Below are 57,671 nucleotides of genomic sequence, written 5' to 3'. Positions count from 1 at the left end.
ATATATATTATCTGCAATAACATCAGTAGATGTGCAAAGATTTCCAACTAGCGTTACGGTTTCGATCTCCGAGTCATCTACTGATTTAGTTTCTACTTTATTATTTAATACAATAAACTCAAAGGCATTTTTTTGTGTAAACAATGGTTCATTTGCACATGGGCTTTCATCTTTTGAGTAACTCGTTATCATATTTGCTATAGAAGGTCTTATGAAACCATTTAGTGTATTATCAAGAATCACAAATTTCTTTCCAAAAGAAGTCTTTATATCTAGTACCTTAGTTGCATAAACACCACTTTTGCATACTGCATAACGACCTGTTTCAATGTAAATTTTTGTTCCTGATAGCTTCCCTTTAAACTTATACAACATCTCAGAAGTTTCTATTCCCAGCTTTTTAGTATCCAGCTCTTCATCCTGTTTAGTATAAGGGATCCCTAGTCCTGAGCCTAAATTAATAAACTTAAGTTGAATACCTAACTTTTCTTGAACTCTAAATGATAAATCGAACACCTTTCTATAGTATTCTTTCATTACTTCAACATCTAGCTCCTGGCTACGTGAGTGAACGTGTAATCCAACTATCTTTACTCCATTAAGACCTTTTAACCACTCAAGCTTATGATAAATATCTTCTTCATCTATTCCAAATTTTGAAGGCACACCGCTACTAGAATAAAATGTAAAATTAGGATTAATTCTCACGCCTATTTCTACAACCGTATTTTTTTCTTCAGCGATCTTATCTATTCTCTCTATTTCAGACAAACTATCAGCTATAATAACTGATTTTTCCATAGAATTTACTATATCGTGATCAGTTTTTCCAGGGGCAGAATAGTATATCTCTTCCTTTGATAGACCATATTCACTACTTATTTGAACCTCACCAAGACTAGCCGCATCTGCACCAAACCCCTGAGAAAATACTGTTTTAATAACGTGATTGTGTGAATTACTTTTTATTGAATACAAAAACTGTACCTGTGGAAAATTATTTTTAAGACGCTGTGTATACTCCAATATAATATTTTCATCGTAAAGATAGAAGCTATTGTATTCTTTCGCTTTATTTAAAATAACCTGCTTGTTAAACATTACTTCACCCCTTTATTCAAAGTTACAGTAATTTTACCATAGCTAAACCTATAAAGTAATATTTTAATTAATAATCTCGTCTGCTATCCTTATTCAAATCTATCTGTTCTTTATATATTAAAGAATGAGTTGTCCATCTATTATGTTTACCACTTTATCAGCATTACCTGAAATGCTTTCGTTATGAGTAATCATAATTAAAGTCTGATTGTATTTTTTTATCGATATTTTAAGCAACTCGACAACTTCTTGCGTTGTCTTTGAATCTAAATTTCCAGTAGGCTCATCTGCCAGTATTAAGCTTGGTTTTGCAGACAATGCCCTTGCAATGGCTACCCTTTGTTGTTGACCACCTGACAGCTGATTTGGCAAGTGATCTTGTCTATCTTCCAATCCTAGTGTAGTTATAATTTCATCCAGATAATCATTGTCTATAGGCTTGTTGTCCAACTTAAGTGGAAGTTCTATATTTTCTCTTACATTTAAAACTGGTATCAAGTTGTACTGTTGAAATATGAAACCTACCTTTTGCCTTCTATACTTAGCCAGTTCTTTATCTGAAAGGCAACATATATCTCTCCCGTCCACTTTTATTGTTCCCGAGCTCGGTCTTTCAAGCCCTCCTACCAAATGAAGAAATGTACTTTTTCCGCTTCCGCTCGGTCCTACTATTGCGACGAACTCGCCTTTTTCTACGTTTAGGTTCGCATCCTTTAATGCTCTAACTGCTGTTTCTTTTTTCCCGTATATTTTACTTAGATTTATGGTTTCTAATATGTTCATAGTTTTTCCCCCTATTCTACAATATTTATAGATTCTACTATATCGACTTTTTTGATTTTTCTGGCTGGTATGTATGTTGCAAGTAGTCCTATTATTACATTTAATGCTATAACGCTTAAATATATTTTGTAATTAACTGTGAAGTCTAATCCGAATCCCTCAAATCCATAGGTTTTATACATACGGCTTTGAATTATTAATCCACCAATTATCACAAACATACTTGAAACAATTCCATAAATTATTCCTTCAAACGCTATCATTTTTATAAAATTTTCTTCAGTTGTTCCAACAGCTCTTAACATTCCAAATTCATTTGTTCTAGATAGTATATTGTAACTAACACTATTGAAAATATTAAATATACTTATTATAAAAATAACAGCTACTATTCCATAATTATATAGCATTAATTTTTGTTCCATTTTTTCGCTCTTTATTTTATCCTCTACCATATCCATAGTACTTGTTCCTATATTTTTACTTCCGATCTTCCCTATTTGCTTATTAATGGCTTTGTGATCTGCTCCCTCCTTCATATCTGCAAACACAACATCATAATTATCTATACCAGTAATGCTCTTAAAGTAAGTGTTACTTACAATGACATCTACACCATTGTCACCTGTATAAAATCCATCATCTGCATAAGGGTAATCAACTATTGCTCCAACTTTAAACTCATATTCATTGTATTTATAGTTTTCCTCACCTTTCCAATACTTCTGCATATCTATTTTTCCTATTGGCACTTTTACCTTTACAATATCGCCTATTTTTATGTCTACTATAGGTTTTCCATATTTCTTACTGCCAACGCTGTAATAATCTTCATGAATCTCAGTTGCATGTGGTATATATACAACTGCAGTATTGCTGTCTTTCATTTTATTTGTATCAATATTTCCTTCGACTAAATAATCGTTTAATGAGTTTAACATATTTTTATCAAAGCCTTTTAATTTTTGCTTAATAGTTATTTGTTTTTTATTGCCATCTTTAAGTATCAATCCGTTTAATACATCCTTTACATATCCGTATGATGATTCAATATTGTAGAAATCCATATTTAAGATTTTATCTCTATCAATTGTCATTCTAGAATACAGTACTTTTGCCGTTTTTACCTCTTTTATGCCTTCGATTTTACTTATTTCATCAATAGACTTATTGTCAATACCTTGGCTTTTATCTATAGATCCATTAGCACTTAAAACAAAGTCTCCGTTGAATAAAGTTATTTTCTTTTGTTCCTTCCTTACTTCATCTCCTCCAGAAAACGCATAATCCTGCTTTATAATCATAAGACCTGCTACACTAATTGACAAAATTATCATTACAAAACTTACCTTATTTCTAAGTATATTTTTAAGAGATATCGAGTTTAATATAGGCAATTTTTTACCTAAGAATGCTATTAGCTTTCCAACTTTAATTTTTTTATTTGAATTAAAATCCTTTCTTATCGCCTCAACGGGAGAAATCTTTCTTATTCGTAAATATGTGATTACGCTTGTAAATATATTTATAAATAAAATACATCCTATAGATAAAAGTATTACATTAACAGGTACAATAAAAGGCGTTGTTTTTAAATCACCTTCAAGTGCTATATTTCCAGACATTATATTGAATATTTGGCTACATCCCATTCCAACTAATAATCCTATTGGAATTGCGATGGCGCTAAGAGTTAACAATTCCAATAAAATTAATCTAAATACTTTTATATTCGTGTAACCAAGAGCTCTTAACATTCCATAATCTCTTAGTCTTTGGAAAACAGAAATACCGAAAATACTATAAACTACTAACCCTGCAAATATACTCACCATAATTGCTGTATTTTTACTTTCACGGTCTATACTTCCATTATTTTCAACAGATGAAATCAGCATTTTATTTAACCCTATATTTTTATCAGGATTTTTTATCATAATTTCCTTCGAAATATCATTTATATTTTTCCTAATATCTGTCTTTTCATAAAACTCAACATTAACAGTCATCTTGTTTAGATTTTCTTTGTCTAAAGGCAAAAATATTTCACATCGTCCAACACTTTTATCTTTATATCTATCCTGTAAAATGCCTACAACTTTAAAAGTTTCTGGTTTATCCTTTTTATATAACTTAAAAGTAATTTCTTGATTTAGTTTAGGCTCTAGACCCATGCTATTTAATATCCAAGATTCCACAGCAATTTCATTGTTTTTTTGTGGAAATTTTCCCTTAACTATTTTTGAATCACTATTTAAATAGTTTTTATCAGCTTGGACAAAATTAATCGGCAGTTTTTCTCCTATATCGGTAGAAGCATAATAGGAATTTATACCTACACTCTTTATATCCTTACTGTTTTTTATAATTTTAACTTGCTCTTTATTTATGTCCCTAAAGCTTACATGATATATTCCAGACTCCCTCTTCATCCAGTCTAAATCAGCCTGCTGAGCACTTCTCGCCAAAGTACCTACCCCTACTATAAGCGCTGTTCCCATAACGATACTCAATATAATGGCTATAGACCTTGCTTTGTAGCTCTTTATATACTTAAACACGAGATTTAAATCGTTCTTCATTCGCCTCAAATCCTTTCCTAATATTTAACTTAATTATATAAACCAAAAAAAATTTTATCAAACTTGCTATTTGCTAGATTATATAACTTCTTTGTATCAAATCCCCCAACTATACTCAATAAACTACACTGTCTTTGTAGATTTCCACTTTTTACTTATTATTTTATAAATGATATAATTCAACTATCAAATAAAAGAGGAGGTGACGGTTATCAACACGCTTGGATATCCTTTATTGACATTAGCTTTATTTATTATTGTCGGACTTATATCAAACAAATTTATATTTTTTAAGAATTTTAGTTTTATGAAAAAAGCTTGTTTTAGCGCCACCATCTCGATAGTGGCTACCATTTTGTTTTCCAAAATTTACAATTATATTTTTGATGTGTTTAGAGGGAATTTATTTTTTATCGGTCAATTTTTAACTATACTTACAATAATCTCAATTTTTATGTGCATATATATAGGATTTAAATTTCTATCTCTTCTTGAAAATTTAAACAAACAAGATTTTAACCTAGAAAAGCAAGAAAATAAGCTAAAGCATAAGGACAATATTATAGCAAAACTTAGAAGTCAAAAACACGACTATTTAAAACACCTTCAAGTTGTCTTTTCTCTAATTAACACCGACCTGATTGACGATGCTAAAGATTACATAAAAAATATATCAAATAGCTTTAAGACTCAAAAGTCACGTTACGGAAATGTGTCATATATTGATGCTATAGCTGCTTTGAAATATGAAGAATGTTTACTGAAAAACATAAAATTCGATATGTACATACAAGATTTTATAGATAATTTAAGTATACCACCAAATGAAATGAGCTCAGTACTTATTAACATAATCGACAATGCTATTGATGCCCTGTCGACTGTTACAAAAGAGAATAAATACATTAAAATTTTTATATACGAGGATGAATTTCAGTACGTTATTTCTATAAAAAATAACGGACCTAAGATTTACAATACAAAGGGTATTTTTGAAGAGGGATTTTCTACAAAGGACGGTAAAGATAGGGGTTATGGGCTTTTTGCTACAAAAAATATTCTAGAAAGATACGGATACTATATTTTTGTAAATAGCGATGAATTCTTAACTGAATTCACTATCTTGATTCCGAAATACATCTAATATTATGGAGGCATTATGATTAAAGTTTTAGTTTGCGATGATGATAAAGCAGTAAGAGACGATATAGAAAATATAATAAAAGAATCTGGACTAATAGACTATGTAAAAAAAGTCGATGACGGACTAAAAGCTATAGAATTTATTAAGTACGAAAAGATAGATTTGCTGATAATAGATATTGATATGCCACATAAAAATGGAATCGATGCCGCTAAGGAAATCAAATCTTTAGACAAAGATGTACATATAATATTTGTAACTGGATTTTCTGATTACAGCTTAGAGAGCTTTAAAGTACATCCTATAGATTTTATCGTAAAGCCATTTACTAAAGAAAAAATACTCGACTCTTTAAATATTGCTATCGACCATATAAATTCACATAAAATAGCTGAAAGCAGTATTATTGAAGACAGTTTATTTGTGTACAAAATTAGAAAACAGATTCACATGATAAACTTCGATGAAATAGTTATGTTTGAGAAAAAAGCTAGAGCAGTGAATTTATACAATAGAGATGAGGATATTGTTAAGTTTTATGAGAACTTCGATGAGCTTTCAAAAAGACTTCCTCCTAACTTTTTTGCAACTCATAAAAACTATATAGTCAATTTAAAACTCATACATAAAGTAATTCCCATAAACAAAAACTCCCTAGAAATACGATTTATAAACGTTCAAGAGAGCGCTACTTTAAGTAAAGCTTTAGAAAAAGAATTTTTGTACAGATTTTACAGAACCAAGAAGTTTTAGATATTGATTTTTCAGCAATCATAAAAAATAATTGACATCTTTTAATTGTGAGAAAATTTACAATATACATATTTTTTTATATTTTTTTATTGACTTATAATTTTTTCTAGATTATAATAAATCTTAACCAAAAAAGGCAACACAATTTTGCCAAAATAATATTTAAAAATACGAATGGAGGGTAATTATGAATACTTTAATAAACAAACAAGCACGATTTAGTTTTAATAGCCAATTTCTATTGGGTTTGTAACTAAGTTATTATTTTGAAAAAAATATGACATAGATACAAGCCCCTTATGACTTATCAAATTTTCGGGATTGTATCTGTGTTGGCTATTTGTTTATAGGGTTCATTATTACTATATATAAAGTCACACGGACTACTGTGTGGCTTTTTTTGTATCTAAAATCAAGCCACGTGAAAGTTATGCTATGTGGCTGTATAAATTTTTAAGCCGCATGGTGCACCGTGTGGCTTTTTTTGTATCCAAATTTCAAGGGAGTGTTTAAATTTATGACAGGAATTGTATCAGTACTCATTCAAAGTTTAATTTTATCGATAATGGCAATTGGAGTCTATATATCTTACAAGATTTTAGATTTTCCAGATATGACAGCAGATGGTAGCTTCTCTCTCGGTGGAGCTGTTATTGCAGTATCTCTTTCAAGCGGTATGTCACCAATAATAGGAACTATTTTAGCATTTACCTGTGGACTTGTCGCTGGACTTGTTACAAGTGTGTTACACATAAGGTTTAAGATTAGCAACCTACTATCAGGAATTTTGGTTATGGGTATGCTCTACTCTATAAATCTTGGAATAATGGGAAAATCAAATATTCCGTTGTTCACATACCATAACCTATTTAACAGTAAATTATCACCTTTAATGCTTGCAATAACATTTGCAATCGCTTGTAAAATAATACTCGATTTATTCTTAAAAACTGGTCTTGGCTACACTTTAAAAGGAGTTGGTGACAATCCACAGATGATAAAGTCACTGGGAGTAAATATAGATAGAATCAAATCCCTAGGTCTTATGATATCTAATGGATTAATCGCTCTTTCAGGTGGATTATTTGCACAGTTCCAAGGGTTCTCAGATGTGAATATGGGCATAGGAACATTGGTACTCGGAATAGCTTCAATAATTATCGGAATGTCTCTATTTAAAGAAATCGTGGCAATAAAAGCTACTACATCGATAATAATCGGAGCATTTATCTACCAGTTTACAATATATCTGGCTATAAACTTCGGTCTAGTTTCAGCTGATAATCTAAAACTTATAACATCAGTTGTAATAGTACTGTTCTTAACAATAGGTAATTCAGGAACATTTTCAAGTAAACAAAGAAAATCAAAAAAAATTGAGAAAAGAGGTGTTGTAGATGTTGCAAATTAGAAATATCTCAAAAACTTTCCCAAATCCATACGGAGATCCAAATACAATATTTGAAGACATTTCCCTGGATGTAGATAAGGGTGATTTTGTAAGTATAATAGGAAGTAACGGAACTGGTAAATCTACTCTTTTAAATATAATTTCTGGATTTTTAAAAGAAACTTGTGGAGATATAATTTTGGATGGAGATAACCTAACGAGTTTTCCAGAGTACAAAAAGACCCAGATAATTAGCCGAGTTTTTCAAGATCCTGGCATGGGAACTTGCCCATCTATGACAGTAAGAGAAAATATTTCTCTAGCTCTCAACAAGGGAAAGCTTCTTAACTTAAAAAAATGTCTTAGACATAAAACAGATACTATTGAAAAATTGCTAGAAGGTGTCTCTCTCGATTTAAAGAGATTTTTAGATGTAGAGGTTAGGTATTTGTCAGGTGGTCAGAGGCAAGCTCTATCTCTGATAATGTCTAGTATCACAAATCCAAAACTGCTACTTTTAGATGAGCACACAGCAGCACTCGATCCAAAGACATCAAACGAAATCATAGAGCTTACAGATAAAATTGTTAAGGAAAAACACATAACGACACTTATGGTAACCCACAATCTAAAACATGCTATCGAATACGGAAATAGACTCATTATGCTCCACAAAGGCGAGGTTGTTTTAGATATAAGTGGTGAAGAAAAGAGAAAAATAACTATCGAAGAAATACTAAGCAAATTCGAATACGCTGTTTAAAATATATTAAATTTAAATAATTATTCTAAATGAGATCGTGAATGATATCGAAAACGAAATCTTTAAATACATTTTTATATTCACATTTTAAAAATTTAATTCTAAATCTAAATAAAATCTAGGAGGATAATATTATGAAAAAATCAAAAAAAATAGCAAGTCTAATTCTAGCTGGGTCACTTGGTATTTCAATGCTGTCGGGATGTTCAAATAATTCTTCAAATAAAAAAGGAGAAGCTAATAAAGTCCAGACAATAGGTATTACACAACTTGTAGAGCATCCCTCTCTAGACAAAACTAGGGAAGGTTTTGTTAAAGCTCTCGAGGACAATGGCTACAAAGATGGAGAAAATATTAAAATAGATTACCAAAATGCACAAAATAGCATACCTACAACACAGACTATAGCGTCTAAATTTGCATCTGATAAAAAAGATTTGATCTATGCTATTTCTACTCCATCAGCACAGGCAGCTTATAATGCGACTAAGGATATACCGATAATGATAACAGCTGTAACAGACCCAATTGAAGCCGGTTTGGTAAAATCTTTAGAAAAACCAGGAGGAAATGTTTCTGGAACATCAGACTATATATCTATTGATAAAAACTTAGAGCTTATAAAAATATTTGTACCAGAAGCTAAAACAATAGGTGTTCTTTACAATACCAGCGAAGTAAATTCTAAGATTCAGGTTGATAACCTAAAAGAATACGCAGAAAATAACAACTACACAGTTGTTGAAAAAGGTGTGTCGTCTTCAAATGAAGTTAATCAAGCTATGTCTAGCTTAGCTGGCAAGATTGATGTAATTTATGTTCCAACAGATAACTTAATAGTTTCTTCTATGCCAATAGTTTCCAAAATAGCTAATAGCAATAAAATCCCAGTGATAGCCTCTGAAGATGGTTCTGTCTCTAGCGGTGCTCTTGCTTGCCAAGGTATCGACTACGAAAAATTGGGGTACAAATCTGGAGAACTTGCGATTAAAGTATTAAAGGGCGAGAAAATATCCAACATACCTGTTACTACACTCGATGAAACTCAAATTATAGTTAATGAAGACACTCTAAAAGCTCTTTCACTAGATAAACCTAAAGACGATAATATCGTGTACATTAAAACTCAAAATAATAATTAACTTTACAATCAATTTATAATTTATGACAGCTTATTAATCTATAAATATAGAGTTATTTTTATAATAAGGGCCATTATTCATAACTCAAAGTAACTAATTCTATAAATATGTTTAATCTGCTTATAAAATATAAAACTATTGGAAATACTTATATGTAAATAAATTGTTTCAAAAAGGAAGGTTATTTATATGGAGAATTCAATGTTTTGTTACCAGTGTGAACAAACTGCTGGTGGTAAAGGATGTACAAAAGTAGGGGTTTGTGGTAAAACTCCAGACATAGCTTGCATGCAGGATTTATTAATATATCAACTAAAAGGTATTTCGTCGTATGCGATGTTGCTGATAGAAAAGGGCGAGAAAATAGACAAAGATATCGTATCATTTGTAGAAAATAGCTTATTCACTACTCTTACAAATGTAAACTTCGATGGCGATGCACACGAAAAAATGCTTAGAAAATCTCATGAGATCAAACAAAGTCTAAGAGAAAAAAGCGGTGAATCATTAAGTGACAATGAATATGCAAGTTACGATTTAAGCGAAAACAGAAATCAGATGCTAGAAGATTCTATAAGAGCCGGTATAATGTTTGACCAAAATTTGGATGCAGACATACGTTCACTGAGACAGACAATTCTATATGGTCTTAAGGGAATGAGTGCTTACAGCCACCAAGCTAGAGCATTAGGATTTTATAGCGATCAAGTTGATGAATTTTACTTTAGAGCCTTAAAAGCAATTATAGACGATGATATGGCACTAGAGGATCTTATAACATTTACAATGAAAACTGGTGAAATAGCAGTAGCCTGTATACAAAAACTTGATGAAGCTAACACTACTACTTACAAAAATCCAAAACCTCAAAAAGTAAATGTAAAGCTAAAAAAAGGTCCATTTATAGTAGTATCTGGTCACGATCTTAAAGACTTAGAAATGATACTTAAACAGACTGAAGGTAAAGGTATAAACATATACACTCACGGTGAAATGATTCCATGTCATGGATATCCTGAACTAAATAAATACAAACATTTAGCAGGTAACTTTGGTGGAGCTTGGCAAGATCAACAAAAAGAATTCGATAATATACCTGGATGTGTTCTTATGACGACTAACTGCCTTATGAAGCCAAGAGATTCATACAAAGATAGAATCTTTACAACTAGTGTCGTAGGTTGGGACGGACTAAAATATATTGGTAAATCAGAAAATGGAGAAAAAGATTTCTCTGAAATAATTGAAAAAGCACTAGAACTTGGTGGATACAATGAGGATCAAGAGCCACACGAAATACTAGTTGGATTTGGTCACGAGGCAACACTTAGCAATGCACCAGCTATAATAGATGCGGTTAAATCAGGCAAATTAAAGCACTTCTTCTTAATCGGAGGATGTGACGGTGCCAGAGCCGGAAGAAACTATTATACTGACTTTGCAAAACAGGTTCCAAAAGACTGTATAATACTTACACTTGCCTGTGGTAAATACAGATTCAACAAACTAGACTTTGGAGAAGTTGCAGGACTACCAAGACTACTTGATATAGGGCAATGTAACGATGCGTATTCTGCAGTTAAGATTGCACTTGCATTAGCAGACGCATTTGATACAGATGTAAATGGACTTCCGCTTTCAATTATATTGTCATGGTATGAACAAAAAGCTGTAGCTGATTTACTTGCACTTCTATCACTAGGTATAAAAGACATTTACCTTGGACCTACACTTCCAGCATTTATAAGTCCAAATGTTCTTCAGTATCTAGTTGATACATTCAATTTAAATACTATAAGTACTCCAGAAAAAGATCTAGCGACTTGTCTAGGAGTGCCAGCACAATAATAATATAAATGTAAAATGGATACCCCATAAATAATAATAATTATGAGGTATCCATTTTTTCTACTAAAGCACTTCTTTTTTACCCAAATATAACAATGCCTGTTTATATCTATTAGACACATTTTCATTATGTCCGTAATTATCCCATTCAAGTGTTACATTAGAAATACCAATCTGCGAATTAAAAACCTTATAGGACTTTTCAACATACTTTGCTATGTCTTTTTGAGCTGTGTACTTTTTATTTCCCTCTTTAAGTCCGGCTATTATAAAAATCTCTACATTCTCATTTAGTATTATATTTTCCTCAATAAAGTCTATCCACCCCTTAAACCACTGTGATCCACATATACTTACAATTTTTCCGAAACAAGAGTATTTATATATAGAAAATAATGATATTAAACCACCTAATGAATAACCTATCATAGATGTATCCTCAACCTCAGTACTTGTATTGAAGTTGCTATCAATAAATGGTTTTAATTCATCCACAATAAAGTCTAAATAATTCTCCCCTTTACCTCCAAATGGCTCAAACTTCTCGACTAAGGATGGTGCTTGCCACGGAGTATACTCTCTCAATCTATCTTTAGGGGATATCCCCACTATAATGTGCTCTTTATATAATTTTTTTTCTTTATCTTGTTCCTTTTCTATTTCTTTCATAATTCCAAACAATAATTTTCTAAACGTGTCTCCATCATGCACGTACACAACAGGATAATTCCTGTTGTGTTCTTCGTTTTTATTGTATGATTCTGGAAGATACACAAAAATCTCTCTTCCAAATTCTTTTAAATCTATCAATTCACCGCTCATCATCCGCACCTCTTAAACCTAATTTTTATTTCTATTTTTCACCCTACTTGGAGATATCCCAAAGTTTTTCTTAAATAACCTGCTAAAGTAAAACTCATCTATATAACCAACAGCTTCAGCTACTCTTTTAACTGAGTACCCCTCTTGTTCTAATAGACGGCTCGCAACACTCATTCTGTACTTGATTAAGTAGTCTATTGGTCTAGTTTTAGTGCACTTGTAAAACAGATACGATATTCTACTTGATTTTACTCCAAATACTGTTTCAAGCTTAGATAGGGATATTTCCTTCATGTAGTTTTCAGTAATATACTTTGTTACTGCAGAAACCAATGCTCTCTCATTGTCGTAATGCTTATGGGAGAACCCTTCAAACAGTTCCTTTAAAAATAGGTTGACCCTGATTTGTAGCTTAAATCTCGACATTAGCTCCGATTCATAAGATATATCTAGGATTTCATTTAGCTCATCTACTACATCGCCGTAATTATCGACTTTCATTTCAAACACAGTGTTCATATAGTTTGAAGTTTTAGACCTAGGATCAGAAGTGTAATAAATATTAATATGGTCAAAATTCTCATTTCCTAAGACCTCAAACGATATTTTTTTATTTGGGCATACATGTAAAAATTTACCTGGCTCGGCTGTGTACATTTCATCATCCAATATAATATTTGCTCGTCCACTTATTGGAAATATAAATGCTGATAAATTTGTAGTATAGCTGTTTTTATCTAAAGTTCTTTTTTTAACAAAATAACCTACTCTATCTACTTGATATGGATCATTATTAAATTCAACTAACACATCGTGTGCTTTAATTGAATGATCGCTAGTATGCTTTTTTATATATTTTATTTCCGTATTCATCAGATAAACTCCTTCCATTAATCATATCTATAATTTAAATCCCACTTACTTTTTAATTATTACTTATCATTAAAATGTATTTAAATATATGTCTATGTTTTTTTAATATTTGTCCATCTTTACAGATTTGTTTATTCAAACTTATTTAACGATATATTATAATATTCCTTGTAAATGATAAACATTATCAAATATTTACCATTACACATGATAACACTTATCATTTATATTATTATAATACACACTTTAAGTATACACAAGAAAGGAGAAATATATGGAAAGTATTCAATATGCGTCATTTAAGAAGAATCAGCAAAGAAAAATTATTTTTTACACAATATTATTTTTTCTTGTTATCCTTTTATTGATTTCAGTTGTATTATCAGTTTCCAAAGGTTCTTTAAACATAGATCCATCTGTTTCATACGGTATATTAATTAATAAGATCTTTGGTATTGGCAATTCAACTACTCTTATAAATGATGCAAATTATAATATAGTCTGGATGATTAGATTTCCTAGAGTTATTCTAGCTCTAATTGTTGGTGCAGGTCTGGCACTTTGCGGAACTATAATGCAAGCTACTGTTCAAAACCCTTTAGCTGAACCCTATATACTCGGAATTTCATCTGGAGCTTCTTTAGGGGCAACTTTTTCGATTATGCTGGGAGTAGGATCTTTTAATCTACTCACAATAAACGGAACTTCATTTTGGGCATTTATAGGAGCTCTTATTTCTGCAACAATGGTTTTACTATTATCATCACTTGGAGGTAAGATATCATCAGCTAAATTAGTTCTTTCAGGGACTGTTGTAAACGCTCTTTGCAATGCCCTATCCAACTTTATTATCTCAATGGCGAGCAACGCCGACGGAATGCAATCAGTAAAATTCTGGACTATGGGATCTCTTGCAGGTGCGAAGTGGGGAAATATTTTATTTCCAACAGTGGTTGTGGCATTGTGTTGCATATTTTTCTTACTCCAATCTAGAAACCTCAACTTGTTGCTTATGGGTGATGAGTCAGCTATTACACTTGGAATAAATCTAGTATTTTATAGAAGGTTGTACATGATAATAACTTCTCTACTTACAGGAGTTTTGGTTTCTGTATGCGGAATCATAGGGTTTGTTGGTTTAATTATACCGCATATTACTAGGTCGTTGGTTGGATCTGATCACAAGAGACTGACTCCTATATCGATACTTCTCGGATCTATATTTATGATCTGGCTGATGTAATAGCTAGAACTATAATTCCTAATTCTGAACTTTCGATAGGTATAATTACAGCAATGGTTGGATCGCCATTCTTTGTATACATACTGCTTAGACGAAGTTATGGATTCGGTGAAAAATAGGAGGCCTGATATGGATTTACAAGTTAAAAACTTAGAAGTAGATATATCTACTAAGAAAATCATTAAAAATGTAACCTTTTCAGTTGAGGACAGTGAATTCGTTGGATTAATTGGACCTAATGGAAGTGGAAAATCAACATTATTAAAAGCTATTTATCGAGTTTTAAAATATACATCTGGTTCAGTATTTTTAAATGGGCAGGATATGAAGAAAATCAACCCAAAGGATATCGCAAAAAACTTAGGAGTTGTCAGTCAGTTTAATAATATTAACTTTGATTTCAAGGTCTTAGATGTAGTCTTGATGGGGAGAAGCCTCATAAATCTCTACTTCAAAGCGAAAATGAGGGAGACTACAATATAGCTATCGACTCCCTAAAAAAAGTCGGCATGGAAAATTACGCAGATAGGGGCTTTTCCTCTCTTTCAGGTGGTGAAAAACAGCGTGTAATTTTAGCCAGATCTTTAACCCAAAAGCCTAAAATTTTGATACTCGATGAACCTACTAACCATCTTGATATAAAGTATCAAATTGAAATCATGAATGTAGTTAAAAAGCTAGGTATATGTGTATTAGCAGCTTTACACGATATAAGCTTAGCAGCACAGTACTGCGATAAAATAATAGTTTTAAAGGATGGCAATATAGTAACACAAGGTACACCTGAAGATGTAGTTACATCTGAAATGATAAAAAGTGTATACGATATCGACAGCTATATATACAAAAATCCTGTAACTGATACACTTTCAATATCTTACTATTAAATAAATTAAATACAAAGTGGCATTAAATGCTTCTAAATATATTACAAGGAGAAATTAATATGAAAAAAACATTAGTACTTTTTACAACAATGCTAGTAACTGCAAGTATCTTAACTGGTTGTGCTAATTCTACAAAGAGCGAGGAAAATGAGAAGAAAAATAATACATCTTCATCTGAAACAGCTTCACTTAAAACAACTTACCCCCTTACTATAAAAGCCTTTGACGACAATGGCAATACATACGATCAAGTCTTCAAAGAAGCGCCAAAAAGAGTTGTTACAAACAATCAATCTTCAACTGAATTGCTTTTAGATTTAGGGCTTAAAGATTCTATTGTAGGAACTGGGGATTTGGACAATAAAATTATGGATAAATTTGAAAAAGATTACAAGGCAATTCCTGTAGTAGCGGAAAAAGGACAAGTTGCTAAAGAATCAGTTTTAGGTACCAATCCAGACTTAGTTATAGGAAGAGCTGCATCATTCACTGACGACACATATGGTACAATCCCTACTCTTAACGACATGGGTGTAAATACGTATGTACAATTAGCTAGTAAAATGAATACTGAACAATCTTTGGAAAATATAATCACAGATATTAGAAATATAGGAAAGATTTTTGATATTCAAGAAAAAGCAAATAAATATGCAGATAACCTTCAATTAAAATTAGATGAAATAAAAGGTAAAATTTCTGATATTAATTCAGAGCCTAAAAATGTAATGATTATGGTTAACTACAATGATGGACAGTTTGGTGTATTTGGAGCTAACGCTTCTTTACAATCTAAAATGTTGGAGACTGTAAATGCTAAAAATGTAGCTGACAAGGGCGGTTCACTATCTATCGAGAACTTAATTTCTCTTAACCCAGATGCTATAGTATATGTAAAGGCCAATAAAAATTCTGCCAACGATGAAACAGCAGTAAAATCTCTTTTAGATAACAATCTTATTCAAAATGTAACTGCTATCAAAGACAAAAACATCATCGAAGTTGAGTATACTGAACTTATGGGTTACAGCTTCAGAAACTTTGATTGCATAGAAACAATAGCTAAAGGATTATACCCTGATACATTTAAATAAAATTCTTTATAAATAAAAAAATGAGCTTAATGCTCATTATTTAGTATATTTAATTATTTACTTTACACGGATTATTTACTTTCACACGAATTGTTTACTTTTAAATAAATTATTTAGTAGCCACAATAATTGAAGACATTATATACTCACCTACATTTAGGTTATGACCCCACTTAGCGGCATACTCTTCCGATACCTCTTTAGTTTCGATTATAATATCTTTAAATCCTGACTTACTCAGGTAAAACTCTAATTCTTCAACTGAAGATGCCCCTGTGACTCAGCCACAGTAAGTTTTTCATCTTGTTTCATTTCGTCTGTAAGATCTTTCATTAAAACTATATCCGAAATTGCAAGTCTTCCGTCATTTTTTAGCACTCGATAAGCTTCATTATAAACCCTTTGTTTATTTGGAGATAAGTTTATTACGCAGTTTGATATAATTACATCTACAATCCCATCTGCAACTGGAATATTTTCAACTTCACCAAGTCTAAAGTCTACATTTGCGTAGTTATTTTCATAGGCGTTTTCCCTTGCTTGACTTAACATCTCTGGTGTCATATCTACCCTATAACCATACCATTGTCACCAACCTTTTTAGACGCTATAAAGCAATCAAAGCCAGCTCCACTTCCTAAATCTAGAACTGTTTCACCTTCAGCGATATTTGCTACTAACTGCGGGTTCCCACATCCAAGTCCAAGGTTAGAATTTTTTGGCACCGTATTTAAATCTTCACTTGAGTACCCTATACTTTTAGAAATCTCTTCACTTGATCTCTCAATCTTCTCTTCTTCTGTAACTATTTTTTTATATCCATCTCTAACTATATTCTTTAGTTCCTCATTGCTAAATTTACTCATGATTTTCACCCCTCGATATATTTAATAAACTATTTTAATCTCATATGAAGAATTGGAAACGGCTTGTTTGACTCGTCTAACTCACTTCTATCAAACCCCTCAAATCCTAGATGTTCATAGAAACCAACCGCTAGAGGGTTTTGTTCATTTACATCAACAAACCTTGCATTTAATTTATTTATTGCATAAACCATTAAATCCTTTCCAATTCCTTTTCCCCTAACATCTGGGTTGACGAATAACATCTCTATCTTTTGATTTTCCACTCCCATAAATGCTTTTATATGCCCATGTCTATCTTTTGTGCAAAAAAGTTCTTCAATTTGCGAAACTCCCTCTTTCACTACTGGAATAAGGTTTTGTATATCACTTTCTTTTAAAAACGTATGCGTCGATCTAACAGATCCTTCCCATACATTAAGCAATTCTGTCTTTGCATCGTTTTCTATATTATTTAATTTTTCAATCGAGAATTTACACATACCTATCTCCTTTTACATATCCTTATAAACTAATTATACACAAAATCCGTTAGTCATTATAGATAAAATAAATGTAACTCTAATCATATATAGTGAGTTACATTTATTTTAAATATTTTAAATATTTTTTTATTATAATCTATATCTCAATATCTTTATATCTTTATATACTTTTCTATTCTTTAAATTTTTGTAAAATCTTTACACCTAAATGAATATAGTGCATAACAGACTACAAACAATCCCATAATCACAAGCAATATCTGAATAGAGACTACATCTGCCATCGGACCAAAGATAATTATACCTAGTGGCAATGCACATGCACTTGCAATTTGTACCATACTAAATACTCTACCATACATATTCGGTTCCACATTTTCTTGAAGCGAAACATTAATCGGTGTATTGTAGCAAGGCATTGAAATTCCTATTAAAAAGTTAAATATCAAAAATACTTGATATATTGGAGCTAATCCCATCCCCACCATCATAGTTCCGTATAAAATTGTAGCAAATATTATAGTACTTCTTCTAATTTTAAATCCACCCCATGTAGATACTAAAATTCCTCCTGAAACAGCTCCCAAGCTAAATATCATCTGACTAACCGATAACCTCCAAACTCCAGCGCCAAATGAACGGCTAACTAAAAGCGGAGTTAAAAATGCAGAAGGACTTATCAATACTGCAACTACCATCAGGTAAATTATCTGTTGCTTCACAAATTTATTTTCTTTAATATACAAAATACCAGCTTTAATTTCACCAATTGTTGAATTGATATTCTCGTCACTTTTTTTAAATATATATCTCGGTGCTTTAATTGTAAACATTATTCCTATACCAATTATTGCAGTAATTACATCGATAAAAAACGTCACCTCGATTGATGCAATTGATAGTATAGCACCACTAATTGCAGGTGATAAAAAAACCATTAGCGATGTAAGTGTAGTGTTGATTCCATTAACTTTAATCAAAAGATCTTTTGGCACTATCTGTGGTATAAAAGCATTTACAGCAGGAGTTTGAATGCCAGTTCCAGCTGATCTAACAACCAACACCACAAATAAATACCAAATACTTTTATACCCCATTAAAAATAAAACAGCTATCGATAATGTTGCTAATGATATGACTCCATCAGATATAATCATCAATTTTTTTCTATCGTACCTATCGATCCAAACTCCTGCGAATAGAGATATCCCAATTTGAGGAATGTACCCACAAATTGATGCAATCGACATCATCAATCCGGACGATGTGGTAAGTGTAATGTAGTAAATTATTGCGTACTGTACAATAGAAGACCCGAACAACGATATTGTCTGCGCAATTAGAAATTTTGTCGCTCTATTTTTCCAACCATTGTCCATTCTTTTTCACTCTCCTATCCATACTTTAATGTAAGCTGTCCTCTATTTTTATAACTCTATCTACCCAACCTCTATAAAATTTCTCTTCATGTGAAACCAATATTATACTGCCGCTGAAATTTTTCAAAGCGCTCTGTAATTCCTCTTTTGTATCGCTATCAAAGTGATTTGTAGGCTCATCTAAAATCAAGAAATTACTTGGTGATAAAATCAAGCCACAAAGTTTAACTTTCGACTGCTCACCACCACTTAAAGTTGAGATCTCTCTTAAGACATGCTCTTCTTTAAGCCCGCATCTCGCCAATGCTTTACGAACTTCTTTTGTGTTCATTTTAGGATGAGAATCGGATATAATATCAAGCGGTGTTTTATTAGGATTTTTCCATACTAAATCCTGCTCGTAATAACCAAATTTAACTTGATCCGAGAACTCGAAATTTCCAGATATACTCGGAATTTCTTTTATCAATGTTTTTATTAAAGTAGACTTTCCAATTCCATTAAAACCGCTGATTACTATTTTTTCACCACCAGAAACACTAAGATTTAGCTTTGGAAGCAATGGATAATAGTAACCAACCTCTAAATCTTTTGCAATAAGCACATTGCCTCTAGATATTTCAGTTTCGCTAAATCTTAAAGAAACTTTATCTGTAAAAGTAGGTGCTTTGATTCTTTCGACTCTGTCTAGTTGTTTTTGTCTACCTCTAGCCATTTTAGAATTAACTCCAGCCTTATTCTTTCTGATAAAGTCCTCTGTTCTTTTAATCATCCTCTGTTGAGACTGATACTGTCTCAAATAGTCTTCCCTCAGATGCAATTTCTGATTAAGGAACTCAGAGTATTTACCACTGTATTTTTTTATTGTTCCAAATTCGATATCTAAAATCCCAGTTGAGATTTTTTCCAAGAAATCAAAGTCGTGCGATACAACAATAAATGCACCCTTGTAATTCCTTAAATAGTCAGACAACCACTCAACGTGTTCTTTATCAAGAAAGTTAGTAGGCTCATCCAAAAGTAATACTTCTGGACCAGATAAAAGTAATTTTGCTAAAATCACTTTTGCTCTTTGTCCCCCACTAAGTTCTCCTACAATACTATCTAAACCTATAGTATCTAATCCAAAACCATTGGCTACTTTTCCTATCTCGCTATCAATAGAATAAAAATCATGTAAATCCAATTGCTCTTGGTAATTTGATGCTTTAATAAGTTGTTTTTCCTCTCCAGTAGACGCAAATTCTTCATACAATGCGTTCATCTTTTTTTCTAGTGTGTAAAGCTCTGAAAATGCACCCTGTAAATAACTTAAAATCGTAATCCCCTTATCTACTTCTGCGTATTGATCTAAATGACCCACAGTTATATTTGACTGCCATTTTATATCCCCCTCATCTGGAACTACTTCTTCCAGCAGTATTTTGATAAGAGTACTTTTTCCAGCACCATTTTGACCAACTACTCCTACATGCTCTCCTTTATACAATTCAAAATCCGATTTTTCATATAATAACTTATCCATAAAAGAATGTGATAAATTACTCACTTTTAATAAACTCATTTTTAATTCTCCTTAATTTAACTAATTTATTTTATTTTGAATAAAAAACAGAGGTGCGGCGAAAAGTACGCTGACCTCTGTTATACAACAAAAGGCCACAGACTAGAATTGCTGTCTATGGCCTCTCAATCTATTTAATATCTTCTCGATAAATGGGCAATCTTAATAAACATAGTGAAAACTACATTTTAAGCAGGCATAGCAAAACTATACTCTTATCCATTTACCGATGAAGATAGTAAGCTCTAAGCTTAAAGATTAACCTCTACACAACGCTTCATCGTATACATTTGTGCAGAGTTAGGTTTTGTAACAAATTTTAAATATTTTTTACTAATCATTATTTTCACTTCCTAATATTTTTATACATCATTATAATACAACATTTTCTATATATTTTCAACCATATGAAATTTATCTATGTACAATTAAGCTATAGACAGATATTTATGCCTATAGCTAATATTAGAAAAAAGTCTAAACAAACGTTTAAATATATTCTATTAGATAATTTCCAAACCCTTTTTTATTGTATACATAATACATTTTAAAACAACGATATATTCGTTTAAATAAATGCCTATGAGAGATTAAACTTAGAAAATAATTTCAAGATTTTTATGATACCAATTATTCTTAAATAGAATTTAGAAAGTAGGTGGTGTTATTGCATATATTACTTCACAATATTTGTCGCATGTATTCTCCCACTTGTGATTTGTATGTGGAGGTATTCTAACGCTATCCCCACAATTTAATTTGATTACTGAATTCATTATGTAAATTGTTACTGATCCTTCTAATACATATGCAACCTCTTCACCTTTATGGTTAGAAAGTTCTTTTGAAGATGACTTATGAGGTGGAATTTTCATCATCGAAAACTCTATTGCCCCTTTTAAATTTGGTGTTAAAAGTTCATATACAAAACTATCATCTTCAGACAATAACTTCCTTCTATTGCCGCTTCTTACTACTAGATCTTCATTTGAATCATCGTTTATAAAAAAATTAAATAAAGGTATATCTAGGGCATAAGATACTTGCTTTAACGTGTTAATAGATGGATTAGCTGTTCCTTTTTCTATTTGACTAAGTAAAGATGGAGTTACTCCTGTTAAATTCGCTAGCTCCTTTATAGTCAAATCCTTCATTTTTCTGTACGCATTAATATTTTTTGATATGTCTACTTCTACCATTTATAAACAACCTCATTTTTATATATTTTATTTTTCTATTATAATTAAGATTATATCAAGCTTGTTCTAATTTGGCAATTTACTAGAATTCCTAACATTCTAATGTTGTTTAACTTAATTCAATATTATTAATTTTAATTAAATTAAATTAATTGCTGTTAATTTATAGTAAATATAATTGTTTTTTATTGTAAAAAATGTTTAGTTATATAAAATTTTATTTTATTTTTATGTATAATGTTAAATTTTATATAATTTTGCCTTTTTTATTTGTTATCTCCTTAGTCTTATGTCTTTTTTTAAATAAAAAATGCTGTGTCGATAAACACAGCAGTAAATAAGGCATAGAAGTGCTAAACATCGCCTTCTTAAACCCGAAGAAGTATTGCACGTACATAATTAGCAGGTGCTCAATTCAATAATGATTATTATCTACAGTATCTATTGATAGCTGCTTCAAAATTTTTAACATGTACTTCTTCATCTCTAATTATTCTTTCTAATACTTGCTGGACATAACCATCGTTAATCATAAGTATATGTTGTCTATAGTTTGCTATTGCCTGTAGCTCTGTTTCTAAATCATTATGTAATTGGTCACATATTCCAAATCCATATTTCACAAACCCTCCATACCAGTAATCACCGTTGGTACTCGCTGATCCTCTATATACAGGTTTCCCGCCAAGAAGTACGATCAACCTGGAAAGTACCCTCATATGCCACATTTCTACATCAGCTATTTTAGTCCACATATTAATAAGATATGGATCTAAATTTACAAAATCAGAAGCGTGAAATCTATATTGGTTTACTGAAGTAAATTCGCTTATTACTCCTGCAAAATCATCCATTATTATCTCTGCAAAGTACGGGTTCGGCCCTTCTACCCTTATTTCGGGATAAGGAGCAAAAGATTGGAATACTTCTTCACTACCAGTAACACCTTGAGTTCCTGGTACCCCTTGATTGCCTTGTACCCCTTGAGCACCTTGAATTCCTTGAATTCCTTGACCATCAGCCATAAAATTTCCTCCTTTATTAATTGATTATCGCTATAGATTATGTATCACTCTATAGAATATATATGTAATAAAGGAGGATTAAATACAATAATTGTCTATATAGTATCTTTATCTTTCCTTAATTCAATTGTAATTGTAGTTCCTACTCCAAGTTCACTTTTAATATATATCTTTCCACTACATATATCGATTATTCTTTTTGCAAGTGATAACCCAAGACCATTACCTTCACTAAGATGTGATCTATCACCTTGGTAAAACTTATCAAACATGTGCCTTTGAATATCTTCGGTCATACCAATTCCGCTATCTGAAATTTCAACTTCTATTTTATCTTTAAAATCCATAAGCTTAATAGATACTTCTCCGCCGTCTTCTGTAAATTTTATAGCATTTCCAATTAGATTTATCCATACTTGTTGTAGAAGATCTTCATTTTCTACAATATTTACTTCCTCTAGATCTATATCTAGGTTAATATTTTTTCGGCTCCACTCCTGTTCCATAATAAGTATTGCACATCTAATTTGCTCATCAAGCGAATACTCAACCTTTTTAGTATTGATCTCTTGATTTTCTATCTTAGACAACTTGAGAATATTTGAAGTCAATTTTGACAATCTAGTCGATTCACTTATTATAATATCAGTAAACTCTTTCTTTTCCTCTTCACTAAAATTATTGTCTTGTAATAGCTTTGCAAATCCCTGAATAGACGCAAGTGGCGTCTTTATTTCATGTGATACATTGCTGACAAAGTCATTTCTAAGCGTCTCAATACTGCTTAATTCATGCACCATCTTGTTGAAGTTTTCTGTTAGAAATCCAAATTCATAGTCCTTTGGGATATCCACACTTACGCTAAAATCCCCTTTAGCTACCTCTTCTGTAGCTCTACTTAAAGCTCTAACTGGACTTAAAACTCTTTTAGAAATAACTCCTGATATTACTGTAGCTATGATTATAGAAATAGTTATAGCTGTTCCAGTTATTAAGAATCCTCTGAAGTGTTCATTGTTTCTATTAAAGCAAGTAGATATAATCAAGTAGTTATCATCGACTTTTAATACAGTCTTCACAATAGGTATCCCCTTGAGTCTAATTTGACTATATTCTCTATTTTTTAATTTATCTAGCTCATCTTCATACTTTGATAAATCCTCTATTTTACTTACTCTGTACATTCTATTACTGCTCAATTCACTAATTTTATCTACTGAATAGTCCGTGTTCTCGGATAGATCTAGTACTGTATTTACAATTTCTAACTGGCTATCCATTGATTCTTTAACTAGACTTTCACTTGAAATCAGTACAGATATTAATATTGTACAAACTCCTGAAAAAAGCATCATCATAACAATAAGAGCAACTAACTTAACTCTCAAATTTTTCATCATACCTTTTTTACCGCCTTATACCCAAGACCTCTCACAGTTACTATCTCAAACTCTTCTAAATCGTAATATTTTTCTCTAAGCCTCTTTATATGGACATCAACAGTACGTTCATCTACATCATTATCCATTCCCCAGATTTCATCTAGAAGTTGTCTTCTTGTAAATATAACCTCAGGATAAGACAACAACTTAAATAACAAGTAAAACTCCTTCTTAGGAAGTGTAGTCTTTTCTCCGTTTATGCTTACAGATATCTCATCGTAATCTAAAACAATATCTCCAACATACACCCTATGTTCGTTAGATATTTTAGACCTTCTAAGCAAAGCTCCAATTCTAAGTATCATTTCCTCTATATCTATAGGTTTAACCATATAGTCATCAGCCCCGACAACAAAACCCTTTTTCTTATCATCAAATGTCTCTTTTGCAGTTACCATCAGTATAGGCATATTGTATCCCGACTCTCTAAGAGATTCGGTTAAATCATATCCGTCTAAATTGGGCATCATAATATCTGATATAACTAAATCAATATGTTCATTATCTATAATATTTAAAGCTTTTTCACCATCTTCAGCTACGAATGAATTGTAACCATTCTGCTTGAGAGTAGCTGATATAAGTTTTCTTAAATTTTTATCATCTTCTGCAATTAGTATATTAAACACTTTATCACCCCTAATTATCATATTACTCTAAATAATACTTTCTTAATATTAACTGATTGTGAACATATTGAAAAATAGATTGAATTTATTCACACTCGGTTCATAATACAATTTTACAATTATATAACTTAGTAGTAAAGGAGGAGAAAAATGCTACAGTTAAAAGATATAGTCAAAAGTTATACTACAGGTGAATTTACACAAGTTGCCCTTAATAAGGTCAGTCTTAAATTTAGAGAATCAGAGTTTGTTGCAATCCTTGGGCCTAGTGGCTCTGGTAAAACGACTTGTTTAAATATTGTAGGTGGACTTGATCAATACGATGAAGGAGACCTCATTATAAACGGGAAATCCACAAAGAATTTTAAAGACTCCGATTGGGATGCTTACAGAAATAACAGTGTTGGATTTGTGTTTCAAAGTTACAACCTTATCTCTCATTTAAGTATAATGGATAATGTTGAGATGGGAATGACTTTGAGCGGCGTTTCATCTAAAGAAAAACATTCAAAAGCATTAGAGGTTTTAGAAAAGGTTGGGCTAAAAGAGCACGTACATAAAAAACCCAATCAATTATCCGGTGGTCAAATGCAGAGGGTCGCAATAGCGCGTGCACTTGCAAATGATCCAGATATTATACTTGCCGATGAACCGACAGGAGCATTAGATACACATACAAGCGTACAAATAATGGAGCTTATAAAAGAGATTTCTAAAGATAAATTAGTTGTTATGGTAACGCATAACCCTGATTTAGCAAATGAATACACTGATAGAATTGTCGAGTTTAGAGATGGTGAAATAAAATCTGATAGCAACCCATTTGATGATAAATTGGTTAATTCAGATTACAAGCTTAAAAAGACCAATATGAGTTTTCTTACGGCTTTAAAACTATCTGCTAAAAATATTTCGACTAAAAAATGGAGAACTGCACTTACTGCATTTGCATCAAGTATAGGAATCATAGGAATTGCACTAGTACTCTCTCTGTCAAATGGATTTGACAAACAGATCGGTGAGTTTGAAAACAGTACACTTTCAGGATTCCCTATAAGCATCAACCAAAAGATGGCCAATATGGATGTAGATGCAATGAAAGAGCAGAATAAAAAACTAGCAAGTAAATCTGTAAATAAGGATCAATACCCAAGAGTAAATCATATTTACCCTTACGATCCTAGTGATAACAGTCTAGAGCACACAAACAAGTTTACAGATGATTACCTAGAATATGTAAAAGACATCAATCCTGAAATGCTTTCAGGTACATCGTATACAAGACTTGTAAATATGAATATGCTAAAATCTGATGGAGAAACTGCAACCCCAGTTAATACATCTACAGTCAACTTTTCTACATTTCCAAGTGGAAAAGATTCAGATTCAAGCAGTTATTTAAAAAACAACTACGATCTACTATCTGGTTCATTCCCTAAAGATAAAACAGATTTAGTACTTATTGTAGATAGTTACAATAGACTTGATAAAAACATGTTAAAAGCATTAGGTATGGAAGATTCTAAAAATGTAAATTACAAAGACATCGTAGGAAAAGAATTTAAGTTGATTTTAAACGATGACTACTATAAGAAAAATGGAGATTTCTTTACTACTAAAGCAAAATCAGACAATCTTATAGATCTTTACAACAACGATAATGCAAAAACAGTTAAAATAGCTGGTGTTCTTAGATCTAGTGAGGATTCTAAATTAGAAATACTTTCACCTGGCCTTTTCTATTCAGACGATCTAGCTGAGTACTTTATAGATGACGCTAAAAATTCTGAAATAGTAAAAGCTCAAAAAGACACTGACTACAATATACTGACAGGACAACCTTTTGGAGAAGAAACATCAACATCAACACATCCTGCAGGAGCAGATCAGATGGCGACAATGGGAAATTCAGTAGTTAAAGCACAAGCCCCTACAAAAGATCAGGTATTATCACAATTGGGTGCTAACTCTACTCCATTTTCTATAACTATATATCCAAAAGATTTTACTACAAAAGATGATATATTAAGTTACTTAAACAAATGGAATAGCGGTAAAGACGTTGAAGATTCAATCTTATACACAGACCTAGCTTCCACATTTACAGATTTATCAGGTGGTATAATGGACTCAATTACACTTGTCCTTATTGCCTTTGCATCGATATCGTTAGTTGTATCATTAATTATGATAGGTATAATTACCTATATATCAGTACTAGAGAGAACAAAGGAAATTGGTGTACTTAGATCACTTGGAGCTAGGAAGAAAGATATAACTAGAGTGTTTACAGCAGAAACATTTATAATAGGAACTTGTTCAGGTGCACTTGGTATACTAATATCTTATTTATTGACTTTCCCAATAAATAATATACTTAAGAACTTAACAGATCTAGATGGTGTAGCTCAGCTTAACCCTGTTCACGCTATACTTCTTCTAATTATAAGTGTATCTCTTACACTACTTGGTGGTGCTTTACCTGCAAGAATGGCCGCTAAGAAAAATCCTGTTGAGGCACTTCGTACAGAATAGGAGTTGCCGCAGGAGTTTTCGATTTGTTGGGTTTGCTTCAGGGCAAAACTATCGGTACAGTTTTGATTGTTTCTCACCCAACGAAATCGATAACCCACGCTGGATCAAGCTTTCGAGTTGAATATAGGAATAAAAATATTGACATATTTTCGATTTAAAGTAAAGCTAACTGCTACTAAATGATAAATTAATTATTATTTAGTAGCAGTTTTTTTATTTATCGGTTTTATCCGAAGGGGCGATATAATATGAGTTCTTTCTTCTCATATAACTCATTCCGTTAGGAATATTGCTAGAAAGCCCTCACGTATAAAAGAGGTGAGTAGTTCCAGATATATTGCACCTACTAATATAATTAAGCTTTTATTAAGATTTAAATAAGTTTATATTAAAACATCGTATCTATAAATGTAGTTAAATAGTCTTATAGAAGATAATTTAACTACGGAGGAACCAATAATGTCTAGAAAGAACATTAAACAACAGGAAAAACGAAAATTAAAACCAATTTTTATTATGGCTATCATTTTATTCAGTATTACTTTATTAGTTAATAGTATAGGAAAATTTGTTGATTTAAATAATATTACTGTTAACTCACTTAGTCAAGAAAATAATGAGATTGACAAATTAAAAAATATTCGAAGTAAAAACGGTATATTAGTAGATAATAATAGTGGTGAGATCATAGCAGAGAAAAATAGCAATACTAGATGCTATCCAGCATCTCTTACAAAAATAATGACAACAATTGTTGCCATAGATGAATTAAACGATTTGGATGTAAAAATACCTATAAGAAGTGGTGTGTTTGAATCTCTTAGAAAATCTGGAGCTTCTATTACTGGATTTTTACCAGATGAAAAAGTTAAAGCTATGGATGTTCTTTATGGAATAATGTTGCCTTCTGGAGCTGAATCATCAATTGCCGTTGCAGAATATATATCTGGGTCTGATGATAACTTTGTTAAACTTATGAATGAAAAAGCTAAAGAACTGGGTATGAAAAACACTCATTTTACAAATGTAACTGGGCTTCATAATAATAATCATTATACAACAGTTTCTGATTTATTTTTAATGCTTGATTATGCTCTCGAAGATGAAACATTTAGAACTATATTCACAACAGAAAAATACTCGACATCTCCTACAAATTTAAACTCGGCAGGGATAACATTTAGGAGTACTACATTTGATAAAATGGAAGCAGAAAACTTTGTAAGAGGAAAAATAATAGGTGGTAAAACAGGATATACTGAAGAAGCAGGGAATTGTTTAGCAAGTCTTCTCGAAAATAATGGTAAGGAATATATATTAATTACTACAGGTGCCAAAAAAACTGATAAAGAGCCATCTTCAAATATAGTAGATGCCTTTAATATATACAATACATATTTCACAAATTAGGCTTTAACTCTTGTTAAACTAAAGAAGAATAAAATCTTCACTGGAAATGATAAATAACTATAAATATCTTCAAGTGAATATTTTTTGATATTAGATAAATATTACTAAAACTATTGAATTTTCAATTTAGATAGTAAGGTATTATATTGATTTAAATACTTTAATATTTAGGTATTAAAAAGAGACGAAAATAAAATCCAATTTATTTGGATTTTTTTTCGTCTCTTTCTTAATTTTTAATAATAATTATTTAAAGGGAAGGTTTAAATGTTTTAATTTCAAAATTCTTTACTTCTTTACGTACTTCTTCATAATCTTTTTTAGTTTTATCTGACAACCCATCGGTACTTGGTTAGTAAAATTCATAATTCCCCTCTTTACCTATAATTTCCTTATTTTCAAATTTTGAGAATAGTTCTTTTTGTGCTTCACCCGCTTTTTTACTCTTATCTATATTTGCTCCAACGCGAGTTCTTTGATTATAATGTTTGCGACAATCAAAATCTTTCCGATAGTTTTGTCTTGGAGATAACATGATAAAAAATGAACTTGCGCAGACAACCTTAATTTTCTAATCTATTTCTAATGTTTCATTAACTTAGAACTAAGAATCATTACATATAATAAGATTATCAACAACAATCAAACAATAAAAACAAAACATCTGAAGAAATGATAAACATAAAAGTTTATTTACATAAAATATCTTAAGGGGTGGTAATATGGTTAGGTTTTGTGTCAACATAGCAAAGATTATAGGAATTATTATACTAATAGGAATTGTCTTGGGGTTAGTTGGATCGACAATAGGATTTGTAGTAAAAATAGCTATTCCAATTTTACTTATATATCTTGCTAATGAAAGAATATCAAAAAGTGGTTTTGTAAACTTCGCAATGCTTGCAATAGGGATATTGATGTTAATAAGAGTTGCTTTAAACTTCATACATTTTATATTCTAAGCTTCTACTAGCATAAATTAAAATTTGATTTGCAAATAAAAATTTAAATAAAATAAACCAAAAATTTAGGAGGAATAAATTATGATAACTTTAGAAATGATAGATGAACTAAGAAAGAGAGTCGATGTAAGTTTTGAGGATGCAAAGGAAGCTCTTGAACAAAATAATGGAGATATACTTGAATCTATAATATATTTAGAAAAAAACAAAAATATAAGAAATAGCAATAGAGGATTCAAGGATATAAATGATTTTAAAAATGAATTTAAAAAAGGTTTTGATGATTACAAAGGTTATGGCAATAAACATAACACTGGCGAAACTTTAACTGGAATAGCTAGATGGATTAAAAAGGTTGTAAAAGTTGGAAATAGAAACCATGTTGTTATAAAAAAAGAAGATAAAATAGTAATGAATATACCACTTACTTTCTTAGCTATAGGTACTGTATTTGCTTTCTATATAGTAATCCCTCTACTATTATTAGCAATGTTTACAGGACATAAAATTAATTTCGTAGGAGAAGATGTAGAAAAAACTTCTGTTAATGAATACAGCTCAAAAGTTGGAGATACTGTAAACGATATAAAAGTCGAGTTAAGGAAATAATAAAAATAGCATTTAGGATATTGAAAATATGTGTGTATTTTCAGTATCTTTTTGCTATTATAGGATATAAGAATACAACTTAATATATTAGTGGGAACTATGGAGGGATCTATGAAGGGAAATATCCTTATAGTAGAAGATGAGGTAAAGTTAGCTCGTTACCTTGAGTTAGAATTAAATTATGAAGGCTATACAATTGAAAAGTCTGGTAACGGTAAAGAAGCTCTTACGCTTGCTATTGAAAATAATTACGATTTGATTTTGCTGGATATAATGCTACCAGGTCTTAGTGGTATGGAAGTCCTTAGACGACTTCGCGAACTAAAAGATACACCAGTAATAATGCTTACGGCTAGAGATGAAACTTTTGAAAAAGTAAGTGGATTAGATCTCGGCGCTGATGATTATGTAACTAAACCATTTGAAATAGAAGAACTTTTAGCTAGAATAAGAGTTATTTTAAAGAGAAAAAAATCTTATGTAGAGGAAAGCAACACTCTTACACTTGGTAACTTAAATATAGATCTTGATAAGTACATAGTAAAATATCAAGACGATGTAATTGAACTCACAAAGAGAGAGTTCGATTTACTTAAGTACTTAGTGGAAAATAAAGACAGAGTATTATCGAGAGATATTATTTTAGAAAAAGTCTGGGGCTTTGACTACTACGGTGATACCAATATTGTCGATGTGTACATTAGATATCTCAGAAGTAAAATTGATGATATATACAGTGAGAAATTTATTTACACAGTTAGAGGGGTTGGATATGTGATAAAGTATGAAGAATAAACATAAATTTGACGATATAAAATTTAATAAGGAATCTAGTAAAGCTTCTGTTGTATTTATATTCATAGTTAGAGAAATAAAAGAATTAGCTAGCAATGCCTACCAATCGATGCTTGAAAAATTCAGACTGTCTATAGTATTAAAATTAAATATTATGTACTTTTTTAGAATGTTTAGCGTTTTTATAACTCTAAATTTGTTTATGGCTGTAGCGACAGGTGCATTTGTAATCGCCAGAACAGAACAAAGCTTAGATAAACAGCTCTATTCCTACTCAAACTATATAACTGAGGAGAAAATAACTTCAAATAAGAGTGTAAATAAAGATACTAAAAAAGTACTTGGTTTGTTGAATAAATACGATTCAACCAATGTTAGTATTTACGACAATAAAAATAAACTTATCTATAAAAATAGTACTATTAAGGGAGAGAAGTTGGAAAGTCCCACAAAGTGTACAAAAATAGATATTTAGATATCTACAAAGATACTAATAATAAATACAATATAAACTTCTTGTTTAAAAGAAATTTATCTATTAACTATAAGCTTGAGGAAACTGTAAAAGTTGGCAAAAATAATATTCAATTAGATATGTCGTACGACCTTACAGAAGATGTGTGGCTAATTGGCACTTTGATACTTGTGTTATTTGTTATTGAAGGTGTTATTACACTTATTTCACTAATAAAAGTATCTATTAAAACTAAAAAGATACTGAGACCTATTGACGATATGAATAGAACAGTTAAAGATATTACTATTAACAATATAGACACTAGATTAAACATCTTAGGATCTCAAAATGAACTTAAAGATCTAGCAAACACATTTAACGGTATGCTAGACAGAATTCAAGAATCCTACGAAACACAAAATCAATTTGTTTCAGATGCGTCACACGAACTTAGAACTCCACTTACAGTTATACAAGGTTACGCTAGAATGCTTAGCCGCTGGGGTAAAGACGACAAAGCTGTATTAGATGAATCTATTACAGCAATTGAATCGGAATCAGAAAATATGAAAAGTCTTATAGAACAGCTTCTATTCTTAGCTAGAGGTGATAAGAATACCCAGAGGTTTAATAAGGACATGTTTAAATTAAACGACCTTATCGATAACTTAGTTAAAGAGAGCAACCTTATAGATGAAGGAAGACATATTATAAAGTCTGATTTAAATGAACCTATAAATATAAATGCAGATAGAAATTTACTTAAAGAAGCACTTCGAGTGTTTGTAGATAACAGCATCAAGTACACTAAGTATGGCGGTGAAATAACTCTATCTTCTTATGCAACTGATAATAAAGCAACTATTGTTATTAAAGACACAGGTATAGGTATGTCTAAAGAAGATCTTCCAAAGATTTTCGATAGATTCTACAGAGCTGATAAGTCCAGAACTAGAGAAACTGGAGGTACAGGTCTTGGATTAGCAATAGCAAAGTGGATTATTACCAGACACGGCGGTACAATCGATGTTACCAGTAAAATAGACGTTGGTACCACGTTTATGTTAAAGATACCACTTGAGTAATTTTTCTATAGTAAATAAAATATATTGTAAACATTACAGGGAATCTAAATTATGTTAGTTTAATAAGTTTTTGAGCATTAAAAACTTATTAATCTAACAGATCTAGATTCCTATTTATTTATACTGATTTTATTATGTATTTAACTTAATATTAAAGTTAATTATCTTTATTGAAATAAAAATATTTTTATTTTTGTTACGCAAGTTATTCCAATGGTTTGACAGTTATTTATTGCTTTTTTCTACGCAGTTGGGTTTTTTATACAGTTTATTTGAATAATGTATTAATAGGATCACAACTAAAAACAGGTGTCGTTTCCATATTGAGTTTCAACCTTCATGAAAGGATGTGTCTATATGGAAATAGTTATTTTAAGTATGTTAGCATTTATTGCTAGTATTCTATTTGCTATTAATAAGGTTCTAGTACAAATAGATTTACTGCTTGGTAACTATATGGAAATAGATGATAAGATACAAAAAATAAAGAAACACCCGAAAGGCCATTCGGATGTTTCTGACATTGATTAAGTTTTTTATCATATAAGAAGCGACACCTAACGACCATTTAGATGTGATCCTTTTACTATTATATTCATTGCTTATATTAAGTATACATCTAAATAACTTACTCGTTAATTCATCTTTACAATAAATTAAATTACATTGATTTACATTATGTCTTTTCTAACGATCATGTTCAATACACTTTATGATGAATTATCATTCATATGGCCTTTGTCTTATATTTAAATGATTTTTATTTATAAGATACTAATCGCATGTGCATTTTAATTAACTTAACTTAGTGTGTCACTTTCAATATAGTTTAGATTTTTTCTTAGTTCAGATGCGATATTCCAATTTATAATCCCTCTTTCAAACAAACTCTGTATAGTATGTCTCTCTATTTGAAGTGAAATTACTTCTATTTTTTTCTTTTCGTCTTTATCAACTCTTCTTATTATCGGTCTTCTCGACATCAATTTTATACCTTTGTAGTACTCAATTACTTTGTTGTATGTTTTTTCATTCTCTTCGTTTATATTATTTTTTAGGTACTCTATTATATAATCCGCATTAATCGCATGCGTATCTTGTATTGCTATCATTCTAGTTTTCTCTTCAAAAGTTGTAACTTTTTTTCTTCGTTTATAAAGCATCAACATCCTAGATAGTCTTTTAAATCCAATAGATGCTGCTGTTGCCAAAGATTCTATCCTAATTTTATTCTCGAGTATGCCTTCACAATCGAACGCTACATCTTCATCGATCTCATTTTCTTCTAATAATCTATGTGTATTCTCAATTTCCTTTTTAAAACATTTTATAAGCAATTTTTTCTCTTCTTTGCTTCTAATTTCCCAGCTTTTATAATACGTATTTCCTCTTTCAATTTGACTGATTTGATACTTGTACTCTGCAATGGCCATACCTACATATGGATTATCCGATTCTTTAGACTTTAGTGTCTCTATAGTCTCTCTCCACACTCTTATTTGAGCCTTCTTAAGCTTCTCTGAGTAATCATATTCTTCTGAAGTATCCTTTTTCGCTAACAATGGCAGTATAAATGTCGCGATCAAAAGCGTTACCAGCATTACTCCAACTGCCAAAAATAAAATTAAGTCTCTATTAGGAAACGGATTACCATTGTTCAGAGTTAGCGGAATAGAAAGAATCGTTGCAAGTGTAACAGAACCCCTAACTCCAGATAGCGAAGTTAAGAGTGCATCGAACCAGTTTACTTTTATACTGCCCTCACTCGATTTATCACCAATACTGTACATAAATAATACCCAAATAAATCTAAGAAATAAGAGAACAAATGATATAATCAGAATATATAAAATGGCAACAGGTGTATTGATTGTAGCTTCTAGATAAGCTGTTTTAATTATGTTAGGAAGTTGAAGTCCAACTATCATGAATACAAATCCATTTAAGATATAAACAAGTACCGACCATGTATTTTCAGATACTTCTTTAAGCCTTGCATTATTTATTTTTGGTTTTTTAATAGACACTGAATATACCATTCCAGCAGCTACTACAGCCAGTACCCCCGAAACTTTAAATACCTCTTCTGAAATTAGATAAACTACAAATGGTGTTAATATTTGAAGTAGTACTTCTACAGTCAAATCCTCCATTCCAAGGCTATTTATCCATTTTTCAAAATAAATAAGAAACATTTCTAAAATTAAACCTACAATTACCCCTCCTATTGCAACCAAAAAGAAATTCTCAGTTGCATTAAAAATGGAAAATGTACCCGTAAGTACTGCTGTAAGCGCAAATTTAAAACATACGATACCTGAGGCATCGTTCATAAGACCCTCTCCCTCTATTATGTGAACCACTTTGTTGGGAAGGTCAATTTTTTTAGAAAGCGCACTAACTGCAACATAATCTGTAGGTGATAAAGCTGCTGCAAGCGCAAATGCAGCGGCTAATGAAATTGGTGGAACCAGCCAGTTTATAAGTATTCCAACTATAAATACCGTTGCAAATACCAATGCCAACGCCATTAACAGTATATTTTTTCTTTCTTTCCAAAGTGATCTCTTATCGACACGTTTTCCATCGTAAAAAAGAAGTGGAGCGATAAACATCAACAAAAATGTATGTGGATCGAGTTCTATATTAAACATCGGATTTATTATTACAATAATCGCACCCATAACGATCTGTATTATAGGAATTGATAAATATGGTAAAAATCTACTTATCACGTTTGAAAGCAGTATACAAATTAACAGAATTAAAATATATGTAAATATAGGCACTCCTCCTTTAAATTGAATAATAATACATATTTATATTTTTGTACATTATTTATAAAATCATACATATATTTTACCATATATTGCTCTTAAATTACTTTATTGTCAATATTTTGTTATAATACCATAAATAATAAAATTTTTTAAATTTATTATTGTTATAACTGTCGTCTTGCTTGCCATATTTATTATCGAATTTTATTTGTTCATTTTTCTTACCCATTTCTTACAAAACTCTTTTTTTATTTAAACGCTACTCTGATATTCTGAGCCTTTCAACTATGCCGTCTTTACTCACTATTTTATATCCTATTACAGGAACTGATAGCATTAATATAGATATTACTATAAAGCATATCGACACAGATATAAGGTATAGTTTTATATTAAATCCACTGTATATAGGAAGTGCCATAGGAGCTAAATATGCAACTAAAGCTCCAAGGGGTATAATAAATATCATTGAAAACAATATATAGTAAAGACCTTCGAACGTCACCATCTGTCTCAACTGTTTCTTAGTCATTCCAATCGATTCTAACATTGCAAATTCAACACGTCGTGCAAATATTCCTGTGAATACAGTATTTATTATATTAATAGCTCCAATTGTACCTAGTACCGCCGATATGCTAAGTCCTATTATCATTAATATCACCTTAAACTCTATCAGCGACTCGATGTAGTAATTTTTAGATAAGTATTTAAGACCGCTATTTCCAGTGTCAAGTACTAATTTTTCAATAGCTTTATCTGCGTATTTTATATTAGCATTATCTTTCAATTTTATGTCAATTCTACTTATACTATCATCATATTTTTTGAATATATTTTTGAAAGTATTTTCGTTGATATTAAACATTGCAAGGTCAATACCTGAACTTTCTTTGTCCGCATCTTCTACTACTGCAATTACGTTGAATTCTTTGGTTACATTTTCAACATTACCCTTTGTATCCCTCATTATAAAAGTAACAGGTAACTTTTCTCCTGCTTTTATAAAATCGCTCTTTCCTGCTTTAGTGTAGTATATTAAGCCATTATCTCCCATAAAGTCTAAACTATCTACCTTACCATCTATAACTTTCGCATTTTTCAGTCTTTCATCTAATCTTTCTCTTTCTATTGCCTGTACTCCTGTGTTGATAAAATCAGCTTTTCCATTTGGATTGCCGTTTCCCGATTTTGTATACTCATTATATCCTTTATAACCATCTATATTTTGTTGACTATCTATTTCTTTTTTCAACTTACCGTCTAAATGTATATCCACTCCAAAGTTATACATATTTCCACCTATAGTCGGAACAATAGCTTCATGAACTAAATCTACATAATCTACAAAGTCCGACAACTTTAAGTTATTTATAAAATGCTGTGTTATTGGAACATATTTTTCACTGTCGTAAAAATCGCTATTTGTAATAGATATATCGTAATTCATCTGTTTGTCAGCGTGTTTCTCAGGGTCCATTCCTAAGCTAGCATTTATTGTAAATATCACTATAAGAGCGCTAAGTGTTATCGATAAGATCGATAAAATTACCCTTTTTTTGTTTTTAAATAAATTAGACCAAGCCATTTTGTGTATCTTGGCACCATGAACACCTTTTTTACTCTTCTTCTTAGATTTCTTTGAATCCGAGTCAGATGACACGTATTTGACAGCTTCTATTGGAGACACTTTCCCTGCAACTTTTCCTGGTTTTCTACAGCTGATAAATACTGTAGCCAATGAAAATAGAATAGAAACTATAAATACGTATATATTAGGTGAAACCACAACTATATTTCCGAATATGGTAAATCTAAAAGCAAGTGGAACTAATAATTTTGATAATAGGTGTCCTAGTAATAACCCTATAGGGATACCCACTAAAGACAATGTTAAAGCCTGCTTTATAATTATTTTTCGAAGTTGCTTTGAAGTAGTTCCAATTGTTTTAAGTAGCCCATAAAGCCTTATATCTCTGTTTACAGATATATAAAATATATTGTAAATAATCAAATATCCAGTAAAAATCACTAGTAAAATACCAGCAACGGCAGATGTTATAAAAGCCGTTTTATCTGAAGAAGAAGTAACTGCATCATCGTATTTAGGATGGACTTTGTACTTAGACGCACCAATATCCTTTGTTACTTCTTTTAATTTATTTTCAACATCTTTATAAGAAGAGTCTTTATCTACATTTTTTAGAATCACAAAGGCAGACCTAGAGTTCTTTTCTTTTAGTATATCTTTATTGTATTTATCGATAAAATCGTCTGAAACAAACACTCGTGTTCTTCCAGAACCCCTAGGAACTAGAGATTCATAGTATCCCGACAATTTAAATCCGATAGTCTTTACTTTGTCATCAACAACAACATCTAGATTAATATTCTCTCCTACTTTTTTATCTACACCAAGTATTTCTAGAACCCAAGTCGGCATAAACACTTCATTCGATGTCTTAGGTAACTTACCTTCAATAGGCACAATAGCCATCATTTCTATAACTTCTTTATTTATTCCCGCATCTAAATATACCCCTTCGTTTAGAAGTTCTTTATTCTTTAATTTTCCTTTACTTGCAAATTGCTCTATCCCAACCTTATCAACATTTTCATGAGAATACAATTTATCTAAAGTTTTTTTATTTCCAATTATATATCCATCCGCATCTATACCATATGAACTTATCATATTGTACTTTTGACTCGTTGTATAAAGAGTTGTTCCAGCGGTTATAGTCGTTGTAATAAGAAGCGTTGTAAGTGCAATTGCCATAATTGCAAATATATTTCTCATTTTATTTTCTCTAAGTACCTTATTGCTTAGTTTTTTTATTGTCGATTTATTGTTATTTTGAAGCATATCCACTACCTCCAAATATCTTTCCATCTTCAATTCTAATTATCCTATCTGCCATTTGAGCTACCTGTTCATTGTGAGTAATCATAACTATTGTCTGATTAAACTTTTTACTTGTAATTTTTAAAAGTCCCAAAACTTCTTGCTCTGTTTTGGTATCCAAGTTACCAGTCGGCTCATCTGCCAGTATTATCGAAGGTTTAGTGGCCAAACTTCTAGCTATTGCTACCCTTTGTTGTTGTCCACCAGAAAGATTATTTGGAAGTCTATCTATCTTATCATTTAGACCCAAAGTATTGATTATACTGTCTACGTATTCTACATCTATTTTATTTCCATCAAGTTCTATTGGTAAAACTATATTTTCATATACATTTAGTATTGGAATCAAATTATAGCTTTGAAACACAAACCCTATATTTCTGCGTCTAAAAATAGTAAGTTCATCATCTTTCATACTAAACATATCTCTTTTATCAATTACTACCGATCCCTTAGTTGGTCTATCAAGTCCGCCAAGCATGTGAAGAAGTGTACTCTTTCCACTACCAGATGTACCCACAATACACACGAATTCCCCAACCTTTATATTTATATCGACTCCATCAAGCGCCTTAACTAAATTTTCTTTTTCTCCATAATATTTTTCTAGACCTCTAGTCTCAAGAATGTTCATTTTATCCTCCCTAATCATTAAATAATTTATTTATACTCTTAATATAAACAATAAATATAACAAACTAGTGTCTCTAATATAACAATTGTGACACATTTTATTTAGGTTGGTAAAAATACTGAAAAAGTTGATCCTTCATTTACTTTTGATGTAACTTTTATAAATCCTCCTTGAACTGCAATTATCTCTCTTGCAAGATATAGACCTATCCCTATCCCCTCTTGTTGATTTGAATTTTTACATCTATAAAACCGTCTAAATACACTGTTTAATTCTGTTTCATTTATTCCAATCCCGCTGTCTTCTATATCTATCCTATTGAATAGTTCATGAGATACTAAATTTATTTTTATAGATTGATCTTCTTTGCTGTACTTGATAGCATTTTCTAATATATTCACAACTGCTTCTTTTGTCCATTTTCCATCGTAATTTGCAGTAATTTTTCTATCTCCCTCAATATGTATATCTATATTTTTGATCTCTGCAATAGGATATATCTCTTGAACAGCTACCGTTATTGTATCTATAATTTTTGTTTCACTTTTACTAGGTAAAATTACTCCACTTTCTAATCTAGACATTTTTATTAGAGATTGTATAAGAAAATTAAGCCTTTCTGACTGTAGATTGATGTCCTTTAGTATATCTCTACTGTACTCGTCGAGGTCTTTGTTTTCTAAAATCAGTTGGCTAAATAAAACTAAATTGGATATCGGCGTTTTTGTCTGATGCGATATATCTGCAACTAATGCATTTATTTTGTTTCGTTCATTTTCTATTTCAAGTTTATTATTTTGAGATACTTTTATGTATTTATAAAGTTTGTACTCTAACGAAGATAAAATTGTATCTTCATATGTATCAATTACTAGCTTTTCATTAATTGTATCTTCAACAATATTTTCTAAGTTATTTATAACTTCTAAAAAAGCCTTTCTAAGTTTATATAAAAGACCTGCAACAATAATTAATACAAGTACGACATAAAATAGAGAGATCTGTTTGATAAGATCAAATTCAAATTTGTTTATATTGATTATAAATACAATAAATATAGAAGATACAATAAAAAAAGCTGAGAAAAATCCTATGTATATACGATTAAATTCATTATTATTTTCCATAGCTACCACCGCAATCAAATAAATAGCCTATTCCGTATACTGTTTTTATATAAACAGGTTTAGATTTATTTTCTTCTATTTTTTCTCTAAGTCTTTTTATGTTTACTGTCAGGGCATTTTCATCTACAAACTCCCCTCCATCGCTCCAAATTCTATCTATTAGCTGATCTCTTGTTAGCACATGATTCTTGTTTTTTATAAGTATTTTTAGTAGTTTTTGTTCTGTTTTGCTTAAAATCAACTTCTTATCATCTTTAGTGTATTCCATGTTATCAAAATCAAAACTCAGGTTATCAATCTTTATCTTTTCAACCTTCTCTTTACTGCTATTTAACCTTCTTAGAGCAACCATAATTCTAGCTCTAAGAACCATCAAGCTGAATGGTTTTGTAATATAATCGTCTGCCCCTAACTCTAAACCAGTTACTATATCTAATTCCAAATCACAAGCTGTAAGAAATATTACAGGTATATCTGATTTTTCTTTTACTTTTTTACAGAAATCAAACCCATTTCCATCCGGAAGGTTTACATCTAGAATTATTAGATCTATCTCTTCGCTTTTAAATACTACATCCGCTTCCTCTAAGTTAAATGCTTGTCGTGATTCGATGTCAGGTTGTTTTATAGTAAGCATTATTCCCTTGTTTAATGTAATATCATCTTCTACTATTAATATTTTCTTCAATTTTTCACCCTATTTCTCATTTATCTTTTGCTTAATCTTAACATTTTTGTGCAATAATTAAAAATCCCTATAATTAAAATGTTTTGACAAATATATATTTTCTTAAATATTATTATATTTTTTATCTTTTGTTCCAGAATTTAGTAGCTTTTAATTTTCCCAAGTCAAAGTATAGGTTAATGAATTTAGATTATCATATCATTTAAATAGAAAATATGCTTGTACTAGAGTCTTTTTTAGTTTTGATACAAAAATGAAGGCCCTTCATACCAGTATTTATATACTATAATATGAAGAGCCTTCAATATTTAATTTTACTTACTTATTTACTTATCTACCTACTCACTTATCTACTTACTTTCTACCAACTCTCTTTACGAACTCTCCGTATCCAGGTGTTCCAACGAAGTCTCCATTATCGTATACAAGGTTTCCACGTACAAACGTCTTAACTGGATATCCATGAAGTTTCTTGCCTTCCCAAATAGTATGGTCGTAGTCAGAGTGCATTGTATCAACTGTTACTGTAAAATCTTTATCTTTGTCGTAAATTACTATATCAGCGTCTTTTCCAACAATAAGAGCTCCTTTATCGCTACATCCGAAAATCCTAGCTGGATTAGTTGAGCATAGCTCTACAGCTCTACTAAAACTTAATTTGCCATCATTTGCAGCTGCAAGCATGTACGGATAAAGATTTTCAACCCCTGCGCATCCATTTGGAATCTTAGTAAAGTCGTCTTTCCCCCAATCTTTTTCGTAGCTTTGGAATGGGCAGTGATCAGTTGCAACTGTATCTATTGCACCTATATTAATTGCATGCCAAAGAGCATCTCGACTCTCTTGACCCTTCATTGGTGGCGAACACACAAAGTTTCTTCCATCTTCTCTTTTGTATACATCACAAGTGAATTCAAGGTATTGAGGGCATGTTTCTATGTAAATCTCAGCACCTTCACGTCTTGCATCAATAGCAGCTTCTAAACCTTCTTTGTCGGCCATATGCACTAAGTAAAGTGGAGCATCTATTGACTTAGCCCAGTGAACTGCACGTTTATCTGCTTCTGCTTCTACAAACTCAGGTCTACTTAAATAGTGGTACCATGCAGAAGTCTTTCCTTCTTTAAGGAAGTTTTCAATATTCATATCAATAACATCTGGATTTTCGGCATGGATATTAGTTATCGCTCCTGTTTCTTTAGCTTTTAGCAAAACTCTAACCAATGTTGCATCGTCTACCATCATTCCTTCTTTTTTATAAACTAAAAAACATTTAAAACTTGGAATTCCATATGCAACTGCATCCTCAAATTCATCTAAAATAGATCCTCCATTTAAATCTGTAATACAGCAGTGGAAAGCATAATCTACACAGGCCTCTGGATCGCACATATCTTTTCTAGCCTGAACTGTTTCGATAAGCCCGCTTCCTTTTCTCTGCATTGGATAATCAAAAACTGTTGTAACTCCACCACATGCTGCAGCTCTAGTACCAGCCAAATATCCATCAGCAGATACAGTTCCACCAAAAGGCATTGCTAAATGTGTATGAGCATCTATAGCTCCTGGAAGAACAAGTTTTCCAGAGGCATCAACAACTTTTGCTCCATCACATGTGATATCTGCTCCGATTTCATATATCTTTCCATCTTTTACGCCTATATCCGCCTTGTACATATCTGTAGCAGTAACTAGTGTTCCATTTTTGATAATTAGATCCATATCATTACCCCCAATAAATTTTAGAATTAATTACTTCTTATCCACATCTAAAACTGTTTGAAGTAGTACATTTGCACCTTTCCAGCAGTTTTCTACAGGAGTGTATTCTATTTCACAGTGGCTGTGTCCGCCAACACTAGGAACAAATATCATAGTTGTAGGAAGAACGTCTGCCATATACTGAGCGTCATGACCGGGACCGCTGTATAATCTCATATTGCTGTATCCATACTCTTTAGCATTTTTCTCTACATAGTCGACTAATTCAGTATTAAATGGTGTAGTTTTTCTTCTCCAATTCAACTTAAATCCAGCTTCACATTTTTCAACTTCTTTAGGTATTCTTTCCACAACTTCCACAACTTGTTGTATAACATCAGGATTTTGATGTCTCGCATCTAATGAAAAACTTACATCATCTGGAATAACTGTATGTATTCCAGGTTTAACATCCATTCTACCTGTAGTGTAGACTAAATTGCTGTCGAGTTTATCAAGTTCATCGTGTAAGTATTGAATAATCTTACATGCTGCATAAAGAGCGTCTTTTCTGTACGCCATTGGAGTGGTTCCTGCATGGCCTGATTGACCTTTAAAGAATATTTCATAGTTAACCATACCTACAACACCTTCTACTGTACCTATATCTATCTTTTTGTCCTCTAGAACAGGACCTTGTTCAATATGCAACTCTAAAAAAGCCTTATAGTTATCTGATGTCATACGATTTGATTCATCGCCCTTGTACCCACTTGCTTCTAAGGCTTCTGCAAACGTTGTACCTTTTTTATCTGCTGATACCAACATATCGTCTTTATGAAATTTACCACTTATAACTCCTGAAGACATAAGAGCAGGTTCAAAACGAGCACCTTCTTCATTTGTCCAAACTACTACAGTTATAGGATGACGGTGTTCGATTTTTTCAGCTACTATTGTTTCAGCTACTTCCATAGCAGTAAGCACACCTAATACTCCGTCGTAGTTTCCACCTTGAATTACTGAATCCAAGTGAGATCCCATGGCTATTGCAGGTAGCCCTTCTTCGCCTGGTATTGTGGCGTAGATATTCGCCATATCATCTGTTTTTATTTCCATACCAAGGGCTTTGCATCTCTTGCAAAGTTCGCCTCTTGCTTGTATTGCTTCTGGCGACATCGATAATCTAGTAACTCCACCTTTACCTGTATCACCAAATTTACTAAAGGTGACTATTTTGTCTTCCATTCTTTCTTTACTGCAAGTTATCATGCTAAGCACCGCCTTTATAAAGATTATTTTTATTCTAGCCGTAAATTTCTTGAAGTTTTACATCTTTTCCTTCTCTTCCCTCTTTAAACTTAACCTCGCCTGGAGTTATACATCCCTGTACGGGACAGACATTTAGGCATAAGTGGCAACCAACACAGTTGTCGTTGATCTTAGGTTCTCTCTTATCTAAATCCCAGTCAATTGCCTGATGTCCTGCATCAAAGCAAGATACATAACATCTACCGCATTCAACGCATTTATCATCGTCTATCTTAGGAACAACCATAAAATCTCTATCTAGATTTTCTGCAGGGATGATGTTAGGAAGCGCAGCCCCTACTAAATCCTCTAGCTTATCAACTCCTTGTTCTTCCATGTAGTAAGATAGACCACTTATCATATCCTTTACTATTCTGTATCCATACTGCATAACGCTTGTAGTTACTTGTAGATTTGATGACCCAACTAGTATAAACTCTAGCGCATCTTGCCAAGTTTCTATTCCTCCAATTCCGCTTATCGGAGTGTCTTTAGTATCAGGATGAGTAGCTAAATTGGCTACAAATCTAAGTGCGATTGGCTTTACAGCCGCTCCTGAATACCCTGATATAGAAGATTTTCCATTTACAACTGGCATCGCAGTCATATTGCCTAACTCAATATTTGTAATTGACTTAACTGTGTTTATAGCCGATATCGCTTTTGCTCCACCTTTTATTGCTGCAATTGCTGGAACCTCCATATTACCTATGTTTGGAGTCATTTTAGCAACTACTGGTAGATGAGTTTGGCTTACTACAGCCTTTGTGTATTTGTACACTAAGTCTGGATCTTGACCTACATCTGATCCCATAGCACTTGTAGTCATCTGTGGACATGAGAAGTTGCACTCTATAATATCTGCACCAGCTTCAGTAACTAGTCTAGATAATGTCTCCCACTCCTCTACAGTACTTCCCATAATACTTACAGCCATTACCTTGGTTGGGTAATCTTTTTTAAGTCTGGATATGTACTCTAAGTTAACTTCGAGAGGTTTATCTGAAATCTGCTCCATATTTTTAAATCCAGTCCATACTGTAGATTCTTTGCTAGTTATATCAAAACGAGGAGAACATTCATCAGCTATAAATATACCAACTGTTTTATAGAAAACACCGCCCCAACCTTCATCAAATGCTTTTGCTATCATGTCATAGTTGCTACACACAGGAGAAGATGATAAGAAAAAAGGATTTTCGCATTTGACACCTAAAAATTCTATAGATAAATCTTTTTTACTAGCCATATACTTTTACCTCCTTTTTACTTAAATACTTTTCAATCTCTGATGCAGCCACTTTGCCTTCTGCAACAGCCTGAACTACAGTATCACCAGTGTTTATTAAATCTCCAGATGCAAATACACCGTCTTCAACCTCAAAGTCTTTAAATTCCGAACTGACTTCTTGTCCAATTGCTACTACTAAAGTGTCGGCTTTTAAATTAAGCTCTGAGTACTCATCTCTCGATTTAAAATTAAGGCCAACTAGCTTACCACCTTCAGATATAGTTTTTTCTGGTCTAAAAGGAGTTATTATAGATACACCCATTTTTTGAACTATATCTAATTCGTCAATATTGGCAGGAGCTTCAGATATACTTCTTCTGTATACTATAGATACATTTTTAGCCCCTATTTGCTTAGCTGTAATAGCACAATCCATGGCAACATCTCCACCACCGATAACTACGACATAATCGCCTATATCTACTTTTCCATCGCTTTCTCTTGCATCTTTTAAAAATTCAAGAGCACTTCTAACACCTGTTACACTGTAATCTATATTGCTTTCATCTACCTTTTTAGATTCTGAAAGACCAACACCTACATGAACAGCATCAAAATCGTCTTTAAGCTCTTCTATTCCTTTTTTACCATCTATTTTTTTGTTCATCACAAAATTCACACCTAGAGATTTGATTATTTCAATATCGTAGTCTACAAGTTCTCTATTAATTCTAGATGGATTTATTCCATATGTAAGTATTCCTCCGATTTTGTCCTCTGCTTCAAATACAGTCACATCGTAGCCTTTTAATGCAAGCTCAGCAGCACAAGTAAGCGAAGCTGGACCTGAACCTATACATGCTACTTTTTGATCTTTCTTCTCTACTGGAGATTTCAATATTTCCATATTAAATAACTTTTCTTGATCTACAGCAAACTCTTGTAATTTCCCTATTTTTATAGGTTTATCAATCCCCGTTCTACTGCAAGCTCCCTCACATAATTTATCGTGTGGGCAAATTAGGCTACAGCTTCCTCCTAGAACATTGTTCGTTCTAATAGTATCTGCTGCACCTTTAACATTTTTAAATCTTATTGATTGAATAAAACTTCCTGGATCAGTTTCTGCTGGACAGCTTTTACTACATGGTGCATCGTGACACAATAAGCAACGTGATGCTTCTTCCATTGCTGCCCTAGTGTTGAATTTCTCAGTCAAAGACTCTTTATACTTTAGATCTAATACTTTTGACATTCTAATCCCCCTTATTATAAGATTTTTACTATATCTTAAAATATAGGATCTGTCCTAAAAAAATATTACTAAATAAAAAATATGCAAATTCACCACAAAACATTTTACTGTTAATTGACAGTTCCTAAAATTATAGATAGCAACTAATTGATTTGAACTTCTTTATAGAGTTCTATTGCAGAACTCTATTATAGATAGTGTTTAGATTTTTCCTCGATGATATTCGTAGCTTTTACAATATAAAATATACTTTAATATAGCTTAGAATAATGTTTGAATTGTTTAGAATATAACTTTTTAACTTTAAATATTATAATTTAATTATTAAATTGTGTTTTGAAACTTAATATTACTTCACTTATTTATACTTTCTTTTAACTCACTTATTTTGCTCTCTTTTATTTCTCTTATTTAGCTTCTTCGTTTTCAACCTTTCCAAAAACTGAGTACAGCCAATCACCACTCTTATCACATGCAATACCGAGTACAGCACCGCAAAGTAGAGTTATAACTAAGACTACCCAGTCTCCATTAGCCGCAAATGTTGAAAAACATCCAACAAAACTTCCTGGTATAAACGCTAGGTATTTGAATCTTCCGGCTATACACATTACAAATGTTAAAAATCCACTAAATACCATTAAAGATCCTTGAAAAGGAAAAAAATCGCATAAAGTTATTATAGCCATACCACATAAAACTCCAAACATATTCTGTCTTATGGTAGTGAAAACTCCATCAATTCCATGTTTTCCTGAAGCAAAATAAGTCGTACAACCCGCAAATCCTATCCATGCTAGTAAACCAATAGGACCACTTATGTACGACCATACTCCACATAGAATACCAGTCGTTATACTTAAAGCCATCAATTGAGTCATTTCTACATCCTCCCTTATATTATTTTGAGTGTAGCAACTTTCCAAATATAGCTAAAAATCTTTTGTATTTTGATGAAAATTAATCTAATAATTACAATTTTCACAAATTTGATTAGTTAATTATAGCATATTACTATATATTTATCCAAGACTAGTTATTTTTAAATTTATGTTAAATATAATCTTTTTACTAAAAAGTGTCTACTTGTTCGCTACCTTAAATCTCCATTCATATAATTTATCTATTTTTTCATTTATACCTTTAAAAATAAGTTTTAATTTTATTTATTTAGAATATATATTACATTCTGTGGCTATTTATTCATCGAAAATTTCTATAAACCTAACAAAAATTTATTTTTTAATATTTCAGATAATTTTATATACCTCTCTTTTAGTATTGCTATAAAAAAACGAATTTTATTAACTCAAATATTATTACTTATTAACTTTTTATAGTTCTACTTAAATAAGTTTTCACCGATGTAAGAAAATTTAATGTAGGTTTAAATATTAAGTCTTTTGGGGCATTTTACATTGTTTACATTTCATCTTTCAATTGATATAATTTAATTAAATATACATATAGTGTAAAATACTATAAAAAAAATTTTCACATATCATACAGAAAAGGTTTCAAAAATAAAAAGGAAGTGATGATAAATACATCGGATAACGTTTTCATTGTTTGGTTAAATCTAAAGAACCTATTTAAGATTTAAATGATTTACTTGCGATCTAATCATAATTATTAAATTAAGTTTGGGAAAATTATCTCAAGCGAAAGGAGTATGTTATGAACAATAATGAAAAGAAACTTACCTTAATGTCGTTAATTTTAATGATATTTACATCTGTATTCGGCTTTACAAATATAACTAGAGCCTATTTCCTTATGGGATACTCTGCGATTCCATGGTATATCCTTTCAGCACTTACATTCTTTATACCTTACGCATTTATGATTGCTGAATTTGGGGCAGCTTTTAGAAAAGAAACAGGGGGGATCTACTCTTGGATGAACAAATCTGTCAATTCCAAGTACGCATTTGTAGTTACCTTTATGTGGTACACATCTTATCTGATCTGGATGGTTAACGTTTCAACTGGTATATGGGTTCCATTTACCAACTTAATATTCGGTAAAGATATGACATCTACATTCGCTTTTCTAGGTTTAACAGCACCTAAAGTGTTGGCGATACTTGCAATTCTTTGGATGTTTGCAATAACTTTCTTAAGCAGTAAAGGTCTCGATAAAATTCAAAAAGTAACTTCAGTCGGAGGTACATTTGTTGCACTGATTAATGTCGTATTAATTGTTGGCGCTATTTTAGTCCTGATATTTAATGGTTTTGAACTAGCTCAACCTATAACGGCCACAGCATTCACTACTTCACCAAATGCAGCCTATCAGACACCTTTATCCATCTTCTCGTTCTTGGTATTTGCTCTATTTGCATATGGTGGTCTAGAAGTCGTAGGTGGGCTTGTCGATAAAACAGAAAATCCTGAAAAAACATTCCCAAAAGGTATCACACTGGCTGCAATAGTAGTTGCAATTGGTTATTCAGTTGGTATCCTTTGCGTTGGATTCTTCAGTAATTGGAGCAGAGATTTATCTGCTGATACAATAAACATGGCAAACGTAGCTTACTTAACAGTTGGTAACTTAGGATATTACTTAGGTGATTCTTTAAATCTAAGCCAAGGTGTATGTTTACAATTAGCCGCATGGTTCTCAAGATTTGTAGGACTTTCGATGTTCTTAGCATTGACAGGAGCATTCTTCACATTGATTTATTCTCCAATAAAACAACTTATCGAAGGTACCCCAAAACAAATATGGCCTAAAAAATTAATCAAACTTGATGATAACGGAATGCCAGTAAATGCAATGTGGGTTCAATGTTTTATAGTTGTGATAATAATTGCTATTACATCATTTGGTGGAGATACTTCATCAGCATTCTTAAACTACTTAATACTTATGGCAAATGTCGCTATGACAATACCTTATATATTCATAGCTCTTGCTTTCATACCATTTAAGAAAAGAGATGACATCGACAGACCATTTGTTATATACAAATCTAAAGGTGCTGTTTTAGTTGCAACTGCTGTAGTTGTAATAACTATAACTTTTGCCAATGTATTTACTATAATCCAGCCAATACTAGAGAACAGAGACTATGTTTCTACTATATTCCAAATAGCTGGACCAATTGTATTTACTGGCATAGCATTGCTATTATTTGGTAGATATGAACGTAATTATTTGAAAAAACAATAGGTATTAAAATATAAACATAAAAGTGCCAGTAAAACAGATTTGTTTTCTGGCACTTTTTATAGTTAGCTTATAAAATATTCTTTTCATTTTTAATGTTAACTAGAATTATAATAGATACGAAAATTATAATTAATCGATTAAACAATCCAATAAATCATCTCTTCCAGTACTGTGAATATAAGATCCAGCATCTAGTTCGTCAAATCTTTGTTTTAATTCATTTTTTCTATACTTAATTCCGACTAAACCTTCTTCTAAATTGCCGACATTTTTAAGCGAAAAGAAATCTCCATATATTTTACAATCTTTTATTATTCCGTCTACAATGTTTAAATTGAATACGATTTTTCCGCCTGCATATCTCTTTGATTTGGATATTGTGAACTCTGGCGATTTTCCATAGTTCCAATCCCATGTATTAAATTTACTATCGTATAAATGTTTTATAGCTAATTTATCCTCTTCAGATAAATGATATACTTTATAATCATCGTCTAATAGTTCATCTAGCATAACCGATCTAAATTCATCCACAGTTAACTGTGAATTAATACAGTCAGATATGTTTGCAACTCTAGAGCTAATCGATTTAACACCTTTAGATTTAATCTTTTCTTCTGATACTCTAAGCCCAGAAGTCATGTTGCCGATATTGGCATCAAATAGTATAGATCCGTGATGTACCATGCTTTTAGACTTCATAAATTGAGCATTTCCACATATTTTCTTTCCATCAACTAAAAGATCATTTCTACCTGTAAGCTCTGCATTTACACCGATTTTTTTAAGAGCTTTAATAACAGGATCTACAAAACCTTTAAAATCTATTTTATCCCTTTCATAATCTTTTATAATAAAAGAGAACTGCCATATTCCAGGATCTGTGTAAATAGCACCACCACCTGAATTTCTTCTTACAACTTGTATACTATTTTTTTCTATGTAATCGTTGTTTATTTCCTCCATAGTGTTTTGAAATCGCCCTATCATAATAGTAGGATCGGTTCTCCAAAACATAAACAAAGCGGGAAAGTCTATTTTTTCGCTTAATGCTAGGTGTTCCTCAAGAGCAAAGTTGTAGTAAGGATCTAATGAATCACATGGAACATAAATCATATAGTACTCTCCTCTTTCTTCCTAATATCAAGCGCTTCAGCGGCATTATACGAGCTCCTAACTAGCGGGCTACTCGCAACAAATTTAAATCCTTTATCCAAAGCTTCAGTTTTATATATATCAAATTTCTCTGGAGTAATGTATTCAACTAAGTCTATATGTTTTGATGATGGTTGTAAATACTGACCAACCGTAAGTATATCGCAGCCAGTTTGAAGTATATCATCCATAAGTTCGTAAACTTCATCATCCTTTTCCCCAAGACCTACCATAAATCCTGTTTTAGTAAGCATATGTGGATCTTTATTTTTAACGTAATCTAGCACAAACAGAGATCTTTTATAGTCAGCCTCTGGACGGACTGTATCGTATAGACTTTTAACGGTTTCAACATTGTGATTAAGTACATCTGGCTTTGCATCAATAATCATATCCAAACTTTCTCTATCACCTTTTAAATCGGGTATTAATACCTCTATAGTCGTATCTGGACATAGTTTCCTAACTTCTTCTATTACTTTAACAAATTGCTCTGCACCGCCGAACTCCAAATCATCCCTTGTAACACTCGTTACAACTACATGCTTTAAATTTAATTTTTCTACAGCTTCTGCTACATGAATTGGCTCCATAGGATCTACTTCTTCAGGTAGATCGTGAACTACATTGCAAAACCTACAATTTCTAGTACACTGGCTTCCCAAAATCATAAATGTAGCTGTGTTTTTGTTATAGCATTCTCCCATATTTGGACAGTTTGCCTCTTTGCATACAGTATTAAGCGATAATTGATTCATTAGACTACTTACATGGCGTATTGAATTATGATTGTATTTCACTCTAAGCCACTCAGGTTTTCTTCTTTTAATATTTGCATTGCTCATTTACATCCTCCTCATCCCTACAAAAGCTATGTATTATAAATTGCTTGTCGATGTTGATATACTTTATATATTTATATACTTTTAATGTTGTATACTTTGATATTGATTATTATAAATATATTTATCTCTCTATTATAAAATATCAAACTCCCCAAGCTTTTTGTAAATTATGTCGCAATTAAACTGTTGCCTTCTCCCGTTAAATGTATCCCATCTAGATAGTACTTGAGTTTATCTTGAAATATATTATCGCTACAAAACTCAGTATAAAAATCGATAAGCTTAACATCATAAGTAATAGAATATAAGTTCAACCACTCGTGATATTGTTTCAGCGTATCTACTATATTAGTATTTTCCATGTACAACTTCCATTTTCCTTCAACTAGCTCTTCATGCATGGGAGTAGGAGCTCCTATTATAGGTAAAATCCCAACAGACAACGATTGTTGCACTATTGCAACTATATTATTTTTGGCTATATCTGTCTTTTCACTGAGAAAAATATCGTTTGTTCCCCCTATAAGCAACAGAATATCTGGTTTTTCAGTTAATACATCCCTTTCGAAACGCGCAAGCATACCTGATGTAGTATCTCCATTAATTCCTTTATTGACAACCGTAGCGTTTAATTTTTCTTCTAATTTTCTACACCAAGATTCAGATCTTTTGACTCCATAACCATAGGTTAAACTATCGCCTAGACACACTATTTTCATAATCTCACCACCAATATATTTTGTTTATTTATAGTACAATAACATATCTAGTCATATCAATACAGTATATTTGAATTTATTTTTGTATTATTTTAAACTCGAGCAAAAAGACCTAGAAAAAAGTAACTTTTCTCTAGGTCTTTACTATAAAATCAAATATATTTATAACTTCATAATCTAATAACTCTCATAACTATATATACTCTTTTACAGTTAAACATTCTTCTTTTTAACTTACTCGTCCTTCTTTAACGTATAAACATTTCTGTAGTAATTTTCATTTAGCCTAATATCTATCCCGTCGGAATTAACATCATTATCATCAAGATTCTTGCTTATGACTTCTTTCTTACTGTTAGGTTCAACAGCATTAAGGGTTCCTACTACCCCTTCGATTATATCGTCTAGGAAATGGAATGGGAAACCTACTCCCATCTCGCCTTCGCCCCATCCACCTACAGCTCTAGTTCCTGAACAGAATAATGATAGGTTTATAGTATTCTTTTCATAAGGAATTGCTGTAAGTTCAGAACAGTACGCCTGATTTCCTGAGATAGTGAAGTTATTTTGAATTCCATCGTTATATGTGTGAGCTTGTACAATTCTCATCGCTTTGTACGGTGTTACAACCATAAGTACAACATCGGGATCGTCTTTAAATTCAGATAGCGGACCAACTGCAAATCCTCTTACCTTGTGATTGCAAAAAACTATTTCATTCGCTACTTTTTTGCTTATCAGTAAGTTTTTGTATATCTTTAAATTCCTTCCGTATTCTCCCGACTTGAAATCATCTGATATCTCCATCAAACCTAAAGCTCTAGCTGCTCCAGGACAATTTATATTCTTGATTGTAGCCTTCATCATTTGTCCTGAAGTTATAGCTTTTTTTACCATAAGGCAGTAAGTCATTCTACCTTTTACTTCATCACATTCAAAATTATTGTAATCATCTTCATTGACTAAGAATTTTACTCCTATAGGAGCTCTTTCTAAATCTAATAGCGAAGATAATAGTTTCGTTCTCTCTTCTATACTCATAACATCACCTATTTTAATTTTTTATAAACAAAATTCCCTGTAAGTTGAATAGCTTCCACAAGAATCAAGATAATAAACACTGAAAAATACAATATGAAGTTGTTAAAACTTTGGTATCCATAATTTAGAGCCACTGATCCCAGTCCTCCTGCTCCCACTGCACCTGCTAATGTGGTTGCTGTAAGGAAGTTAATCGTACATAAGGTAATTCCCGAAAGAATTGCTGGCAGTGATTCCTTAATCATGTAATGCACTACAATTTGTAGATTACTTGCCCCAAATGATTTTGCAACTTCTATAAGCTGCTTGTCAACTTCAAGAAGACAGTTTTCAATAACCCTCGCAATAAAAGGAATTGCCGCTATTGTCAGTGGAAAAATTGCCGCTTTTTCTCCAATAGTAGTTCCAACTAGAATCTTTGTAATTGGAGATATAGCTACAATTAAAATTATTATTGGAAATGCCCTAATTATATTAATTATAAAATCTAGAATCTTGTACACTTTTGGTCTAGGTTTAAGTCCATTATTTGGCCCGTAAAGCACTAAAACTATTGATAACAGGAAACCAAAAATACATGCTAGCACCATAGATATCAAAGTCATTCTTATAGTAGCTCCAACCGATGGTAAAATTATCTTTTCTGTATAATCTATCCAAAGTTCCATTTTACTCAACTTTACCACTCCTAACCCTCACAATATTTCTAAGTTTACCAATAGAATAATTGGTATGTACTTAAAAATCTACTTTTTATATTGTACTAATGTTCCGTTGTACTCATTTTCAAGCCAAGTTCTAAATTCATCGGTAGAAATATATTTCTGAGCTTCTTTAACCCAATCTTTATCTTTGTCTTCTTCATTAACAGTCAGACCAACTGGGAAATCTTTAGAAGTTTTATCTTCCTCTATAAAATTATTTGGATCTAATCCTGCTTGTTGTATTCTTATTGCTGGTGAAATTACTGCATCTACATCGTTAATACTTCTAGCTATTGTTGCTACATCAGTTTCATAGAATTTAATATTTTTAGGATTTTCTTTGATATCTAAAATTGTATAAAACTCACCTTTTTTCTCTCCTAGTTTTAATAGCCCTAAATTTTCTAAGAATTTAAGAGAGTTTTCAGTATTTGTAGGGTCATTCGCTATACCTATTGTCATATTATCCGAAAATTCATTTATATTTTTATATTTTGATGAATACATCGCAAATCTATAGTATGCTAAGTGTGGATCAACTACTGTAAGTTTAGAGTTGTTTTCTTTATTGAATGTATCTATCCAAGGTTTATGGTTGTGTACAAATCCTGATAAATCTCCATCTTTAGCCGCTATTGCAGCTGCATTATTTGCATCAAATAAAACTGTCTCTGCATTGTATCCTTCATTGTTTAGGTGCTCTTTTATTTTTACTACTATTGGCTCTGTTGTGCTCATTGAACCTAATGTTATCTTCTCTTCTTCTTTTTTACCACAAGCTGTTGCAGTTACCATTACTGCTAAAGCAAGTACAAGTGTTAAAACTAAACTTAATCTTTTTTTCATATTATTTTGCTCCTATCCCTTTTGATAATTTATTTTGTACTTCTATATTGCTTCATCAAATTGTATTCCTTTGTCTTCAAGGTATTTCTTCAATTTATTCATATCTTTCAAAGCCAAGTTTATTATAAATGATCCATTGACTTCATCTCTGTACTTATCCATACCTCCCCATACAATTTTACATCTGATATTTGTATCTCTTGTTATATCCGAAATAATATACTTATCTTCTGGATTTTTGATTACTATCTTTATGTTCGCTCCGTCACTTGGAAGAACTTCATCAGTGTCTTTACCTAATAGCTCTCTAAGCTCCTCTGGCTCATTCATAAATATATCCGTTACCTCACCATTTGCAATAAGCTCTCCACCCTTTAGAAGCGCCATTTTATTGCATACTTTTCTAACTACTTCCATTTGATGGGCCACGACAATAACAGTTAGTCCAAACTCTTCATTTATTTTACGAACCAATTGGAGTATAGAATTTGCAGTGTTAGGATCAAGCGCTGATGTAGCTTCATCGAATAAAAGTATCTTAGGATCTAGGGTTAAAGCTCGGGCAATCGCTACCCTTTGTTTTTGACCTCCACTCAATTCTCCTGGTCTGCTATCCTTTTTATCAAACAAACCGACCAAGTCTAAAAGTTCATTAACTTTCTTTTTTCTATCCTCTTTGCTGTACTTACAACACTTCATTGGAAGATCAACATTTTCATATACCGTTAATCTTTCTAACAGCGAAAATTGCTGAAATACCATTCCGATATTCTTTCTAAACTCCATCAACTCTTCATTATTTAATTTCTTTAAATCAACGCCATTGACTACAAGACTTCCACTATCGTAATCTACTAAACCATTTATACATCTAAGCAGAGTTGATTTACCAGCTCCACTCGCTCCAACAAGTCCATATATATCTCCCTTTTCTATGTTAAGGTTGATATTTTCAAGAATTACATCTTTATCATATGATTTTTTTAAGGCTGCAATTTTTATCATATTAAATCCTCCTTAAATGACTGCCATATAATAATATCACAACATAAAAGATACTAATTATAGCAATTTTCTATATATTTGATTTGTTTTATAGCTTTAATCTATTTGTATATTGTTAATGTTTTTTATAATATAAATAAGTATTTTCAATATTTTTCAAAGCTAGTAATATCAATACTTGTATTAATTTGTCGCTTTTTAAAAAAATTTCACTTTTTTTTATTTCTCCAATAGTAACTATATAAATATATAAAAAAAGATTTGGTAATTATTTACATGTAGAAATTTTTTATTAATAAATAAATCTATTTTTATAAAAGCGGTCCAAAAAATGATTTCCCAATCAGCGAAAATCTTATCTACTTCTGATACTATCTAAAAATATAGTACAAAAAATATCGAAGCACCCGAAAGGCAATTCGGATGCTTCTGATAAATAGTTTGTATCATTTATAAGGATCAACATCTAATCTGCTTTAGTTGTAGTCCTTTTTTTATTCATTTCTTACATCGATTATACATCTACTATCTTTTTCGTCAATAATTTGTATTCCAAATAACATCAGATTAGAGCTGATAAAAGCTAATTGTAATTTCTTATAGTCTAATTATTATTTCACTGGATCCCCTAACCCATTCATAATTTGCAATATGCTTTCAGTATTTTCTCTTCGACTTTACGTATAGATCCATATACTAAGTCTGTCATTATTATATATTGTATAATCAGGTTACTTTTATTGAAGCTGAATTTTAAACCAATATATGATATACTCTCATCAAAATAGTTTTTAATTTAACGATAAAATCGAATTTGATCTTATTTATAATTTTAGGAGGCCTATATGAATGTTAAAAGAGTATGCGCAGTTTATTTTAGTGCAACAGGTACAACCAAAAAGATAGTTTCTGCAATTGCTGAAAATACAGCGACTTCTCTAGATATAATATGTGAAACAATTGATTTTACATCAGCAAACATGCGAATCGATAGAGTAAACTTTGAAAGAGAAGATCTCGTTATATTCGGCACTCCTGTATACGCAGGAAGAGTTCCTAATGTACTTCTTAATTTCCTATCGACTATTGATGGAAATGGCGCAATCGCTGTTCCAATTGCAGTATACGGAAACAGAAATTACGACGATGCTCTTATAGAACTTAGAGATATTTTGGTTAAAGATAACTTTAAAACTATTGGAGCCGCTGCATTTATTGGAGAACATTCTTTTTCAAAAATACTTGCAACAAGAAGACCTGACAATAAAGATTATGAATTTGTAGTTGATTTTTCAAATAAGATTGTGAAAAAGGTCAAGTCATTGAATTACTATGATTTAGATGATCCAATTACAGTAAAAGGTACAGATTATCCTTATAGAGGATACTACCAACCTAGAGATAGATATGGGGATTCAATAAATATTTTAAAGGTTAAACCGCTTACAAACGATAATTGCAATGATTGTAAGTTATGTGTTTCCGTCTGTCCGATGAATTCTATAAGCTTTGACGATGTAAGAATTTTTACAGGTATTTGTATAAAATGTGGAGCTTGTATAAAAAAATGTCCGCAAAATGCTAGATATTACAATGATGAAGGGTATTTATACCATAAGCAAGAGCTTGAGGATATGTACGGAGAGAGATGTGAGCCAGAAATTTTTATATAGATGTTTAAAC

50 protein-coding genes and 1 pseudogene (1 of these 51 running past the window's edge) are annotated in these 57,671 nt (G+C 31.5%); 20 read left to right on the top strand and 31 right to left on the bottom strand.

From position 1 onward, the window contains the following. The 3 genes from T473_RS0111115 to T473_RS0111105 form a co-directional block, all read right to left on the bottom strand. On the bottom strand, window positions 1-1,101 hold the 5' portion of the coding sequence (locus T473_RS0111115) for a diaminopimelate decarboxylase family protein (protein WP_024621973.1). The gene continues 138 nt to the left of window position 1, outside the view; the window shows 1,101 of its 1,239 coding nt (coding positions 1-1,101); it begins with the start codon at window positions 1,099-1,101; the stop codon falls past the left edge of the window. Between the two features lie 117 nt (window positions 1,102-1,218). After that, window positions 1,219-1,884, bottom strand: a complete 666-nt coding sequence (locus T473_RS0111110; protein WP_024621972.1) for an ABC transporter ATP-binding protein — start codon at window positions 1,882-1,884, stop codon at window positions 1,219-1,221. Between the two features lie 11 nt (window positions 1,885-1,895). After that, a complete protein-coding gene (locus T473_RS0111105) occupies window positions 1,896-4,466 on the bottom strand; it encodes an ABC transporter permease (protein WP_024621971.1) in 2,571 nt (856 codons plus the stop codon). Window positions 4,467-4,821: 355 nt separating this feature from the next. Here T473_RS0111105 and T473_RS0111100 point away from each other — a divergent pair, with 355 nt between their 5' ends. The 6 genes from T473_RS0111100 to hcp all read left to right on the top strand — a co-directional run bounded on the left by T473_RS0111100 (window position 4,822) and on the right by hcp (window position 11,506). Next, window positions 4,822-5,610 (top strand): sensor histidine kinase, encoded by a 789-nt coding sequence (locus tag T473_RS0111100; protein WP_242825918.1) that lies wholly within the window; start codon window positions 4,822-4,824, stop codon window positions 5,608-5,610. A 15-nt stretch (window positions 5,611-5,625) separates the two neighbouring features. Further along, complete coding sequence (locus tag T473_RS0111095; RefSeq protein WP_024621969.1) at window positions 5,626-6,363, top strand: LytR/AlgR family response regulator transcription factor; 738 nt, start codon at window positions 5,626-5,628, stop codon at window positions 6,361-6,363. Between the two features lie 517 nt (window positions 6,364-6,880). Continuing rightward, window positions 6,881-7,774: an ABC transporter permease gene (locus T473_RS0111090; RefSeq protein WP_024621968.1), complete on the top strand. Its 894-nt coding sequence runs from the start codon at window positions 6,881-6,883 to the stop codon at window positions 7,772-7,774. Next, window positions 7,761-8,516 carry an ABC transporter ATP-binding protein gene (locus T473_RS0111085; protein WP_024621967.1) on the top strand — a complete coding sequence of 252 codons (756 nt, stop codon included), beginning with the start codon at window positions 7,761-7,763 and terminating at the stop codon, window positions 8,514-8,516. Before T473_RS0111090 ends, T473_RS0111085 begins: the two co-directional genes overlap by 14 nt. 134 nt (window positions 8,517-8,650) lie before the next feature. Then, window positions 8,651-9,658: an ABC transporter substrate-binding protein gene (locus tag T473_RS0111080; RefSeq protein WP_024621966.1), complete on the top strand. Its 1,008-nt coding sequence runs from the start codon at window positions 8,651-8,653 to the stop codon at window positions 9,656-9,658. A gap of 189 nt (window positions 9,659-9,847) precedes the next feature. Further along, window positions 9,848-11,506: a hydroxylamine reductase gene (gene hcp, locus T473_RS0111075; protein WP_024621965.1), complete on the top strand. Its 1,659-nt coding sequence runs from the start codon at window positions 9,848-9,850 to the stop codon at window positions 11,504-11,506. Window positions 11,507-11,569: 63 nt separating this feature from the next. Here the strand turns inward: hcp and T473_RS0111070 are convergent, their stop codons facing one another. Then, entirely contained in the window at window positions 11,570-12,328 is a 759-nt protein-coding gene (locus tag T473_RS0111070; RefSeq protein ID WP_024621964.1) for an alpha/beta hydrolase, read from the bottom strand. 18 nt (window positions 12,329-12,346) lie between these two features. After that, window positions 12,347-13,201, bottom strand: coding sequence for a helix-turn-helix domain-containing protein (locus T473_RS0111065; protein ID WP_024621963.1), 855 nt, complete (start codon window positions 13,199-13,201; stop codon window positions 12,347-12,349). A gap of 274 nt (window positions 13,202-13,475) precedes the next feature. Here T473_RS0111065 and T473_RS16690 point away from each other — a divergent pair. The 4 genes and pseudogenes from T473_RS16690 to T473_RS0111050 all read left to right on the top strand — a co-directional run bounded on the left by T473_RS16690 (window position 13,476) and on the right by T473_RS0111050 (window position 16,425). Then, a pseudogene (locus T473_RS16690) lies at window positions 13,476-14,563 on the top strand (FecCD family ABC transporter permease). Window positions 14,564-14,573: 10 nt separating this feature from the next. Continuing rightward, on the top strand, window positions 14,574-14,927 hold the full coding sequence (locus T473_RS19840) for an ABC transporter ATP-binding protein (protein ID WP_330369485.1): 354 nt from the start codon (window positions 14,574-14,576) through the stop codon (window positions 14,925-14,927). Window positions 14,928-14,953: 26 nt separating this feature from the next. Next, window positions 14,954-15,331, top strand: coding sequence for an ABC transporter ATP-binding protein (locus T473_RS19835; protein WP_330369484.1), 378 nt, complete (start codon window positions 14,954-14,956; stop codon window positions 15,329-15,331). Window positions 15,332-15,390: 59 nt separating this feature from the next. Further along, entirely contained in the window at window positions 15,391-16,425 is a 1,035-nt protein-coding gene (locus tag T473_RS0111050; protein ID WP_024621962.1) for an ABC transporter substrate-binding protein, read from the top strand. Between the two features lie 249 nt (window positions 16,426-16,674). Here the strand turns inward: T473_RS0111050 and T473_RS20250 are convergent, their stop codons facing one another. The 9 genes from T473_RS20250 to T473_RS0111010 all read right to left on the bottom strand — a co-directional run bounded on the left by T473_RS20250 (window position 16,675) and on the right by T473_RS0111010 (window position 25,014). Then, window positions 16,675-16,989, bottom strand: coding sequence for a methyltransferase domain-containing protein (locus tag T473_RS20250; protein ID WP_465220256.1), 315 nt, complete (start codon window positions 16,987-16,989; stop codon window positions 16,675-16,677). A gap of 2 nt (window positions 16,990-16,991) precedes the next feature. Further along, window positions 16,992-17,291: a hypothetical protein gene (locus T473_RS20245; protein ID WP_465220255.1), complete on the bottom strand. Its 300-nt coding sequence runs from the start codon at window positions 17,289-17,291 to the stop codon at window positions 16,992-16,994. A 29-nt stretch (window positions 17,292-17,320) separates the two neighbouring features. After that, complete coding sequence (locus tag T473_RS0111040) at window positions 17,321-17,773, bottom strand: GNAT family N-acetyltransferase (protein WP_024621961.1); 453 nt, start codon at window positions 17,771-17,773, stop codon at window positions 17,321-17,323. A 182-nt stretch (window positions 17,774-17,955) separates the two neighbouring features. Then, window positions 17,956-19,155 (bottom strand): MFS transporter, encoded by a 1,200-nt coding sequence (locus tag T473_RS0111035; protein WP_024621960.1) that lies wholly within the window; start codon window positions 19,153-19,155, stop codon window positions 17,956-17,958. 25 nt (window positions 19,156-19,180) lie between these two features. Continuing rightward, entirely contained in the window at window positions 19,181-20,719 is a 1,539-nt protein-coding gene (locus tag T473_RS0111030; RefSeq protein ID WP_024621959.1) for an ABC-F family ATP-binding cassette domain-containing protein, read from the bottom strand. Window positions 20,720-21,366: 647 nt separating this feature from the next. Further along, window positions 21,367-21,918, bottom strand: coding sequence for a cupin domain-containing protein (locus T473_RS0111025; RefSeq protein WP_024621958.1), 552 nt, complete (start codon window positions 21,916-21,918; stop codon window positions 21,367-21,369). A gap of 428 nt (window positions 21,919-22,346) precedes the next feature. Continuing rightward, the gene (locus T473_RS0111020; RefSeq protein ID WP_024621957.1) at window positions 22,347-22,943 is read right to left on the bottom strand and encodes a ferritin-like domain-containing protein; all 597 of its coding nucleotides are present in this window, start codon (window positions 22,941-22,943) and stop codon (window positions 22,347-22,349) included. 95 nt (window positions 22,944-23,038) lie between these two features. Then, window positions 23,039-24,343: a sensor histidine kinase gene (locus T473_RS0111015; RefSeq protein WP_024621956.1), complete on the bottom strand. Its 1,305-nt coding sequence runs from the start codon at window positions 24,341-24,343 to the stop codon at window positions 23,039-23,041. After that, a complete protein-coding gene (locus T473_RS0111010; protein ID WP_024621955.1) occupies window positions 24,340-25,014 on the bottom strand; it encodes a response regulator transcription factor in 675 nt (224 codons plus the stop codon). Before T473_RS0111010 ends, T473_RS0111015 begins: the two co-directional genes overlap by 4 nt. A gap of 150 nt (window positions 25,015-25,164) precedes the next feature. Here T473_RS0111010 and T473_RS0111005 point away from each other — a divergent pair, with 150 nt between their 5' ends. The 8 genes from T473_RS0111005 to T473_RS18520 all read left to right on the top strand — a co-directional run bounded on the left by T473_RS0111005 (window position 25,165) and on the right by T473_RS18520 (window position 33,398). Then, window positions 25,165-27,549, top strand: a complete 2,385-nt coding sequence (locus T473_RS0111005; RefSeq protein WP_024621954.1) for an ABC transporter ATP-binding protein/permease — start codon at window positions 25,165-25,167, stop codon at window positions 27,547-27,549. A gap of 459 nt (window positions 27,550-28,008) precedes the next feature. Continuing rightward, the gene (locus T473_RS0111000; RefSeq protein ID WP_029791716.1) at window positions 28,009-28,959 is read left to right on the top strand and encodes a D-alanyl-D-alanine carboxypeptidase family protein; all 951 of its coding nucleotides are present in this window, start codon (window positions 28,009-28,011) and stop codon (window positions 28,957-28,959) included. Window positions 28,960-29,681: 722 nt separating this feature from the next. After that, window positions 29,682-29,921, top strand: a complete 240-nt coding sequence (locus T473_RS0110990; protein WP_024621951.1) for a hypothetical protein — start codon at window positions 29,682-29,684, stop codon at window positions 29,919-29,921. Window positions 29,922-30,002: 81 nt separating this feature from the next. Further along, window positions 30,003-30,530, top strand: coding sequence for a DUF4342 domain-containing protein (locus T473_RS0110985; protein ID WP_024621950.1), 528 nt, complete (start codon window positions 30,003-30,005; stop codon window positions 30,528-30,530). A gap of 111 nt (window positions 30,531-30,641) precedes the next feature. Beyond that, window positions 30,642-31,325: a response regulator transcription factor gene (locus tag T473_RS0110980; RefSeq protein ID WP_024621949.1), complete on the top strand. Its 684-nt coding sequence runs from the start codon at window positions 30,642-30,644 to the stop codon at window positions 31,323-31,325. Continuing rightward, window positions 31,315-31,800, top strand: a complete 486-nt coding sequence (locus tag T473_RS0110975; RefSeq protein ID WP_029791715.1) for a hypothetical protein — start codon at window positions 31,315-31,317, stop codon at window positions 31,798-31,800. The genes T473_RS0110980 and T473_RS0110975 overlap by 11 nt, the downstream gene beginning before the upstream one ends. Continuing rightward, complete coding sequence (locus T473_RS0110970; RefSeq protein ID WP_051365909.1) at window positions 31,779-32,867, top strand: sensor histidine kinase; 1,089 nt, start codon at window positions 31,779-31,781, stop codon at window positions 32,865-32,867. Before T473_RS0110975 ends, T473_RS0110970 begins: the two co-directional genes overlap by 22 nt. Before the next feature lie 357 nt (window positions 32,868-33,224). Further along, a complete protein-coding gene (locus T473_RS18520; RefSeq protein WP_161627554.1) occupies window positions 33,225-33,398 on the top strand; it encodes a hypothetical protein in 174 nt (57 codons plus the stop codon). 269 nt (window positions 33,399-33,667) lie between these two features. Here the strand turns inward: T473_RS18520 and T473_RS0110960 are convergent, their stop codons facing one another. The 10 genes from T473_RS0110960 to T473_RS0110915 form a co-directional block, all read right to left on the bottom strand. Next, window positions 33,668-35,656, bottom strand: a complete 1,989-nt coding sequence (locus T473_RS0110960) for a Na+/H+ antiporter (RefSeq protein ID WP_024621948.1) — start codon at window positions 35,654-35,656, stop codon at window positions 33,668-33,670. A 250-nt stretch (window positions 35,657-35,906) separates the two neighbouring features. Continuing rightward, window positions 35,907-38,513, bottom strand: coding sequence for an ABC transporter permease (locus T473_RS0110955; RefSeq protein ID WP_024621947.1), 2,607 nt, complete (start codon window positions 38,511-38,513; stop codon window positions 35,907-35,909). Next, window positions 38,500-39,186, bottom strand: coding sequence for an ABC transporter ATP-binding protein (locus tag T473_RS0110950; protein ID WP_024621946.1), 687 nt, complete (start codon window positions 39,184-39,186; stop codon window positions 38,500-38,502). Before T473_RS0110950 ends, T473_RS0110955 begins: the two co-directional genes overlap by 14 nt. 101 nt (window positions 39,187-39,287) lie before the next feature. Continuing rightward, window positions 39,288-40,313 (bottom strand): sensor histidine kinase, encoded by a 1,026-nt coding sequence (locus T473_RS0110945; RefSeq protein WP_024621945.1) that lies wholly within the window; start codon window positions 40,311-40,313, stop codon window positions 39,288-39,290. Continuing rightward, window positions 40,303-41,001: a response regulator transcription factor gene (locus T473_RS0110940; protein WP_024621944.1), complete on the bottom strand. Its 699-nt coding sequence runs from the start codon at window positions 40,999-41,001 to the stop codon at window positions 40,303-40,305. Before T473_RS0110940 ends, T473_RS0110945 begins: the two co-directional genes overlap by 11 nt. Window positions 41,002-41,355: 354 nt before the next feature. Further along, a complete protein-coding gene (gene hydA / locus T473_RS0110935; protein ID WP_024621943.1) occupies window positions 41,356-42,723 on the bottom strand; it encodes a dihydropyrimidinase in 1,368 nt (455 codons plus the stop codon). A 30-nt stretch (window positions 42,724-42,753) separates the two neighbouring features. Further along, the gene (locus T473_RS0110930; RefSeq protein ID WP_024621942.1) at window positions 42,754-43,974 is read right to left on the bottom strand and encodes a Zn-dependent hydrolase; all 1,221 of its coding nucleotides are present in this window, start codon (window positions 43,972-43,974) and stop codon (window positions 42,754-42,756) included. Between the two features lie 34 nt (window positions 43,975-44,008). Beyond that, entirely contained in the window at window positions 44,009-45,262 is a 1,254-nt protein-coding gene (gene preA / locus T473_RS0110925) for an NAD-dependent dihydropyrimidine dehydrogenase subunit PreA (protein ID WP_024621941.1), read from the bottom strand. Next, window positions 45,255-46,499 carry an FAD-dependent oxidoreductase gene (locus tag T473_RS0110920; protein ID WP_024621940.1) on the bottom strand — a complete coding sequence of 415 codons (1,245 nt, stop codon included), beginning with the start codon at window positions 46,497-46,499 and terminating at the stop codon, window positions 45,255-45,257. The genes preA and T473_RS0110920 overlap by 8 nt, the downstream gene beginning before the upstream one ends. Before the next feature lie 407 nt (window positions 46,500-46,906). Further along, window positions 46,907-47,380: a DUF1097 domain-containing protein gene (locus T473_RS0110915; RefSeq protein ID WP_024621939.1), complete on the bottom strand. Its 474-nt coding sequence runs from the start codon at window positions 47,378-47,380 to the stop codon at window positions 46,907-46,909. A 796-nt stretch (window positions 47,381-48,176) separates the two neighbouring features. On the opposite strand from T473_RS0110915, the gene yjeM reads away from it, so the two are divergent. Then, window positions 48,177-49,673: a glutamate/gamma-aminobutyrate family transporter YjeM gene (yjeM, locus tag T473_RS0110910; RefSeq protein ID WP_024621938.1), complete on the top strand. Its 1,497-nt coding sequence runs from the start codon at window positions 48,177-48,179 to the stop codon at window positions 49,671-49,673. Window positions 49,674-49,802: 129 nt separating this feature from the next. On the opposite strand, the gene T473_RS0110905 is transcribed toward yjeM, so the two are convergent. The 7 genes from T473_RS0110905 to T473_RS0110875 all read right to left on the bottom strand — a co-directional run bounded on the left by T473_RS0110905 (window position 49,803) and on the right by T473_RS0110875 (window position 55,988). Continuing rightward, the gene (locus T473_RS0110905) at window positions 49,803-50,789 is read right to left on the bottom strand and encodes a lipoate--protein ligase (RefSeq protein WP_024621937.1); all 987 of its coding nucleotides are present in this window, start codon (window positions 50,787-50,789) and stop codon (window positions 49,803-49,805) included. Beyond that, window positions 50,786-51,673: a lipoyl synthase gene (gene lipA, locus T473_RS0110900; RefSeq protein ID WP_029791713.1), complete on the bottom strand. Its 888-nt coding sequence runs from the start codon at window positions 51,671-51,673 to the stop codon at window positions 50,786-50,788. Before lipA ends, T473_RS0110905 begins: the two co-directional genes overlap by 4 nt. Window positions 51,674-51,840: 167 nt before the next feature. Next, window positions 51,841-52,392 (bottom strand): GDSL-type esterase/lipase family protein, encoded by a 552-nt coding sequence (locus T473_RS0110895; protein WP_029791712.1) that lies wholly within the window; start codon window positions 52,390-52,392, stop codon window positions 51,841-51,843. 234 nt (window positions 52,393-52,626) lie between these two features. Further along, window positions 52,627-53,433, bottom strand: coding sequence for a DUF169 domain-containing protein (locus T473_RS0110890; RefSeq protein WP_024621935.1), 807 nt, complete (start codon window positions 53,431-53,433; stop codon window positions 52,627-52,629). Window positions 53,434-53,441: 8 nt separating this feature from the next. Further along, window positions 53,442-54,101 (bottom strand): methionine ABC transporter permease, encoded by a 660-nt coding sequence (locus T473_RS0110885; protein WP_024621934.1) that lies wholly within the window; start codon window positions 54,099-54,101, stop codon window positions 53,442-53,444. Window positions 54,102-54,179: 78 nt separating this feature from the next. Further along, window positions 54,180-54,983, bottom strand: a complete 804-nt coding sequence (locus T473_RS0110880; RefSeq protein ID WP_024621933.1) for a MetQ/NlpA family ABC transporter substrate-binding protein — start codon at window positions 54,981-54,983, stop codon at window positions 54,180-54,182. A gap of 42 nt (window positions 54,984-55,025) precedes the next feature. Further along, entirely contained in the window at window positions 55,026-55,988 is a 963-nt protein-coding gene (locus T473_RS0110875) for a methionine ABC transporter ATP-binding protein (protein WP_024621932.1), read from the bottom strand. A gap of 845 nt (window positions 55,989-56,833) precedes the next feature. On the opposite strand from T473_RS0110875, the gene T473_RS0110870 reads away from it, so the two are divergent. Further along, on the top strand, window positions 56,834-57,661 hold the full coding sequence (locus T473_RS0110870; protein ID WP_024621931.1) for an EFR1 family ferrodoxin: 828 nt from the start codon (window positions 56,834-56,836) through the stop codon (window positions 57,659-57,661). The last annotated feature ends 10 nt before the right edge of the window (window positions 57,662-57,671 follow it).

The organism is Clostridioides mangenotii TR (assembly GCF_000498755.1).
Taxonomy (GTDB): domain Bacteria; phylum Bacillota; class Clostridia; order Peptostreptococcales; family Peptostreptococcaceae; genus Metaclostridioides; species Metaclostridioides mangenotii_A.
The sequence above is the reverse complement of the archived record's forward strand: the minus strand, read 5'-3'. Positions and strand labels throughout refer to the sequence as shown.

Bases quoted from the DNA above. Each gene is read 5' to 3' on its own strand.
- T473_RS0111110 (WP_024621972.1), bottom strand. From the start codon at position 1,884: ATGAACATATTAGAAACCATAAATCTAAGTAAAATATACGGGAAAAAA.
- T473_RS0111105 (WP_024621971.1), bottom strand. From the start codon at position 4,466: ATGAAGAACGATTTAAATCTCGTGTTTAAGTATATAAAGAGCTACAAA.
- T473_RS0111095 (WP_024621969.1), top strand. From the start codon at position 5,626: ATGATTAAAGTTTTAGTTTGCGATGATGATAAAGCAGTAAGAGACGAT.
- T473_RS0111090 (WP_024621968.1), top strand. From the start codon at position 6,881: ATGACAGGAATTGTATCAGTACTCATTCAAAGTTTAATTTTATCGATA.
- T473_RS0111085 (WP_024621967.1), top strand. From the start codon at position 7,761: ATGTTGCAAATTAGAAATATCTCAAAAACTTTCCCAAATCCATACGGA.
- T473_RS0111080 (WP_024621966.1), top strand. From the start codon at position 8,651: ATGAAAAAATCAAAAAAAATAGCAAGTCTAATTCTAGCTGGGTCACTT.
- hcp (WP_024621965.1), top strand. From the start codon at position 9,848: ATGGAGAATTCAATGTTTTGTTACCAGTGTGAACAAACTGCTGGTGGT.
- T473_RS0111070 (WP_024621964.1), bottom strand. From the start codon at position 12,328: ATGAGCGGTGAATTGATAGATTTAAAAGAATTTGGAAGAGAGATTTTT.
- T473_RS0111065 (WP_024621963.1), bottom strand. From the start codon at position 13,201: ATGAATACGGAAATAAAATATATAAAAAAGCATACTAGCGATCATTCA.
- T473_RS19840 (WP_330369485.1), top strand. From the start codon at position 14,574: ATGGATTTACAAGTTAAAAACTTAGAAGTAGATATATCTACTAAGAAA.
- T473_RS19835 (WP_330369484.1), top strand. From the start codon at position 14,954: ATGGAAAATTACGCAGATAGGGGCTTTTCCTCTCTTTCAGGTGGTGAA.
- T473_RS0111050 (WP_024621962.1), top strand. From the start codon at position 15,391: ATGAAAAAAACATTAGTACTTTTTACAACAATGCTAGTAACTGCAAGT.
- T473_RS20250 (WP_465220256.1), bottom strand. From the start codon at position 16,989: ATGACACCAGAGATGTTAAGTCAAGCAAGGGAAAACGCCTATGAAAAT.
- T473_RS20245 (WP_465220255.1), bottom strand. From the start codon at position 17,291: ATGAGTAAATTTAGCAATGAGGAACTAAAGAATATAGTTAGAGATGGA.
- T473_RS0111040 (WP_024621961.1), bottom strand. From the start codon at position 17,773: ATGTGTAAATTCTCGATTGAAAAATTAAATAATATAGAAAACGATGCA.
- T473_RS0111035 (WP_024621960.1), bottom strand. From the start codon at position 19,155: ATGGACAATGGTTGGAAAAATAGAGCGACAAAATTTCTAATTGCGCAG.
- T473_RS0111030 (WP_024621959.1), bottom strand. From the start codon at position 20,719: ATGAGTTTATTAAAAGTGAGTAATTTATCACATTCTTTTATGGATAAG.
- T473_RS0111025 (WP_024621958.1), bottom strand. From the start codon at position 21,918: ATGGTAGAAGTAGACATATCAAAAAATATTAATGCGTACAGAAAAATG.
- T473_RS0111020 (WP_024621957.1), bottom strand. From the start codon at position 22,943: ATGGCTGATGGTCAAGGAATTCAAGGAATTCAAGGTGCTCAAGGGGTA.
- T473_RS0111015 (WP_024621956.1), bottom strand. From the start codon at position 24,343: ATGATGAAAAATTTGAGAGTTAAGTTAGTTGCTCTTATTGTTATGATG.
- T473_RS0111005 (WP_024621954.1), top strand. From the start codon at position 25,165: ATGCTACAGTTAAAAGATATAGTCAAAAGTTATACTACAGGTGAATTT.
- T473_RS0111000 (WP_029791716.1), top strand. From the start codon at position 28,009: ATGTCTAGAAAGAACATTAAACAACAGGAAAAACGAAAATTAAAACCA.
- T473_RS0110990 (WP_024621951.1), top strand. From the start codon at position 29,682: ATGGTTAGGTTTTGTGTCAACATAGCAAAGATTATAGGAATTATTATA.
- T473_RS0110985 (WP_024621950.1), top strand. From the start codon at position 30,003: ATGATAACTTTAGAAATGATAGATGAACTAAGAAAGAGAGTCGATGTA.
- T473_RS0110980 (WP_024621949.1), top strand. From the start codon at position 30,642: ATGAAGGGAAATATCCTTATAGTAGAAGATGAGGTAAAGTTAGCTCGT.
- T473_RS0110975 (WP_029791715.1), top strand. From the start codon at position 31,315: ATGAAGAATAAACATAAATTTGACGATATAAAATTTAATAAGGAATCT.
- T473_RS18520 (WP_161627554.1), top strand. From the start codon at position 33,225: ATGGAAATAGTTATTTTAAGTATGTTAGCATTTATTGCTAGTATTCTA.
- T473_RS0110955 (WP_024621947.1), bottom strand. From the start codon at position 38,513: ATGCTTCAAAATAACAATAAATCGACAATAAAAAAACTAAGCAATAAG.
- T473_RS0110950 (WP_024621946.1), bottom strand. From the start codon at position 39,186: ATGAACATTCTTGAGACTAGAGGTCTAGAAAAATATTATGGAGAAAAA.
- T473_RS0110945 (WP_024621945.1), bottom strand. From the start codon at position 40,313: ATGGAAAATAATAATGAATTTAATCGTATATACATAGGATTTTTCTCA.
- hydA (WP_024621943.1), bottom strand. From the start codon at position 42,723: ATGGATCTAATTATCAAAAATGGAACACTAGTTACTGCTACAGATATG.
- T473_RS0110930 (WP_024621942.1), bottom strand. From the start codon at position 43,974: ATGATAACTTGCAGTAAAGAAAGAATGGAAGACAAAATAGTCACCTTT.
- preA (WP_024621941.1), bottom strand. From the start codon at position 45,262: ATGGCTAGTAAAAAAGATTTATCTATAGAATTTTTAGGTGTCAAATGC.
- T473_RS0110920 (WP_024621940.1), bottom strand. From the start codon at position 46,499: ATGTCAAAAGTATTAGATCTAAAGTATAAAGAGTCTTTGACTGAGAAA.
- T473_RS0110915 (WP_024621939.1), bottom strand. From the start codon at position 47,380: ATGACTCAATTGATGGCTTTAAGTATAACGACTGGTATTCTATGTGGA.
- yjeM (WP_024621938.1), top strand. From the start codon at position 48,177: ATGAACAATAATGAAAAGAAACTTACCTTAATGTCGTTAATTTTAATG.
- T473_RS0110905 (WP_024621937.1), bottom strand. From the start codon at position 50,789: ATGATTTATGTTCCATGTGATTCATTAGATCCTTACTACAACTTTGCT.
- lipA (WP_029791713.1), bottom strand. From the start codon at position 51,673: ATGAGCAATGCAAATATTAAAAGAAGAAAACCTGAGTGGCTTAGAGTG.
- T473_RS0110895 (WP_029791712.1), bottom strand. From the start codon at position 52,392: ATGAAAATAGTGTGTCTAGGCGATAGTTTAACCTATGGTTATGGAGTC.
- T473_RS0110890 (WP_024621935.1), bottom strand. From the start codon at position 53,433: ATGAGTATAGAAGAGAGAACGAAACTATTATCTTCGCTATTAGATTTA.
- T473_RS0110885 (WP_024621934.1), bottom strand. From the start codon at position 54,101: ATGGAACTTTGGATAGATTATACAGAAAAGATAATTTTACCATCGGTT.
- T473_RS0110880 (WP_024621933.1), bottom strand. From the start codon at position 54,983: ATGAAAAAAAGATTAAGTTTAGTTTTAACACTTGTACTTGCTTTAGCA.
- T473_RS0110875 (WP_024621932.1), bottom strand. From the start codon at position 55,988: ATGATAAAAATTGCAGCCTTAAAAAAATCATATGATAAAGATGTAATT.
- T473_RS0110870 (WP_024621931.1), top strand. From the start codon at position 56,834: ATGAATGTTAAAAGAGTATGCGCAGTTTATTTTAGTGCAACAGGTACA.